The 57,671-nt window shown below is 66.8% G+C and carries 44 protein-coding genes, 2 tRNA genes and 2 pseudogenes (1 of these 48 running past the window's edge); 13 read left to right on the top strand and 35 right to left on the bottom strand.

Annotation, left to right across the window (positions count from 1 at the left end):
* Nucleotides 1-1,062 carry the 5' portion of a putrescine-ornithine antiporter gene (gene potE, locus G3N96_RS11375; RefSeq protein WP_206137267.1) on the bottom strand. Its footprint begins 324 nt before the window's first position, so only the first 1,062 of its 1,386 coding nucleotides appear in the window; the start codon lies at nucleotides 1,060-1,062; the stop codon falls past the left edge of the window.
* Nucleotides 1,063-1,108: 46 nt separating this feature from the next.
* Nucleotides 1,109-3,409 carry an Orn/Lys/Arg decarboxylase N-terminal domain-containing protein gene (locus tag G3N96_RS11370; protein ID WP_206137266.1) on the bottom strand — a complete coding sequence of 767 codons (2,301 nt, stop codon included), beginning with the start codon at nucleotides 3,407-3,409 and terminating at the stop codon, nucleotides 1,109-1,111.
* Nucleotides 3,410-3,920: 511 nt separating this feature from the next.
* Here G3N96_RS11370 and G3N96_RS11365 point away from each other — a divergent pair.
* Entirely contained in the window at nucleotides 3,921-6,101 is a 2,181-nt protein-coding gene (locus tag G3N96_RS11365; protein ID WP_206137265.1) for an ornithine decarboxylase, read from the top strand.
* A gap of 85 nt (nucleotides 6,102-6,186) precedes the next feature.
* On the opposite strand, the gene G3N96_RS11360 is transcribed toward G3N96_RS11365, so the two are convergent.
* From G3N96_RS11360 to G3N96_RS11350, 3 genes are all read right to left on the bottom strand, one after another.
* A complete protein-coding gene (locus tag G3N96_RS11360) occupies nucleotides 6,187-7,344 on the bottom strand; it encodes an iron-containing alcohol dehydrogenase (RefSeq protein WP_206137264.1) in 1,158 nt (385 codons plus the stop codon).
* Nucleotides 7,341-7,676, bottom strand: coding sequence for a putative quinol monooxygenase (locus G3N96_RS11355; RefSeq protein ID WP_206137263.1), 336 nt, complete (start codon nucleotides 7,674-7,676; stop codon nucleotides 7,341-7,343). The genes G3N96_RS11360 and G3N96_RS11355 overlap by 4 nt, the downstream gene beginning before the upstream one ends.
* A gap of 207 nt (nucleotides 7,677-7,883) precedes the next feature.
* Nucleotides 7,884-8,600, bottom strand: coding sequence for an SDR family oxidoreductase (locus tag G3N96_RS11350; protein WP_206137262.1), 717 nt, complete (start codon nucleotides 8,598-8,600; stop codon nucleotides 7,884-7,886).
* Between the two features lie 133 nt (nucleotides 8,601-8,733).
* Here G3N96_RS11350 and G3N96_RS11345 point away from each other — a divergent pair, with 133 nt between their 5' ends.
* Complete coding sequence (locus G3N96_RS11345; protein WP_206137261.1) at nucleotides 8,734-9,711, top strand: LysR family transcriptional regulator; 978 nt, start codon at nucleotides 8,734-8,736, stop codon at nucleotides 9,709-9,711.
* A gap of 8 nt (nucleotides 9,712-9,719) precedes the next feature.
* Here G3N96_RS11345 and G3N96_RS11340 read toward each other — a convergent pair whose 3' ends face one another.
* Nucleotides 9,720-10,457 carry an SDR family oxidoreductase gene (locus G3N96_RS11340; protein ID WP_206137260.1) on the bottom strand — a complete coding sequence of 246 codons (738 nt, stop codon included), beginning with the start codon at nucleotides 10,455-10,457 and terminating at the stop codon, nucleotides 9,720-9,722.
* 103 nt (nucleotides 10,458-10,560) lie between these two features.
* On the opposite strand from G3N96_RS11340, the gene G3N96_RS11335 reads away from it, so the two are divergent.
* The 3 genes from G3N96_RS11335 (at nucleotide 10,561) to G3N96_RS11325 (ending at nucleotide 13,786) form a co-directional block, all read left to right on the top strand.
* Entirely contained in the window at nucleotides 10,561-11,517 is a 957-nt protein-coding gene (locus G3N96_RS11335; protein ID WP_206137259.1) for a LysR family transcriptional regulator, read from the top strand.
* A gap of 142 nt (nucleotides 11,518-11,659) precedes the next feature.
* A complete protein-coding gene (locus tag G3N96_RS11330; protein WP_124576390.1) occupies nucleotides 11,660-13,048 on the top strand; it encodes a nucleobase:cation symporter-2 family protein in 1,389 nt (462 codons plus the stop codon).
* A gap of 312 nt (nucleotides 13,049-13,360) precedes the next feature.
* Nucleotides 13,361-13,786, top strand: a complete 426-nt coding sequence (locus G3N96_RS11325; protein WP_206137258.1) for an NUDIX hydrolase — start codon at nucleotides 13,361-13,363, stop codon at nucleotides 13,784-13,786.
* 77 nt (nucleotides 13,787-13,863) lie between these two features.
* Here G3N96_RS11325 and G3N96_RS11320 read toward each other — a convergent pair whose 3' ends face one another.
* From G3N96_RS11320 to fdnG, 10 genes are all read right to left on the bottom strand, one after another.
* Nucleotides 13,864-14,076: a hypothetical protein gene (locus G3N96_RS11320; RefSeq protein WP_206137257.1), complete on the bottom strand. Its 213-nt coding sequence runs from the start codon at nucleotides 14,074-14,076 to the stop codon at nucleotides 13,864-13,866.
* Between the two features lie 202 nt (nucleotides 14,077-14,278).
* A tRNA-Sec gene (locus tag G3N96_RS11315) sits at nucleotides 14,279-14,374 on the bottom strand.
* A gap of 110 nt (nucleotides 14,375-14,484) precedes the next feature.
* Nucleotides 14,485-15,240, bottom strand: a complete 756-nt coding sequence (locus G3N96_RS11310) for a Fic family protein (protein WP_206137256.1) — start codon at nucleotides 15,238-15,240, stop codon at nucleotides 14,485-14,487.
* A 56-nt stretch (nucleotides 15,241-15,296) separates the two neighbouring features.
* A tRNA-Sec gene (locus G3N96_RS11305) sits at nucleotides 15,297-15,392 on the bottom strand.
* 32 nt (nucleotides 15,393-15,424) lie between these two features.
* Nucleotides 15,425-17,350, bottom strand: coding sequence for a selenocysteine-specific translation elongation factor (gene selB, locus G3N96_RS11300; protein ID WP_206137255.1), 1,926 nt, complete (start codon nucleotides 17,348-17,350; stop codon nucleotides 15,425-15,427).
* Nucleotides 17,347-18,786 (bottom strand): L-seryl-tRNA(Sec) selenium transferase, encoded by a 1,440-nt coding sequence (gene selA, locus G3N96_RS11295; RefSeq protein WP_124576386.1) that lies wholly within the window; start codon nucleotides 18,784-18,786, stop codon nucleotides 17,347-17,349. The genes selB and selA overlap by 4 nt, the downstream gene beginning before the upstream one ends.
* A 76-nt stretch (nucleotides 18,787-18,862) precedes the next feature.
* Nucleotides 18,863-19,798 (bottom strand): formate dehydrogenase accessory protein FdhE, encoded by a 936-nt coding sequence (gene fdhE, locus G3N96_RS11290; protein ID WP_174971920.1) that lies wholly within the window; start codon nucleotides 19,796-19,798, stop codon nucleotides 18,863-18,865.
* 393 nt (nucleotides 19,799-20,191) lie between these two features.
* On the bottom strand, nucleotides 20,192-20,818 hold the full coding sequence (locus G3N96_RS11285) for a formate dehydrogenase subunit gamma (RefSeq protein ID WP_011355693.1): 627 nt from the start codon (nucleotides 20,816-20,818) through the stop codon (nucleotides 20,192-20,194).
* Nucleotides 20,815-21,729, bottom strand: coding sequence for a formate dehydrogenase subunit beta (gene fdxH, locus G3N96_RS11280; RefSeq protein WP_124576384.1), 915 nt, complete (start codon nucleotides 21,727-21,729; stop codon nucleotides 20,815-20,817). Before fdxH ends, G3N96_RS11285 begins: the two co-directional genes overlap by 4 nt.
* 10 nt (nucleotides 21,730-21,739) lie before the next feature.
* Complete coding sequence (gene fdnG / locus G3N96_RS11275; protein WP_206137254.1) at nucleotides 21,740-24,811, bottom strand: formate dehydrogenase-N subunit alpha; 3,072 nt, start codon at nucleotides 24,809-24,811, stop codon at nucleotides 21,740-21,742.
* Nucleotides 24,812-24,953: 142 nt separating this feature from the next.
* On the opposite strand from fdnG, the gene G3N96_RS11270 reads away from it, so the two are divergent.
* The 3 genes from G3N96_RS11270 (at nucleotide 24,954) to G3N96_RS11260 (ending at nucleotide 28,324) form a co-directional block, all read left to right on the top strand.
* Nucleotides 24,954-25,901, top strand: coding sequence for a YihY/virulence factor BrkB family protein (locus tag G3N96_RS11270; RefSeq protein WP_124576382.1), 948 nt, complete (start codon nucleotides 24,954-24,956; stop codon nucleotides 25,899-25,901).
* A gap of 404 nt (nucleotides 25,902-26,305) precedes the next feature.
* Nucleotides 26,306-27,463 carry a porin gene (locus G3N96_RS11265; protein ID WP_089442914.1) on the top strand — a complete coding sequence of 386 codons (1,158 nt, stop codon included), beginning with the start codon at nucleotides 26,306-26,308 and terminating at the stop codon, nucleotides 27,461-27,463.
* A gap of 387 nt (nucleotides 27,464-27,850) precedes the next feature.
* Nucleotides 27,851-28,324 carry a VOC family protein gene (locus G3N96_RS11260; protein WP_206137253.1) on the top strand — a complete coding sequence of 158 codons (474 nt, stop codon included), beginning with the start codon at nucleotides 27,851-27,853 and terminating at the stop codon, nucleotides 28,322-28,324.
* 152 nt (nucleotides 28,325-28,476) lie between these two features.
* Here the strand turns inward: G3N96_RS11260 and G3N96_RS11255 are convergent.
* Together G3N96_RS11255 and G3N96_RS11250 are read right to left on the bottom strand one after the other, a co-directional pair.
* Nucleotides 28,477-29,268 (bottom strand): annotated as a pseudogene (locus G3N96_RS11255) (AadA family aminoglycoside 3''-O-nucleotidyltransferase).
* A gap of 278 nt (nucleotides 29,269-29,546) precedes the next feature.
* A complete protein-coding gene (locus G3N96_RS11250) occupies nucleotides 29,547-29,996 on the bottom strand; it encodes an HU family DNA-binding protein (protein ID WP_011355701.1) in 450 nt (149 codons plus the stop codon).
* Nucleotides 29,997-30,253: 257 nt separating this feature from the next.
* On the opposite strand from G3N96_RS11250, the gene G3N96_RS11245 reads away from it, so the two are divergent.
* Entirely contained in the window at nucleotides 30,254-31,372 is a 1,119-nt protein-coding gene (locus tag G3N96_RS11245) for an acyltransferase (protein WP_206137252.1), read from the top strand.
* A 394-nt stretch (nucleotides 31,373-31,766) separates the two neighbouring features.
* On the opposite strand, the gene galU is transcribed toward G3N96_RS11245, so the two are convergent.
* Entirely contained in the window at nucleotides 31,767-32,654 is an 888-nt protein-coding gene (galU, locus tag G3N96_RS11240) for a UTP--glucose-1-phosphate uridylyltransferase GalU (protein ID WP_011355704.1), read from the bottom strand.
* Nucleotides 32,655-32,884: 230 nt separating this feature from the next.
* Entirely contained in the window at nucleotides 32,885-33,028 is a 144-nt protein-coding gene (locus G3N96_RS11235; RefSeq protein WP_006479318.1) for a hypothetical protein, read from the bottom strand.
* A gap of 217 nt (nucleotides 33,029-33,245) precedes the next feature.
* Here G3N96_RS11235 and G3N96_RS11230 point away from each other — a divergent pair, with 217 nt between their 5' ends.
* The gene (locus G3N96_RS11230) at nucleotides 33,246-34,421 is read left to right on the top strand and encodes an acyltransferase (RefSeq protein WP_206137251.1); all 1,176 of its coding nucleotides are present in this window, start codon (nucleotides 33,246-33,248) and stop codon (nucleotides 34,419-34,421) included.
* Between the two features lie 384 nt (nucleotides 34,422-34,805).
* On the opposite strand, the gene G3N96_RS11225 is transcribed toward G3N96_RS11230, so the two are convergent.
* The 3 genes from G3N96_RS11225 to G3N96_RS11215 are packed head-to-tail and all read right to left on the bottom strand — an operon-like array spanning nucleotide 34,806 to nucleotide 40,953.
* Nucleotides 34,806-37,271 carry a glycosyltransferase family 4 protein gene (locus tag G3N96_RS11225; RefSeq protein ID WP_206137250.1) on the bottom strand — a complete coding sequence of 822 codons (2,466 nt, stop codon included), beginning with the start codon at nucleotides 37,269-37,271 and terminating at the stop codon, nucleotides 34,806-34,808.
* Nucleotides 37,268-38,734 carry an oligosaccharide flippase family protein gene (locus tag G3N96_RS11220; protein WP_206137249.1) on the bottom strand — a complete coding sequence of 489 codons (1,467 nt, stop codon included), beginning with the start codon at nucleotides 38,732-38,734 and terminating at the stop codon, nucleotides 37,268-37,270. The genes G3N96_RS11225 and G3N96_RS11220 overlap by 4 nt, the downstream gene beginning before the upstream one ends.
* A gap of 26 nt (nucleotides 38,735-38,760) precedes the next feature.
* On the bottom strand, nucleotides 38,761-40,953 hold the full coding sequence (locus G3N96_RS11215; RefSeq protein ID WP_206137280.1) for a hypothetical protein: 2,193 nt from the start codon (nucleotides 40,951-40,953) through the stop codon (nucleotides 38,761-38,763).
* A gap of 499 nt (nucleotides 40,954-41,452) precedes the next feature.
* Between G3N96_RS11215 and G3N96_RS11210 the strand changes: the two genes are divergently transcribed.
* The 3 genes and pseudogenes from G3N96_RS11210 to G3N96_RS11200 all read left to right on the top strand — a co-directional run.
* On the top strand, nucleotides 41,453-42,517 hold the full coding sequence (locus tag G3N96_RS11210; RefSeq protein ID WP_124576376.1) for an acyltransferase: 1,065 nt from the start codon (nucleotides 41,453-41,455) through the stop codon (nucleotides 42,515-42,517).
* A gap of 37 nt (nucleotides 42,518-42,554) precedes the next feature.
* A complete protein-coding gene (gene gmd, locus G3N96_RS11205) occupies nucleotides 42,555-43,601 on the top strand; it encodes a GDP-mannose 4,6-dehydratase (RefSeq protein ID WP_206137248.1) in 1,047 nt (348 codons plus the stop codon).
* Nucleotides 43,588-44,523: pseudogene (locus G3N96_RS11200) on the top strand (NAD-dependent epimerase/dehydratase family protein); the annotation flags it as partial. The gene gmd and the pseudogene G3N96_RS11200, both read left to right, overlap by 14 nt.
* A gap of 135 nt (nucleotides 44,524-44,658) precedes the next feature.
* Here G3N96_RS11200 and G3N96_RS11195 read toward each other — a convergent pair.
* The 12 genes from G3N96_RS11195 to G3N96_RS11140 form a co-directional block, all read right to left on the bottom strand.
* Nucleotides 44,659-45,849: an O-succinylhomoserine sulfhydrylase gene (locus G3N96_RS11195; protein ID WP_206137246.1), complete on the bottom strand. Its 1,191-nt coding sequence runs from the start codon at nucleotides 45,847-45,849 to the stop codon at nucleotides 44,659-44,661.
* Nucleotides 45,850-46,094: 245 nt separating this feature from the next.
* Entirely contained in the window at nucleotides 46,095-47,627 is a 1,533-nt protein-coding gene (purF, locus tag G3N96_RS11190; RefSeq protein ID WP_089457853.1) for an amidophosphoribosyltransferase, read from the bottom strand.
* Between the two features lie 51 nt (nucleotides 47,628-47,678).
* Nucleotides 47,679-48,173 (bottom strand): CvpA family protein, encoded by a 495-nt coding sequence (locus tag G3N96_RS11185; RefSeq protein WP_069251156.1) that lies wholly within the window; start codon nucleotides 48,171-48,173, stop codon nucleotides 47,679-47,681.
* A gap of 6 nt (nucleotides 48,174-48,179) precedes the next feature.
* Nucleotides 48,180-49,025 (bottom strand): SPOR domain-containing protein, encoded by an 846-nt coding sequence (locus G3N96_RS11180; protein WP_089497353.1) that lies wholly within the window; start codon nucleotides 49,023-49,025, stop codon nucleotides 48,180-48,182.
* A 29-nt stretch (nucleotides 49,026-49,054) separates the two neighbouring features.
* Nucleotides 49,055-50,365 carry a bifunctional tetrahydrofolate synthase/dihydrofolate synthase gene (gene folC, locus G3N96_RS11175; RefSeq protein WP_206137245.1) on the bottom strand — a complete coding sequence of 437 codons (1,311 nt, stop codon included), beginning with the start codon at nucleotides 50,363-50,365 and terminating at the stop codon, nucleotides 49,055-49,057.
* Between the two features lie 100 nt (nucleotides 50,366-50,465).
* On the bottom strand, nucleotides 50,466-51,338 hold the full coding sequence (gene accD, locus G3N96_RS11170; protein WP_089497355.1) for an acetyl-CoA carboxylase, carboxyltransferase subunit beta: 873 nt from the start codon (nucleotides 51,336-51,338) through the stop codon (nucleotides 50,466-50,468).
* Between the two features lie 64 nt (nucleotides 51,339-51,402).
* Nucleotides 51,403-52,218: a tryptophan synthase subunit alpha gene (trpA, locus tag G3N96_RS11165; RefSeq protein ID WP_089442926.1), complete on the bottom strand. Its 816-nt coding sequence runs from the start codon at nucleotides 52,216-52,218 to the stop codon at nucleotides 51,403-51,405.
* A gap of 41 nt (nucleotides 52,219-52,259) precedes the next feature.
* Nucleotides 52,260-53,111 carry a site-specific DNA-methyltransferase gene (locus G3N96_RS11160; protein ID WP_124576370.1) on the bottom strand — a complete coding sequence of 284 codons (852 nt, stop codon included), beginning with the start codon at nucleotides 53,109-53,111 and terminating at the stop codon, nucleotides 52,260-52,262.
* Nucleotides 53,112-53,120: 9 nt separating this feature from the next.
* Nucleotides 53,121-54,314, bottom strand: a complete 1,194-nt coding sequence (gene trpB / locus G3N96_RS11155) for a tryptophan synthase subunit beta (protein ID WP_089442928.1) — start codon at nucleotides 54,312-54,314, stop codon at nucleotides 53,121-53,123.
* Nucleotides 54,315-54,369: 55 nt separating this feature from the next.
* On the bottom strand, nucleotides 54,370-55,071 hold the full coding sequence (locus G3N96_RS11150; protein ID WP_206137244.1) for a phosphoribosylanthranilate isomerase: 702 nt from the start codon (nucleotides 55,069-55,071) through the stop codon (nucleotides 54,370-54,372).
* A complete protein-coding gene (truA, locus tag G3N96_RS11145; RefSeq protein ID WP_206137243.1) occupies nucleotides 55,068-55,880 on the bottom strand; it encodes a tRNA pseudouridine(38-40) synthase TruA in 813 nt (270 codons plus the stop codon). The genes G3N96_RS11150 and truA overlap by 4 nt, the downstream gene beginning before the upstream one ends.
* Nucleotides 55,880-57,671: FimV/HubP family polar landmark protein (locus tag G3N96_RS11140; protein ID WP_206137242.1), on the bottom strand; the 1,792-nt coding region annotated here is incomplete at its 5' end. The genes truA and G3N96_RS11140, both read right to left, overlap by 1 nt.

Here is a 57,671-nt window from a genome sequence, read left to right as displayed (position 1 = left end):
CGGGCTGATCGTCATCAGCGCCAGCGCGACCTGCGCGACCAGCAGGATCACCATCCCGACGATCGGCGTGCCGGTGCGCGTCGCGCGCGCGAACACCGGCAGGAAGTAGCCGACGTCCGCCGAGCTCTTGAACACCTGCGCGACCGTGAACTGCCAGCCGAGCAGCGAGCCGATGCACGCGATCACCATCAGCGCGGTGACGATCGTGCCGACCGTCGGCGTGAACATCGTCGCGAACGCGATGCCGAACGGCGCATTCGACTTCGCGAGGAGCGCGTTGGGCACGATCCCCGCGATCACGTTGGTCGACACGATGTAGAAGATCGCCGACGCGATCGTGCCGCCGAGCACGGCGATCGGCACGTTGCGCTCCGGATTCTCGACGGCGTCCGAGTTCGCGCACGCCGATTCGAGCCCGAGGAACGCCCACAGCGTCACCGCGATCGAGCTGCCGACAGCCGGCCCGAACGGCAGGTTGTCAGGATTCCATGCGGCGCCCCAGGTCGCGCCGCTGAACCAGAACCAGCCGATCAGCGACACGACGACGACCGGAATGATCACGCCCCACACCGTCACCGCGCCGATCCGGCCGGTGATGCGCGAGCCGCCGAAGTTCGCGACCGTCGTCAGCACGAGCAGGAAGATCGTCCACAGGCCCGTCTGCAGCGGCGACAGCGTCGCGTCGAACAGCACGGTGCCGTAGCCGACCGCCGTGACGCCGATCGCGACGTTCGCGATCACCAGCGACAGCCCGTACGTGTAGTTCGCCATGTAGTTGCCGGCCTTGCCGAACGCGTATTCCGCGTAGCCGCCCATTCCGCCCGGCTTGCGGCTCAGCATCCCGCAGCGCGCGAACGCATAGGCCAGCGCGAGCGAGCCGCCGGCCGTGACGATCCACGACAGCAGCGAGATCGTGCCGACCTGCGCGAGCTTCGACGGCAGCAGGATGATGCCGGAGCCCATCATGTTGACCGCCGTGAGGATGGTCAGCTGCCAGACGTTCATCCGGTTCTTCGGCGCGGCCGCGGCGGCCGCGTCGGACATGCGCGCTGTGTTTTCCATGATGTCGATCCCTCGAAGTAAGGCCGTTGCACGGCCGGTCGCGCGTTCAGGCCGTCAGGCAATACACGCGGTACGTGCCGTCCTCGACTTCCACGCCGTGCGTATCGTGCGCGAAGCCCGGGAAGCGCCGGTCGTACGCTTCGAGCGCCTTCAGGTAACCGAGCACCGGGCCGTCCGCCGGCCCCGCGTTCTCGCCCGGCATCAACAGCGGAATGCCCGGCGGATACGGCACGACGCCGGTGGCGACCGTGCGCCCGGCCAGTTCCTCGAGCGTGACCTGCTCGACGCGGCCCTGCACCAGATGCTCGTAGGCGCGCACCGGGCTCATCTCCGGCTTCGGCAGGATCGAGAACGCTTCCGACATCAACCGCGTCGTGCCGAGCTGCTCCATCGCCGCGAACATCGTGTCGGCCAGGTCCTTCAGCCCCATGCCCGCATAGCGCGAGCCGTGCGTCTTCGCGAGCGACGGAATCGCCATGTCGAGCGGCAGGTTCGCATCGTAGTCGCGCTTGAAATCGCACAGCGCGCTGACGAGCGAGCCCCACTTGCCCTTCGTGATGCCGATCGAGAACAGGAACAGGATCGTGAAGTCGGTGGTCTTCTCGACGACGATCCCGCGCGCATCGAGATACGCGGTCACGACGCTCGCCGGAATGCCGACCGGCATCAGCCCGCCGGCCGGCGCGACGCCCGGCGTGACGATCGACACCTTGATCGGATCGAGCATGCAGTAGCCGTCCTCGATATTGCCGAAGCCGTGCCATTGCGCGCCGGGGCGCAGCACCCAGCACGACGGGTCGCTCGCGAGCAGCTCGGGCGGCGCATCGTGGAACGGCAACGTGCGGCCGGTGCGCGTCTCGAGCACGGTGTCGGGCTGCCAGCACTCGAAGAACCAGTCGCCCTTCGCGCCGAATTCGCCGTTCATCCGCGCGATCATCTGCCGGAACGCGACGGCCTCCTCGATCGACTCGTGCGTGAGCGCCGCGCCGCCGGGGCCGTCCATCATCGCGGCCGCGACGTCGTTCGACGCGATGATCGCGTAGTTCGGCGACGTCGACGCATGCATCATGAACGTTTCGTTGAACTGGCCATGCGGAATCGGGTTGCGGCCGTCGCGCACGTGGATGTACGACGCCTGCGACAGCGCGGTCAGCAGCTTGTGCGTCGACTGCGTCGCGAACACCGTCGGGCGGTCCGCACGATGGTCGCGCGGGTCGCCGTGCATCGCGTGGCGATCGCGGTAGATCGGGTTGAAACGCGCGTAGCCGTACCACGCTTCATCGAAATGCAGCCGGTCGACGCTCGCGCCGAGCAGCTCCTCGACGCGCGCGACGTTGTAGCACAGGCCGTCGTACGTCGAGTTCGTGACGATCGCATGCTTCGGCTGGCGATCGGCGAGCCCGGCCGTGAGCGGATTCGACGTGATCGCCTCGCGGATCGCCGCCTGCGTGAGGCGCTCCGACGCGATCGGCCCGATGATCCCGTAGCGGTTGCGCGTCGGCACGAGGTAGGTCGGGATCGCGCCGGACATCGTCATCGCGTGCTCGGCCGACTTGTGGCAGTTGCGGTCGCACAGCGCGATCTGGTCGCGGCTCACGCTCGCCATCAGGATGATGCGGTTCGACGTCGACGAGCCGTTCGTCACGTGATACGTGCGATGGGCGCCGAACACGCGGGCCGCGTAGCGCTCGCTTTCGCCGATCGGGCCCGAGTGGTCGAGCAGCGAGCCGAGTTCGCCGACCGAGATCGACAGGTCGGAACGGAACAGCGCTTCGCCGAAGTATTCGAAGAACGCGCGGCCGACCGGCGATTTGAGGAAGCCCGTGCCGCCCGTGTGGCCGGGCGTATGCCACGAGTATTCGTAGACGCGCGAGAATTTCGCGAGCGCGCCGAACATCGGCGGCAGCACGGTCGCGCGATAGCGCTCGATCGCCGCATGAATGCGCCCGCCGATGAAGTCGGCCGTATCCTCGAGCAGCCACACGAAATCGTCGACCTTGCCCATCACCGCGGACGGCACCGACGATGCGACGCTGCGGTCGGCCAGCAGGAAGATCGGCACGTTGGCATTGCGATGCCGGATCGCGTCGACCACGGCCTCGGACGGCCCATGGCCGTCCACGCCGAGATCCCAGTCGAGCAGCACGCACTGGATCGACGGATCGGAACGGATCAGCATGATCGCGTCGTCGGCCGAGGTGGCCGTGAGCACGTCGATGTCGCGCTGCACGAGCTCCGCGCTCAGCGTGCGGACCGCACGCCCGGTCGCGGTTTCCTGCGTGATCTCGTCGTCGACCAATAACGCGCGCAGGCCGAGACGACGAATGCCACCGACGGACGTGTTCATGTTTTTGCCCTCGTTGTTCCGATGCTTCGTTGGGTTTAATTCGTCTCACGAGCACGCGGACAGCAGGCCACGGGCGGCGGCATGAGACGCTCGCAAATCCGGTTTGATTCGCCATCCAATTCGGAGCCGACTATGCCATAGATGCCTTTTGATGAAAAGCAGACGAATCGGCGAAACGGTCGATCGTTTTCAAATCGCCTTTCACAATCGGTTCATTTTGATGTGCATTGCAGCACGCCGATTTCCGATTATTGGATCGGTTTCGCCCACCCATCGGATTGCCGATTCCGGTCGATTGAATTCGCCGGGTTTTGTTGCTACGATCGGCTGCGCCGTGCCTTGACCGGCGGCGGCTGCGCCGCGCCGCGCAAGGCTTGTTCGTGCGGCGTGCCATGCGGCATTCAGCATTCGCGGGAGCGTTTCAATCGGCGGCGGCGCGTGTCGGATGACGCGGATTGCGCGCCCGTGCGAATGCGGCTCTCGTTTTCCGCACATTTACGGGAGAGTTCGCGTGAGCCTGTTGAAAATCGCAGTCGAGCCGGCGCTGATTGGCGCCTTCCTCACCACGCGCGAACAGGTCGACGTATTCCAGACCGATTTCACGAATATCGCGGCAATCGTCGTCGGAATAGATTCGGCGCAACGGGTGCTTGAAACCGTCGAAAGAACCGGATTCGCGATTCCGTTTTTCGTCGCGGTCGAGCCCGACCAGGAAGTGCCGCCGTCGATCCTGCCGAGCGCGAGCGGCGTGATCCAGCTCCGCCACGGCGGACGCCATTACTATGGCCGGCAGATCTCCGCCGCCGCCGACATCTACAGCGAGAACCTGCTGCCGCCGTTCTTCAAGGTGATGCGCGAATACGTGCAGCGCGGCTATGTCGAATTCGACTGCCCCGGCCACCAGGGCGGGCAGTTCTTCTCGAACCACCCGCTCGGCCGGATGTTCTTCGACTTCTTCGGCGAGACGATCTTTCGCGCCGACCTCTGCAACGCCGACGTCCGGCTCGGCGACCTGTTGATCCACGAAGGCCCCGCGCTGGAAGCGCAGCGCAATGCCGCGCGGATCTACAACGCGGACAAGACGTACTTCGTGCTGAACGGCACGTCGACGTCGAACAAGGTCGTGACCAGCGCGCTGCTCGCCCCCGACGATCTCGTGCTGTTCGACCGCAACAACCACAAGTCGGTGCACCTCGGCGCGCTCGTGCTGTCGGGCGCGCGGCCGGTCTACCTCGAAACCGCACGCAACGCATGGGGCCTCATCGGCGGCGTCGACAGCGCGGCACTCGACGAAACGCGCATTCGCGACGCGATCCGCGACGTCGCGCCGGAGCGCGCCGGCCTGCCGCGCCCGTTCCGGCTCGCGGTGATCCAGCTCGGCACCTACGACGGCACGATCTACAACGCGCGCGAGATCGTCGACCGGATCGGGCATCTGTGCGACTACATCCTGTTCGATTCGGCGTGGGTCGGCTACGAGCAGTTCATCCCGATGATGCAGGACTGCTCGCCGCTGATGCTGACGCTCGGCCCCGACGATCCCGGCATCTTCGTCACGCAGTCGGTGCACAAGCAGCAGGCCGGCTTCTCGCAGACGTCGCAGATCCACAAGAAGGACAGCCACATCGAAGGCCAGAAGCGCTTCTGCGATCACCGGCGCTTCAACAACGCATACATGATCCATGCGTCGACGAGCCCGTTCTACCCGATGTTCGCCGCGCTCGACGTCAACGCGCAGATGCATGCGGGCCCGGCCGGCAAGCGCCTGTGGCGCGACTGCGTGGCGCACGGCGTCGATGCGCGCAAGCTGCTGCTGAAGACCTGCCGTCAGATCCGACCGTTCGTTCCCCAGACTATCGACGGCCGCCCGTGGGCCGACTACCCGACCGAGCAGATCGTCGACGACCTGCGCTTCTTCCGCTTTCATCCGGCCGACACGTGGCACGGCTTCGAAGGCTATGCGGACGACCAGTATTTCGTCGACCCGTGCAAGCTGCTGCTGACGACGCCCGGCATCGATCGCGACACGCACGAATACGCGGCGTTCGGCGCGCCCGCGCCGATCCTGGCGCGCTACCTGCGCGAGCACGGCGTCGTGCCCGAGAAGGCCGACCTGTACACGATCCTGTTCCTGCTCACGCCGTCGGAGAGCTTCGGCAAGCTGCAGCATCTGGTCGCGCACCTTGCGCAGTTCGAGCGTCATCTCGACCAGGACACGCCGCTGCGCGAAGCGATTCCGTCGCTGTGCGAAGCGTATCCGGAGCTGTACGGCAACATGCGCCTGCGGCAACTTTGCCAGCGGATGCACGACTTCTACCGCAGCCACGACATGAAGCACCTGCAGAAGCTGATGTTCCGGCGTGCGCAGTTCCCGAAGCAGGCGATGCTGCCGCAGGCCGCGAACGCCGAATTGATCCGCAACAACGTCGAACTCGTCACGCTCGATCGCATCGAAGGCCGGATCGCGACGGAAGGCGCGCTACCCTATCCGCCCGGCATTTTCTGCGTGGTGCCCGGTGAAGCATGGGGCGGCCCGGCACTCGACTACTTCCGTGCGCTCGAAGCCGGGATCAACGCGCTGCCGGGTTTCGAGCCGGAAATCCAGGGCGTCTATCTGCAAACGCGGCCGGACGGCACGAAGCAGGCGTCGGCGTACGTGGTGGCGGCCGGCGCCGACGCGTCACGCGCGTAACGGCGGCCTGGCGGGCAGCCACGCGCCGCTCGCGGTCCCGAGCGCATCGTGAACGCATGACGGGCGGCGCGACCCGCACGCCGCATCACCACGCCTGCCGGTAGATCTCCAGCGCGTCGGCCTCCGTCACCTCGCGCGGATTGTTCACGAGCAGGCGCGTCTGCAGCATCGCGTCCGATGCCATCCTCGGCAGGTCGCCCGCCCCGATGCCGACTTCACGCAGCGTGCGCGGAATGCCGGTTGCGACGATCAGCCGGTCGATCTCGGCGATCAGCGCGTGCGTGCGCGCTTCATCGCTGCCCGTCGCCGACGGTGCGACGATCGCCGCGAGTTCCGCATACAGCGGCGCGGCGGCCGGCGCGTTGAACCACAGCACATGCGGCAGCACGAGCGCATTCGACAGCCCGTGCGGCACATGGAAGATCCCGCCGACCGGGTAGGCCAGCGCATGCACGGCCGCGACCGGTGCATTCGCGAACGCCTGCCCCGCGAACATCGCGCCGACCAGCATCGCCTCGCGCGCGTGGCGGTTCTGGCCGTCGTCGCACGCCGCGAGCAGGTTGCGCGACAGCAGCGTCAGCGCGTGCACGGCCAGCATGTCGGATACGGGATTCTTCAGCCGCGCGGACGTGTAGGCCTCGATCGCGTGCACCATCGCGTCGATGCCCGTCGCGGCCGTGGCCGCACGCGGCAGGCCGAGCGTCAGTTCGGCATCGAGGATCGCGACGTCCGCGAACAGGTGCGGCGACACGACGCCCATCTTGCGCGCCTCGCCGACCGTGACGATCGACACGGCCGTCACTTCGGAGCCGGTGCCGGCCGTCGTCGGCATCTGCACGAGCGGCAGCCGCGCGCTCGTGACCTTGTCGACGCCGTACATGTCGGCCAGCGCCTGCTGCCCCGGCGCGAGCACCGCGATCAGCTTCGCGACGTCCATCGACGATCCGCCGCCCAGGCCGAGCACGATCTCCGCATCGGCCGCGACGGCCCGTTCGGTCGCTTCCAGCACCACGTGCTCCGGCGGATCGGCGATCACGTCGTCGATCACGGTGACCTGCCAGCCGTGCGCGGCGAGGCTCTCCAGCGCGGGCGCGAGCACGCCGCTGCGATGCAGGAACGCGTCGGTGACGACACAGAGCCGCACGAGCGCCGGAAAGCGTTCGCGCAACAACACGCCGAGCCGGCGCGCCGCGCCGAATTCGACGACCTGCGTCGGAACGGTACGGAATTGAAACGGGTTCATCGGGTGCCTCCCGGTGGCGTCGCCGCGCCGGTGCCCGGCTGCACCATGTAGCTGGACACTTCGCGGCGATCGAGCAACGGAATGATCGCGCCGAACCCGATCCGCTGGAAATGCGGCGTTTCCCGATGCACGTCGAGGCCGTCCGCGTCGCGGTAGCGTTCGAGGATCACGATGTGGTCGGGATCCTCCGCCGACCGGAAATACGCGTAGTCGAGATTCTTCGGCTCGGCGCGCGTCAGGGGCGCGAGTTCCGCGAGCAATTCGACCACGCGGTCGCCGTTGCCGGGCTTGGCGTGGAAATGCGCGATGACCTGCAGGTAAGGTTCGTTCATATTGCGCTCCGGGTTCGACTGGGGGCCGTCACGACGGGGACGCACGCAATGCGCGGCGAACCGGAAGGATTCGAACGCGACGGCGCAACGCCGTGTCACTGGCGGGTCGTCGCATTGTATTGAATCGGCGCGGCCTTCGCAGCGCCGCCGCCACGCCACAAAAGACAGCGCCGATCGCCGCTGGCCCCTACTCGCGTGACGCGCCGACTACCACGGCACCGTCCGCCCCAGATAGTCGAGATACTCGAGCCCCGGGCGCACATGCTTCGCGATCAGCACGTCGACGAGACTCGGCACGCTTTCCTCGATCGTCAGGCGCGCATCGGGCCCACCGAGTTCCGTGCGGACCCAGCCGGGCGCCATCAGCACCATTGCACGCCGCGTATCGGCCTGGCGCACCGCGAAGCTGCGCATGAACTGGTTCAGCGCGGCCTTGCTGCCGCGATAGACCTCGCGCATCCCGCTGACGTTGTTCGCGACGCTGCCCTGCCCCGACGACATCGCGCCGATCAGGCCGTCGTCGGTCACGAGATCCTGCAGCGTCTCGATCACACGCATCGGCGCCAGCGCATTCGTGACCATCACGCGCACGAATTCGTCGGTCGTCACTTCGCCGATCGTTTCGGTGGGCTCGTTCGTCGTTCCCGCGTTCACGAACAGCATGTCGAAGCGCCGACCCGACAGCCGCTCGCGCAGCGCGGCCAGTTGCACCGGTTCGCAGATGTCGAGCGTCTCGATGTCGAGCCGGCCGTCGAACCGGTCGGCGAGGTCGTGCAGCTTCGTGCGCCCCGATCCTGCGCGCACGGTGCCCGTCACGTGCCAGCCCTTGTTCAGGAACGTCTCCGCCATCGCGAGCCCGAGGCCCCGCGAGGCCGCGACGAGCAGGATCGTAGGGACATTCGCGTTCGATACTGTTGATTGCATGGTTTCCACCTTTGCCGGGTTTCGTCATGCAGCCACTATAGGTGCGCACCACGACAGGCGCCAGACGCACCGGACTCAACCTATAGTTGCACCCAACGCCATATGAGATCGCACGGAGGCGTATCCTGTCGCCATGGAAGACATCGACCTGAATCTCGTCACCGCGCTCGACGTGCTGCTGTCGGAAGGCAGCGTGACCGGCGCCGCGCGCCGGCTTGGCCTGAGCACATCGGCCATGAGCCGCACGCTCACACGGTTGCGGATGTCCACCGGCGATCAGCTGCTCGTGCGCGCCGGGCGCAAGCTCGTGCCGACGCCGCACGCCGCCGCGTTGCGCGACCGCGTGCATGCGATCGCCAGCGATGCGCGCGCGGTGCTGCGGCCGGCGAAGGCCGACGTGGACATGGCGACGCACGCCTCCACGTTCACCGTCCGCGCGGCCGCCTCGTTCATGGAAATGCTGTCCGGCCCTGTGGTCGCCGCACTCGGCGACATCGCGCCGCAGGTGCGCGTCCGCTTCGTCCCGAAGCCCGATCGCGATCCGCAAGCGTTGCGCGACGGCACCGTCGACCTGGAAATCGGCAAGCGCGGCGACGATGCACCCGAACTGCACACCCGCATGCTGTTTCACGACTGGCACGTCGCGGTGGCGCGCGCCGGGCACCCGCTGTTCGCGTCGGGCAGGATCACGCTCGCGCGCTATGCGGCCTGCCGCCACGTGATCGCGTCGCAGCTGGGCGATTTCGGCGGCCCGGCGGACGACTCGACCGACGAGGCCGGCCCGAGCCACGCCGTGCACGTCGTCGTACCGGGCTACCCCGATGCGATGCGGGTCGCGGCCAGCACCGACCTGATCGCGCTCGTGCCGCGCTCGAGCCTCGGCAACGCGTTCTCGCCGGGGCTCACGGAGGCGCTCGGGCTGCGCAGCTTCGAGATTCCGGTGCGCCTGCCCGCGATCCTCGTGTCCGCGCTGTGGCATCCGCGCATGCACGGCGACCCCGTGCATCGCCGCCTGCGCGATGCGGTCATCGCCGTCTGCCAGCGCGCGTATCCGGATGGTCGCGCGCCGCGCCCGCCGGCACGTCGCGCCGGCACGCGCGCGGCAGGCTGACGCGCGGCTCAGACCAGCCGGCCGCCGCCGTCGATGTGCAGGATCTCGCCGTTCATGAAGCCGTTGCCCAGCAGGAACGCGATCGCTTCCCCTACTTCATCGGCGCGCCCGACGCGGCCGCCGGGCAATGCCGCTGCCGCGCCCGCGAGGATCGCCGCGCGCGCTTCCGGACCAAACGCGTCGTAAAGCGGCGTCTCGACGAAACCGGGCGCCACCACGTTCACGCGAATGGGCTTCAGTTCCAGCGCGAGCGACTGCGCCAGCGCCTCGACCCCACGCACGGCGGCGGCAATGACCGACGTGCCCTGCGCGGCCGGACGATCCGACAGTTGCCCGCCGGTCAGCACGATCGAGCCGGTCGCGGGCATCAGCGGCAACGCAGCGCGGATCGCATAGACCGGCCCGGCGATACGCTCCTGCAGCGCGGCGAGCAACTGATCGGGATCAGCCTCGTTCAGCTTGCCGGCAATGAACCGCCCAGCCGTGACGACCAGGTGATCGACGCGCGCGATCGTGTCGAACACGGCCTCCACTGCCCGTCGGTCCGCGATGTCGGCCACCGCGACGCGCGCGCCGCCGATCGCCTGTGCGGCGGATTCGAGCTTCGCGCGGGTCCGGCCGACCAGCGTGACGCCGGCGCCTTTCGCCTTCGCGGCGGCGGCAGCCTCGAGGCCGATGCCGGAGCTCCCGCCGAATACCACGACGTGCGCACCGTCCAGTGCCGAAGATTGCGTTGCCTCGTTCATGTCGACTCCTCATCAGGGATTGAAGGTTCGCGAACGTTAGGTCATTCTCCAATGCGCAGGAACGTGGGAGACTTGAATAAGGTTCATGCCCTAAAGGAATAAGATGGATTCACTGCGATCCATGCGGGTGTTCGTCCGCGCCATCGAGCTCGGCAATTTCTCGGCGGTCGCGCGCGAGGAAGGCACCGGCCAGCCGACGATCAGCAAGATCGTCGCCGCATTCGAAAAGGAACTGGGCGTTCGCCTCCTGGAACGCTCGACCACGAGCCTCGCGCCCACCGACGAAGGCCGCCGGTTCTACGATCGCTGCAAGCGCGTGATCGACGAGTACGCGAGCGCGGTGGCCGAGGTGCGCGGGCAAACGGTGCGGCCGGTCGGCAAGCTGGTCGTCAATGCGCCGCTGGGGCTGGGCGAGCTGAGGCTGAACGCGCTCGTGCTCGAATTCCTCGCCGCGTGGCCGGAGATCGAGGTCGAGCTCCAATTGACCGACCGCGTGATCGACCTGGTCGAAGAAGGCGTCGATGTCGCCATTCGCCTCGGCCAGATGCTGCCGCCGGATGCCGTGGCGCGCCACATCGCGTCGTCGCCGCGCCTGCTGGTCGCCACGCCCGCGTATGTGGCGCGGGCGCCGAAGCTTCGCCGGCCGGACGACCTCGCGAAGCACGCGTATGTCGGCTACGCGCGCGCGGACATCGGCAACGAACTGGCCTTCGCGCGCGGCGACGAGCAGGTCGTCGTTCCGGTGCGCGGCCGGTATCGCGTGAACAGCTCGATGGCGCTGCGGGAATGCTTCCTGAACGGAAACGCGGTGGGTAGCGGGCCCGCGTGGCTCGTTCAGGACCTGATCGACAGCGGCCAGCTCGTCCGGTTGCTGCCGAAGTGGGACATGGTGCCGCCGCATGCGCTGCACCTCGTCTATGCGTCGCGCCGGTATCTGCCGCTGCGGACCCGCACGTTCCTGCAGTTCATGGAGCAGCGGATTCCCGGGCTGCCCGGGTTCCATGCGATCACCGCCCCGACTGCCATCCCGACCGCCCCCGCGTCACGGCAGGCCCGCTGACCGACGGGCGCCGCGGCCACGGCCGGCCCGGGCGTCGCTCCGTCACCGTTTTCCCGATCCGCCGAATCCCCGCCATTGCAGCGGCGCCGGCGGGCCGTTCGGCTAAAATGCCGCACTTTCCACCTTGTCCGGCCCGCTCGCCATGCAACCCGCCTCCCCCGCCCAACCCGCCGCCCACGGCGCCGACGCCGCAGATTCGGCCCGCGACCTCGTCTACGGCCCGAACGACCGGCCGGCGCCGATGGTCGCCTTCGTCGCCGCGCTGCAGCACCTGCTGGCGATCATCGTGCCGATCGTCACGCCCGGCCTGCTGATCTGCCAGGCGCTCGGCGTGTCCAGCCGCGATACGACCCTGATCGTGTCGATGTCGCTGGTGATTTCCGGCATCGCCACCTTCGTCCAGTGCAAGCGCTTCGGCCCGCTGGGCGCCGGCCTGTTGATCGTCCAGGGCACGAGCTTCAACTTCGTCGGCCCGCTGATCGCCGGCGGCAGCCTGATGGTCAAGCAAGGCACGCCGGTCGAGACCGTGATGGCCGCGATCTTCGGCGTCGTGATGGCCGGGTCGTTCGTCGAGATGGGCGTGTCGCGCATCCTGCCGTTCGTGAAGCGCCTGATCACGCCGCTCGTCACCGGCATCGTCGTGCTGCTGATCGGCCTGACGCTGATCAAGGTCGGCCTCATCAGCATGGGCGGCGGCTTCGGCGCGATGGCGAAGGGCACCTTCGCGAGCGCGGAGAACCTGACGCTGTCCGGCCTCGTGCTCGGCACGATCATCCTGCTGAACCGTGTACCGATCGTGTGGGTGCGCAGCACCGCGCTCGTCATCGCGCTCGTGGTCGGCTATCTCGCGGCCGCGTTCCTCGGCCGCCTCGACTTCACCGGCATGCACCAGGCCGCGCTGTTCCAGGTGCCGACGCCGCTGCACTTCGGCATCGGCTTCTCGTGGGCGCTGTTCGTGCCGATGCTGATCATCTACCTCGTCACGTCGCTCGAAGCGATCGGCGACGTCACGGCCACCAGCAAGATCTCGAACGAGCCGGTCGAAGGCCCGGTGTGGATGCAGCGGATCAAGGGCGGCGTGCTCGTGAACGGCGCGAACTCGCTGCTGGCCGGCGTGTTCAACACGTTCCCGAGCTCGGTGTTCGCGCAGAACAACGGCGTGATCCAGATCACCGGCGTCGCGAGCCGCCACGTCGGCATCTGGATCGCGGGGATGCTCGTGGTGCTCGGCCTGTTCCCGGTCGTCGCCGGCGTGCTGCAGGCCGTGCCGGAGCCCGTGCTCGGCGGCGCGGCGATGGTGATGTTCGGCGCGGTGGCCGCATCGGGCATCAACATCCTCGCGGGCGTCCATCTCGATCGTCGCGCACTGCTGATCATCGCGGTGTCGCTCGCGCTCGGCCTCGGCGTGTCGCAAGTGCCGGACATCCTCAACAGCCTGCCGCACGCGCTGAAGAACGTGCTGGAATCGGGCGTGGCGACGGGCGGCATCTGCGCGCTCGTGATGAACTGGTTCCTGCCGGAAAAGAAGTAACGGCGCGACGCCTGACCGGCTCGCACTCAAGCCGCGCTCCCGGTGCATCGGGAGCGCGGCTTTTTTCATGACGGACGAGGTGTCCCGCATCGAGGGATAGCCTCGCCCGATTCGAAGCGAAGGGCGAGCCCATCGCGCACTTCATGCCGACGCCCCGCCCCCCTGGGCGTGGACGACCGGGCGCCGGCCTGACACGGATTCGAACCTGCGAAACGCGGCGGCGGCCTGGCCGGACACGCGACGGTGACGATCGATCGTCAAACCACGTCAGACGCGCTTTGCCGATCGATCCGCGATGGTTAGAATTGCTTCATGCCTCAAACCCTAGCGCCCAATACCGTCCCCGAAGCGAGCACCGTCCCGGTCAAGGAACGCGCGACCATCGTCTGCTACCGCGGCGAACAAGTCTTGCTCGTTGCCCGTGCGGCGTCGCGCTGGGCCCTTCCCGGCGGCACGATCAAGCGTGGGGAAACGCCGCTCGACGCCGCACATCGCGAGTTATGCGAAGAAACCGGCATGACCGGCCAGTCTCTCGTCTACTCGATGCAGTTCACCGGCCTCGCCAAAATCCATCACGTGTTCTTCGCGGAAGTCGGCCCGGACCAGACGCCGCAAGCAAACAACGAGATCGAGAAATGCAAGTGGTTTCCGGTCGACAGCGTCGACGGGTTGCGCGCCAGCATTCCGACGAAGCGCATCGTCGAACTCGTTTATCAACACGAAATCAGCAAGGCGTAGCGCGCGACGGACTAGCGTATTCGCGCGCCGGCAAACCGGCCCAAATCATTCTGCTTGGATCGGCAGCGCGTAAGCGCTCAGTGCGGACGCCTTCTTCGCAACTCGTGTGTGGCATAGACGACCAGGAAGATGCCGAACATCGCAATGCCGGACGCCATGAAGTCGTGCGCGCTTCCCGAGCTATGCAGGGACGTCGGGAACATGCCGAGACTCAATCCTGCGACAGCAAGAAGCAATCCTGCAGCCACACCCCAGATCGGTCCGGCGGTCTTGTCGATTTTATTTTTCATACAGCACCCGTCTACAGTCATGACCTGAACGGTATCGGCAAGGGACGCCGCGTTTACCTTCAGTGATTCGACTATAGCCCGGAAAAAAATCGCAAACTTTTAGTGCTTTTCCCGATCAAGTTTTGGCGATTGCAATCGCCGGTGCTGTCGTGCAATTGCACGTTGATTGAAGCGCGTCGGGTTGACAAGAAAAACGGGGGGGCGGAAGGCAGCAGGAGTCGAACCTACCCGGGAGTGTCCGACACCCCCAACTGGATTTGAGGTCCAGCCGTACCCTCCCCGGATACGCCTGCCGTCCGTGCGAGGAGGAACACCCGACAGACGGCACATTGACCGGCGTTGAAGTAACCGGCCCAGCCAGGACGCCTCGGTGATCGAACCAGCCTGACAGGCGTTCGGAATGGCCCGCTACGCGCGCAATCCAAGCACGTCGAGGTAGGCGTCGAGCGAGCGCTGCACTGACTCGGCCACCAGGCGCGTGATGCCGCTGTAGTCGGCGGTCGTGCATGCCTCGTCCAGCGTATCGTAGTAAGCCAGCCTGTCTTCCTTGCGAATGACCGCGGGCGGATAGCCAGACTTCATCAGTTCGAAATTCAGGAGCAGCCGCCCCGTTCTTCCATTGCCGTCGACAAACGGGTGGATCTTCACGAAGCGCGTATGCAGTTCGGCGGCCCGTGCCACGGGATGCATCGCGCCCGCCCGTGTGTCCCAATCGATGAGCGCGGCCATTTCAGCCGGCAAATGCAGGAAATCCGGTGGTGTCGTGCTTGCGCCTGCGATCACGACGTTCTCCCGGCGATACCTGCCGGCCTCGCCGTCGTCGATTCCCTTCAATACCAGCCCGTGAATATTCCGGATCTGCCACTCCGACAGCGTCTCCTGCTTGCCGACGATTTCTTCGACATAGAGAATCGCGTCGCGATGATTGGTGGCCTCGAAATGCTCGCGCAGCGACTTTCCGCCGACCGTAATGCCTTCGAGTACGACCTTCGTTTCCCGCAACGTCAGCGTGTTGCCCTCGATCGCATTCGAATGATAAGTCCACTCCAGCATCAGCTTTTCGCGCAATGACGCCAGCGTGTGCGGCGGAAGCGGACGCGCCGCGTCCAGCTTTGCCTTGTCGGCATCGACGGCTTCCAGAAGAAGCGATACGGACGAATCCATGAAATCACCAAAATCGACCAATGCGCGCCATTTTACTCCGCGTCGGGAATGGCGAATGGCGGAAGGCAGCAGGAGTCGAACCTACCCGGGAGTGTCTGACACCCCCAACTGGATTTGAAGTCCAGCCGTACCACCGGATACGAATGCCTTCCGTGGGGAAAAGAACCCAAAGAACAACGAGCGCCTACGCCTGAATACCCGCCCAACCGCTGTCAGGCCGCAGGAGGTGAAGATCGCGGTGGAAGCGAGTATACCCAACCCGGTCGAAGAACTCGAGAATCTGGATCGCGCGCTTGCGGCCGAGCCCCGTCGCATCGCGGAACGTCGCGGCATCGAGCCCGCCCTCGCGCGACGGCGCGAGATGCGCGACCAGTTCCGCCAGCTCGCGCACCACACCCGCGTGATAGAACAGGTCGCGCACGACCTGGTGCACGTCACCGCGCCGCGCGAGCTTGCGCAGCAACGCGCGCACCGCGTCCTCGGCCGCGCCCGTGTCACGGGCCAGGTCGCGCACCCACGGCGGATCGAAGCGCCCCGCATGAATCAGCGGCAGCAGTTGCTGCGCCAGCGCCTCCTCGCGCGGCTCCAGGCTCACCGCATGCGACGGCAGGTGCAGCCACGGCCCGCTTCGCGCGACTTCGCCGCCGGCCACCAGCGCATCGACGAGCGCGCGCCACAGCGCATCGCCGGCGAGCGGCGCGGCCATCCGCCGCAACCGCGCGGCGTCGAGCCCCTGCTCGTCGGGCATGCGCTCGTGATACGCGCGCAGCGTCTCGATCGCTCGCGTCTGCAACGCGCGCCAGTGCGCCCGGGCAATCACCGCGCCGTCGTTCGACGCGGCGTCGCGTTGCCCGATTGCCAGCGCGTCTTCCGGCAACACCAGCGCATTCGGCGCGAAACCCGTCAGATGCGTGAGCATCGCGCGCGGAATGCCGAGCGGCGCCTGCGCGAGCAGCGCATCGAGGCGGCCTGCGTCGAGCCATTCGGCCAGCGCGTCGAGCCATGCGCGGCGCGCAGGCGTACGACGCTTGCGCGCCGGCCCGAACGGATCGAGCACGCGGCCGCCGCCGACCGTGCGCGTCGCCTGCGGATTGCGGACGATGAACCGGTCGCCCGGCAGCGCAAACACCGGTTCGTCGAATACCAGTTGCACGCGCATCCGCTGGCCGGCCGCGAGCGTATCGCCGTCGAGCAGCGCGACATGCGCGACGCGATGCAGCGTGCCGAGATGCACGTGCAGCGGCGCCCAGTGTGTGAGCGTGAGCCCCGCATCCGCGAGCAGCGTCAGCTCGACGTCGAGGCGCGGCGAGGTCGCGACGAGCCGCGCATCGGCGACCGTATCGCCACGCTCGACCTCGGCCTTGTCGACTCCGGCCAGATTCAGCGCGCAACGCTCGCCCGCGCGGCCAGCCTCGACCGGCCGGTTCTGCGCATGGATGCTGCGCACGCGAGCCGCGCCGCCCGTGCGCACGATCGCGAGCGTGTCGCCGGTCGTGACGCGGCCCGCGAACGCGGTGCCGGTTACGACGGTACCCTGCCCCGCGAGCGTAAACACGCGATCGACCGCGAGCCGGAACAGCCCGTCGTCGCGGCGGGCGCGCCACGCGATCGCCGCGTCGGCCAGGTAACGCTTCAACGCGGCGACGCCGGGATCGTCCGCGGCTGTCGCACGCGTTTCGAAGATCTGCACGCCGGCCAGCGTCGAGTCGTGCAGCCACGTCGCGATCTCGTCGCGTACCTCGGCCACGCGCATGGCGTCGACACGATCGCACTTCGTCAGCGCGACGGCGCCATGCGTGACGCCGAGCAATTGCAGGATCGCGAGATGCTCGCGCGTCTGCGGCATCACGCCGTCGTCGGCGGCAATCACGAGCAGCGCGAAGTCGATCCCGCATGCGCCGGCCGCCATCGTATGAATCAGCTTCTCGTGGCCCGGCACGTCGATCAGGCCGAGCACGTCGCCGTTGTCGAGCGGCGTATACGCGTAACCGAGCTCGATCGAGATGCCGCGCGCCTTCTCTTCCTTCAGGCGATCGGTATCGACGCCCGTCAGCGCGCGCACCAGCGTCGTCTTGCCGTGGTCGATGTGTCCGGCGGTACCGACGATCATGCAGCAGGCCCCGCGAGCGGCACGCATTGCGCGACGAACACCGCCTCGTCGGCGGCTTCGAGGCAGCGCAGGTCGAGCCGCAGTGCATTGTCGGCGACGCGGCCGATCACCGGGCGCGGCCATTCGCGCAGCCGTTTCTCGAGCTGCGCCAGTGCACGGCCGCCGCGCTTGCCGTCCGCCGTGCGCACGACGAGCCCGGCGCTTGGCAACTGGTCGACCGGCAGCGCGCCGCTGCCGATCTGGCTGAACATCGGCTCGATCGTCACGTCGAATCCGCTGCCGAGCGCACCCTGCAGCGCCGGACGCACGCGCTCGGCGGCCTCGGCGATCTCGCGCTGCGGGCGCGTCAGCAGCCGCAGCGTGGTGAGCCGGTCGCGCAAGAACTCGGGGGACTGGTAGAGGCGCAGCACCGGCTCGAGCGCCGCGAGCGTCAGCTTGCCGACGCGCAACGCGCGCTTGAGCGGATGTTTCTTGATCTTCGCGATCAGCGCGCGATCGCCGACGATCAGGCCGGCCTGCGGGCCACCGAGCAGCTTGTCGCCGCTGAACGTGACAACGTTTGCGCCGGCGGCAACGGTTTCCTGCACGGTCGTCTCGTGCGGCAGGCCCCATTGCGACAGGTCGGCGAGCGTGCCGCTGCCGAGATCGACGGCAACCGGCAGTCCGTGCTCGCGCGCGAGCGGTGCGAGTTCGGCGAGCGTCGCCTCCTTCGTGAAGCCGCTGATCGCGTAGTTGCTGCAATGCACCTTCATCAGCAGCGCGGTACGCGGGCCGATGGCTTCCGCGTAGTCGCGCAGATGGGTGCGGTTGGTCGTGCCGACCTCGCGCAGCCGGGCGCCCGCGCGGCTCATGATGTCGGGAATCCGGAATGCGCCGCCAATCTCGACCAGCTCGCCGCGCGACACGACGACTTCCCGCTTCGTCGCCAGCGCCGACAGCGCCAGCAGCACGGCCGCCGCGTTGTTGTTGACGACGGTCGCGGCTTCCGCGCCCGTCAGTTCGCACAGCAGATCGTCGATCAGGTCGTCGCGATCGCCGCGGCGGCCCGTGGCGAGGTCGAATTCGAGGTTGACGGGGCGCGTGAGCGCGTCGACCACCGCGCGCACCGCGTCGTCGGGCAACAGTGCGCGCCCGAGGTTCGTGTGCAGCACGGTGCCGGTCAGGTTGAACACGGCGCGCACCGCGCCCGCGCTCTGCGCGGCCAGCGTATGCGCGACGGCCGCGGCGATGCGCGGCTCGTCGAGCGGCTCGGCCGCCGCCGGATCGTGTTGCGCGGCGGTACGCCAGCGTTCGAGCTCGGCACGCACGGCGTTCAGCACGCGCGTGCGGCCGTAGTCCGCGATGAGCGGTTGCAGCGGCGCCGACGACAGCACGCGCTCGACGGACGGCACGCGCGCCAGTACCGCATTCAGTTCATTCACACCCGGTTCGGTCACGTCGTTGTGGCTCCAGTCTCATGCTTCGCAGCGGGCCGGCGCCGGTGCGCGCGCACCGCCCCCCCGGCCCGTGCCGTCAATTCGCGTCCCGCGAGACATCCGGCCACAGCAGCGGGTTCGGTGAACTGCGCTGGTAGCCGGCTTCGTTCATCAGCAGGTCGAGCGTGAGACTCGCGAGATCATCCGCCAGCGGCTCGAACTCGTAGTCCTTGTCCTGATAGCCGATCTTGCGATAGGTCTTGCACTCGTCGCACGATTCGGCCTTGACGGCTTCGCTGCCGCCCTCGATCCCGTGATACGCGATGCCTTTCGTCGAATCGCAGTGCGAGCACTTCGTGCGCACCATGTGCCACTCGGTCGTGCACAGCCCGCATTGCAGGAAACGGTAGCCCTGGTACTGGCCGCCGACCCGCACGACGCTCGCGACCGGATGCGTGCCGCACACGGGGCACAGCCCCGGCTGGTCGAGATACGGGACGTCGGCCGGCGGAACGCGGCTGGCGAGGTCCGTCCACACGACCTGCAGCGCGGCCATCAGGAACGGCGCGATAGCCGGGTCGACTTCGGCGAAACGCAGCGCGAGGATCGCGTCGGCTTGCGCGTCGAGTTCGGCGGGCGCCATCAGGCGCAGCCGGTCGAGCAGCTTCGCGAGCTGCGGGTTGACGAGCCCGGCGCCTTCGACGCGGTCGAGCAGTTCGTACAGCACCGCGCGCCAGCGCGGATCGCGCTCGCCGTCGAGCGCCGGCACGAGCGGCATCGAATGCTCCTGCGCACGCGCGATCGCTTCCTTCGACGGCAGCGGCAGTTCGAGCGTTTGCAGCGTCGCGTGCTGCGCATCGGCGACGGTGGCCATCAGCCGCAGGTAGCCGCTGATCGGGTTCAGGTCGGCCAGCTTGCGCAGCCGCGCGGCGCGCGCCGAGAACGCGGTGGCGCGCTCCGGCAGACGAAAGCGCGGGATGGCCGAATGATCGAGGGTCGAGATCTCGGTCGGTTCGAGGATGCGTTGTGTCACAAATATATCTTCCAAGGGGTCTGTTTGCGCATGGAACGCGCATGCGTTGCCACGAGACGGGCCGCTCGCAAGACGCGCGACGCCGCGAATACTGACGTATTCGCAAGGAGCGCAACGCAGCGAGCGGCCCGTCTCGTGGCAACCCCAAATTTAAAAAATACAGTCCACGGGAATGCCCGAAATCGCCCACATGGCGGCGTCGCTCGTCGCTTGTTTGGCTCGGCCAAACGGCGCTCCTCACTCCTTGCCCTGCGAGCGATTTCGGGCATTCGCATGCGCGTTCCATGCGCAAACAGACCCCAAACAAGCGCCGACGCATCGGCGCTTTCGGGCGGTTCCGGCGAAGGAGCGGAACGGCCCGCCGCGATCGGCGAGCCGCCCCGCTCCGGTGCGTTATTTCACGCTTTCACGGAACCACTTCGGGTGATGCTTGCGAGCCCAGCCCAGCGTGACGGTGCCGCGCACCATCGCGCCGATCGAGCCCTTCACCCACAACGCCGCGTAAATGTGCACGATGATGCTCGCGATCAGCACGAAGGCCGCCACGGCATGCACGACTGCGGCCGCGCGGATCACCCCGATCGGGAAGTAGAACGAGAAGTAGCGCCGCCAGATCACGACTCCCGACAGCAGGAGCAGCAGCAGGCACGCGACCAACGTAAAGAATAGCAGCTTCTGCCCGGCGTTATAGCGCCCGACCGGCGGCAGCTTGTCTTCCTGGTTGGTCAGCACGTCGCCGATCTGCTTGAGCCACTGGCGATCGTCCGCGTCGAGCGCGTTGTGGTGCCAGAAGCGCACCACCAGGATCGCGAACGACACGAACATCACGAGGCCGACGAACGGATGCAGGATCCGCGTCCACTGGCCGCCGCCGAACAGCGCGGTCAGCCAGAACATCGACGGATGAAACAGCGCGAGCCCGGACAGCGCGAGCAGCACGAACGTGATCGCGGTGATCCAGTGGTTCGTGCGCTCGTTCGCCGAGTAGCGGACGATCAGGTTGGGGTCGTCGTGGTTCATTTCGCGTCCTCCTTGATGCGTCGCGCCTCGTCGCGCGCGGCCTGTTCCTCGTCGTCGCTCACCTCGTTCGGACCGACCCGGACATAGTGGAAGAACCCGGCAAGCGCGGTCAGCGCGATGCCGGCCACCGCGAGCGGCTTCGCGATGCCCTTCCACAGCTTCACCATCGGGCTGATCGACGGATTGTCGGGCAGCCCGTGGTACAGCGACGGCTTGTCCGCGTGGTGCAGCACGTACATCACGTGCGTGCCGCCGACGCCCTGCGGGTCGTACAGCCCCGCATGCTCGAAGCCGCGCTCCTTCAGGTCCTCGATCCGCTCGGCCGCGTGCTGCTTCATGTCCTCCTTGGTACCGAACACGATCGCGCCCGTCGGGCAGGTCTTCACGCAGGCCGGTTCCTGGCCGACCGCGACACGGTCGGAACAGAGCGTGCACTTGTATGCGCGATGATCCTTCTTCGAGATCCGCGGAACGTTGAACGGGCAGCCGGTCACGCAATAGCCGCAACCGATGCAGTTCTCCTCGTGGAAATCGACGATCCCGTTGTTGTACTGCACGATCGCGCCCGGCGACGGACACGCCTTCAGGCAGCCCGGATCCTCGCAGTGCATGCAGCCGTCCTTGCGGATCAGCCACTCGAGGTCACCGGCCGGGTTCTCGTATTCGGAGAACCGCATGACCGTCCACGAATGCTCGGTCAGGTCGGCCGGGTTGTCGTACACGCCGACGTTGGTGCCGACCTCGTCACGCAGGTCGTTCCACTCCATGCATGCCGTCTGGCATGCCTTGCAGCCGATGCACTTCGATACGTCGATCAGCTTCGCGACACTCCCGGTCACCGGTTCGCGCACCGTGGGCGGTGGCGTCGTGGTGGCCGAGACGCGCTTGATATCCAGCGATTGCAATGCCATCTCTTTCCCCTTACGCCTTTTCGACCTTCACCAGGAACGACTTGAATTCCGGTGTATAGGAGTTGCCGTCACCCACGGACGGAGTCAGGGTATTGGCGAGATATCCGGGCTTCGTCAGACCCTTGAAGCCCCAGTGCAACGGGACGCCGACCGTCTGGACCTTCTTGCCGTCGACCGTCAGCGGCTTGATCCGCTTCGTGACGAGGGCGACCGCGATGATGTAGCCGCGCTTGGACGACACCTTCACGCGCTCGCCATGCGCGACGCCGACTTCCTTCGCGAGGTCTTCGCCGATCTCGACGAATTGCTCGGGCTGGATGATCGAGTTCAGCCGCGCATGCTTGGTCCAGTAGTGGAAATGCTCGGTGAGCCGGTACGTCGTCGCCACGTGCGGGAACTCCGCCACCTTGCCGAACGACGCGCGGTCGTCCGGGAACACGCGGGCGGCCGGATTGTTCAGCGCCTGCGGGTTGTTCGGGTGCAGCGGGTTCGCGTCGAGCGGCGTCTCGAACGGCTCGTAGTGCTCGGGGAACGGACCTTCGTTCATCCCGGCCCGGGCGAAGAAGCGTGCGACACCTTCCGGGTTCATGATGAACGGCCCCATCCCGTTTTCGGGCGGTTCGTCCGCCTTGAAGTCGGGAATGTCGGCCCCCTTCCACGCGCTGCCGTTCCAGCCGATCAGCTTGCGGGTCGGGTCGAACGGCTTGCCGGCAACGTCGCACGACGCGCGGTTGTACAGGATCCGCCGGTTCGCCGGCCAGGCCCACGCCCAGTTCAGCGTCTGGCCGATGCCGGTCGGGTCGGCGTTGTCGCGCCGCCCCATCTGGTTGCCGGCCTGCGTCCAGGCACCGCAGAAGATCCAGCAGCCGCTCGCGGTCGTGCCGTCGTCCTTCAACTGCGCGAACGCGGCCAGCTGCTCGCCCTTCTTCACGAGCGTCTTGGCCGGATCCTTCGGATCGGGCAGATCGGCGAGCGCCTTGCCGTTGAACTCCATTGCCAGCTCTTCGGGCGTCGGGCTTTCCGGGTTCGCGTACGGCCACGTCAGGTTGACGATCGGATCCGGATACTTGCCGCCGTCCGTCTGGTACATCTTGCGCATGCGCAGGAACAACCCCGACATGATCTCGAGGTCGCTCTTCGCCTCGCCCGGCGGCTCCGCGCCCTTCCAGTGCCATTGCAGCACGCGGCTCGAACTCACGAGCGAACCGTTTTCCTCCGCGAAGCACGTGGTCGGCAGACGGAACACCTCGGTCTGGATCTTCGACGAATCGACGTCGTTGTAGTCGCCGTGATGCTTCCAGAACTCGGAGGTTTCGGTCGCGAGCGGGTCCATGATCACGAGCCACTTCAGCTTCGCGAGCCCGGCCGCCGTCTTCACCTTCGACGGCGACGCCGCCAGCGGGTTGAAGCCCTGGCAGATGTAGCCGTTCATCTTGCCGGCATTCATCAGCTCGATCACCTGCAGCAGGTCGTACTGCTTGTCCAGCTTCGGCAGGTAGTCGTAGCCCCAGTTGTTCTCGGCGGTCGCCGCATCGCCCCACCAGGACTTCATGAAGCTCACGTGGAAGGCCTTGTAGTTCTTCCAGTAGCTCAACTGGTTCGGCCGCAGCGGCAGCTGCACGCGCTTCTTGATGTAGCCGTCGAAATCCTGCTCGGCCTGCGTCGGCAGCGTCATGTAGCCCGGCAGCAGGTTCGACATCAGCCCGAGGTCGGTCAACCCCTGGATGTTCGAGTGGCCGCGCAGCGCGTTCATCCCGCCGCCGGCGATGCCGATGTTGCCGAGCAGCAACTGCACCATCGCGCCGGTGCGGATGATCTGCGCGCCGATCGAGTGGTGGGTCCAGCCGAGCGCGTACAGCACCGTGCCGGCGCGGCCGGGAACGGCCGTGGTCGCGAGCATCTCGCACACCTTCAGGAATTTCTCCTTCGGCGTGCCGCACGTCTGCTGGACCATGTCCGGCGTATAGCGCGCGTAGTGCTGCTTCAGCAGGTTGTACACGCAACGCGGATGCTGCAGCGTCGGGTCGACCTTCACGAAGCCGTCGTCGCCGCGCTCGTAGTCCCAGCTCGATTTGTCCGGGTACGCGTGCTTCTCCGCGTCATAGCCGGAATAGATGCCGTCGTTGAACGCGAAATCCTCGCGCACGATGAACGAGAAGTCCGTGTAGTTCTTCACGTACTCATGCTGGATCTTGTCGTTCGTCAGCAGATAGTTGATGACGCCGCCCAGGAAGACGATGTCGGTGCCGGTGCGGATCGGCGCGTAGTAGTCGGCCACCGAGGCCGTACGCGTAAAGCGCGGGTCGACGACGATCAGCCGCGCCTTGCGGTGCGCCTTCGCCTCCGTTACCCACTTGAAACCGCACGGATGGGCCTCGGCTGCATTGCCGCCCATCACGAGAATCACGTCCGCGTTCTTGATGTCGACCCAATGGTTCGTCATCGCTCCACGGCCAAACGTCGGGGCAAGACCTGCCACCGTCGGGCCATGTCAGACACGCGCCTGATTGTCGAATGCGAGCATCCCGAGACTGCGGATGGTCTTGTGCGTCAGGTAACCGACCTCGTTGCTGCCTGCCGACGCGGCGAGCATGCCCGTGGTCAGCCAGCGGTTGACCTTGGAGCCGTCTTCCGCCGTCTCGACGAAGTTCGCGTCGCGGTCGGCCTTCATCAGCTTCGCGATGCGGTCGAGCGCGTCATTCCACGAAATCGGTTCCCACTTGTCCGAGCCGGGCGCCCGATACTCGGGGTGCGTCAGGCGGTTCGGGCTGTGGATGAAGTCGATCAGGCTCGCGCCCTTCGGGCACAGCGTGCCGCGATTGACGGGATGGTCGGGATCGCCTTCGATGTGGATGATGCTCGGCTGGGCGTTTTTCGCGCCGTCTCCGAGGCTGTACATCAGGATGCCGCAACCCACTGAACAGTAAGGACAGGTGTTGCGCGTTTCGACGGTGCGCGCCAGCTTGTACTGTCGGACTTCGGCAAGCGCTTCGGACGGAGAGAAGCCCATCAGGGCTAGACTCGATCCGGCAAGCGACGTAGCCGTCACCTTCAGGAACTGGCGCCGGGACATTTGTAGCATGGCTGGTCTCGGCGTTATTGTGGGGGTGAGGAAACTGAAAGGAATTATAGACAGTTCGCGCAACTATGTTCGAATCCTCGGATCAATACTGAATTGTCTGATTACCAACGATGATCCGCGTTCCCCGCGCCACCGAACCGTCATGAAACGACAGATCACCTCCGAAGCCACCCGTCTCGCGCAAGAACAGGCCAACTGGGCCCTCACCGCGTTCAAGCGCTTCTCGTCCGACCGCTGCTCCGCGATGGCCGCGGGCATCGCCTTTTTCTCCGCGTTCTCGCTCGCGCCGATGCTCGTGATGGTGATTGCCGTGGCCGGCTGGTTCTACGGCGACGATGCCGCGCGCGGCCAGGTGTTCGAACAGGCGCACCAGCTGATCGGCGACGACGCGGCGGCCAGCATCCAGACGATCGTGCAGAATGCGCACCGCGCGGGCGAGCGCGGCGGCCTGGCCACCCTGATCTCGTTCGCCGCGCTTGCGATCGGCGCGTCGGCCACCTTCGCGTCGCTCAGCGCCGCGCTCAGCGTGATCTGGCCGGCCACCGAGAACCGCTGGTCGAGCATGCTCGGGCTCGTGCGCGTGCGGCTGATCTCGTTCGGGCTCGTGCTCGGCGTCGCGTTCCTGCTGATCGTGTCGCTCGTGCTCGACACCGCGATCACGTTCGTCGGCACCTGGCTGCTGGGCAATTCGCCGTACGTGATCGTCACGAACCTCGTGCAGTTCTTCGTCGGGATCGCGGTGCTCGCGGGCGCGTTCGCGGCGCTGATGAAGTTCCTGCCCGATGCGCGCGTCGCATGGCGCGACGCCGCGATCGGCGGCATCGTGTCCGCGATCCTGTTCTCGGGCGGCAAGAAGCTGTTCGCGCTGTACCTCGCGCATGCCGGCACCGCAAGCGCATTCGGCGCAGCGGGATCGTTCGCGGTCCTGCTGATGTGGCTGTACTTCTCCGCGATCGTGCTGCTGCTCGGCGCGGAATTCGCGGCCGCCCGCGGCAACGCGCATCGGCCCGCCGCGACCACCACACCGGCCGTTACTGCTCAAGCCGATCGCCCCATCGATCGATCCACCGACGGCACGCGCGACGACTGACCCACCGCTTTCACCACGCCGCCGCACGCCCCCGCACACCCGGCCGCCGCTTTGCAACCACGCTGCCCGCCGCGCATTCGCGCGGCGTTGACACGTTCTTTGCATGCCCGCGCATTCGTTGCCGCAACCGCAAACGTTTGCATGCTTCGGTTTCCGTGCGCGAACGGGCCGAAACGGGCTTCCTGCCGCGATGCGCATCAACTGGCGAAACAATCGCATCGCAGCAACTGTCAACTTTTTCAAAAACAGAAATAGTCGTTGATGTACTTGATATATATGGACTTTTTCTCGCTGTTACCTTTTCGAGACACTTTATTTTTTAAGCTTTCTTGCGTCGATGGCACTGAGCTATTCTCCAATCCGCAACAAATAACGATGAATCACTTGCGTGGAGATATTCAACGATGAAGAAACTTGCTCTCTCGACCCTCTCGCTCGCCCTGCTGGGCGCCGCTGGCGCTGCTCATGCTCAATCGAGCGTGACGCTGTACGGCGTGATCGATACGTCGATCACCTATGTTCACGGTAACGACGGTCAAGGTAACAATTCGTGGTCGATGGGTAGCGGCAACCTGCAAGGCAGCCGCTTCGGCCTGAAGGGTTCGGAAGACCTCGGTGGCGGCCTGAAGGCGATCTTCCAGTTGGAAAACGGCTTCAACTCGGCATCGGGTGCACTGGGCCAGGGTGGCCGCATGTTCGGTCGCCAGGCTTTCGTCGGCCTGCAAAGCGACCAGTACGGTACGCTGACGCTCGGCCGCCAGTACGACCCGCTGGTCGACCTGGTCCAGGCAGTCACGGCTGACAACTACTTCGGCAGCGTGTTCGCTACGCCGGGCGACGTCGACAACAACGACAACAGCCTGCGCGTCAGCAACGCGATCAAGTACACGTCGCCGGTCTGGGGCGGCCTCCAGTTCGAAGGCATGTACGCACTCGGCGGTGTCGCCGGCGCAACGGGCAAGGGCCAGACGTGGGCCGCAGCTGCAGCCTACAACAACGGCCCGCTCGGCCTGGCTGCCGGTTACTTCCACGCCAACAACTCGGCTCCGCTGAGCGCTGCAGGCGTGCGCACCGGCTGGGCCGGCACGTCGGACGCGATCTTCGACGGTTCGGGCGCGTTCATCAACAACGCATACACGTCGTCGTCGTCGATCGGTATCGCACAAGTGGCCGGCCAGTACGCATTCGGCCCGGTGACGTTCGGCCTCGGCTACAGCAACGCGCAGTACAAGGCGGATGCGAATTCGGCGTTCGGCACGAACCAGAAGTACAACACGGGTCGCGCATTCGTCACGTACCAGGCATCGGCTCCGCTGCTGCTCGGCCTCGGCTACATCTACACGAAGGGCAGCGGCCAGACCGACGCCAAGTACCATCAGGTTTCGCTCGGCGCCGACTACTCGCTGTCGAAGCGTACCGACGTCTACCTGGTTGGCGCATATCAGCACGCAAGCGGCAAGAACGCCGACGGCAGCGATGCGCAAGCGTCGGTCGGCTCGTACGGCATCGCCGGCAAGAGCTCGCAGGAAATCGTCGCGCTCGGCCTGCGTCACAAGTTCTAAGAAGTACGTTTCCGGCGTGCATGGCGTCTCCGACGCCTTGCCGCCGACCTGGAAAGCCAGCCCCGGTTTCGGCCGCGGCTGGCTTTTTTTCGTCCGCCTCCCGCGTGCCCGCGGCGCCCGCACGGGCCGGCGACCAGAACCCGGGCCTCGACCCACGCCCGCCGGCCAGCAGCGGCGCCTGGCGGCTGCCAAGCGCCGGGAACACCGTTTGCGAAGCGCCGCGCCGGTCGTCATCCGTCCGCCGAGCGACTACCATCCCCACTGCCGGCGCCGCTCGTCCGGTGCGATCGCAATGTGCCGACGCGTGTCGATTTCGGCAATCGTCATCCGTCGTCTCGATGGCGGCACGCGGTTCGCGCATCGCCCCATTCACACAGGAGATACGCCATGACGATTCAGAAGATCACGCCTTTCCTCTGGTACGCGGCGGAAGCGGAAGAAGCCGCCGCCTTCTATGCAGGCATCTTTCCGGATTCGCGCGTCGTGCGCGTCACGACGGTGCCCGGCACCGACGGCACGCGGATGGTCGAGTTCGAACTGTTCGGGCAACCGTTCTTCGCGATGAGCCACCCGCGCACCGATACGTTCAACCATTCAATTTCGCTGCTGGTCAGCTGCGCCGACCAGGCGGAACTCGACCGCTACTGGCATGCCCTGCTCGACAACGGCGGCACGGCCGACGCCTGCGGCTGGCTGAGAGACCGCTACGGCGTGTCGTGGCAGATCGTACCGGAAACGCTGATCCCGATGGTGTCCGACCGGGACACGGTCAAGGCCACGCGCGTGGCCGCCGCGATGATGCAGATGGTCAAGCTCGACGACGCCGCGCTGAAAGCTGCCTTCGCCGGCACGGCGGGCTGACGACGCAGCACGTCGCACAGCGCGTGCGCGATGACGCGCCGGGTCGCCGACAGGTGTCCGGCTCGCTCGCATGCGCGTGCGACTGCCGCGCCAGTACCGATGATCTTCCTCGGCGTCGCCCCCCAAGCCGGTCACGCGCGCGGCATCCGCCGCTACGTCGACAGCATCGATTCGACCGTTCGCCGCGCGTAGCCGATGAATGCGGCAAGGGGTTCGCCCGACAGGATCGCCGCGCCCTCCTCGCCGCCGAGATAGGCGGCACGCGCCGCCGCGACAACCGGCCGCCAGGCTTGCGGCAAGCGTTCCAGTACCCATGTCGCCGCGACGTCCTTCGGCGCGATCCTGCCGGTCGCGGCGCTGTATCAGATGCGCGCGAGCGCGAGCACCACATTGCACTCGTCGCCGCGCCAGTCCGGTTCGGCATTCCACTGCGCAACCGTCGCCCGCAGCGCGGCGACAAAATCCCGTGCGGGCACTGGCTCGAAAAGCGCCGCCGCCGGCGCGCCAACCAGCACGACACTATGCTGCCGCACCTTCGTCAACAAGATCGCCAGATCGTGATCGACGCGCGCCGGTTCGACGATGCCGGCCGCGAGGTCGTGGCGCAGCCACTCGCCGAACTGCAGTTCGCGACGCGCCGGATGACGCCACGGCACGACCGCATCGTGCGCGACGACGGTCGCTTCCAGCGCGCGCATGCCGCCGGCGCGACCGGGCGGCGCCGACACGGCCAGCAGGTCGAGCATCAGCGCGTGCCGCGTCGATTCGTCCGGCCGGGCCGACACCGTCACCAGCAGGTCGATGTCACTGCGCGGCTTCAGTCCGCCGTCGAGCGCCGATCCGAACAGGTGGAGTGCCGTGAGCGTCGCGCCGAGATGCCGCTCGATCGTGTCGCACGCGGCGGTGACCTGGGCTGCGATTTCGTCGGGAATGCATTCAGTCACGATGCACGTGCCTCGCGATGCGCACGCAACCGGCACCGCGCGCGCGACAGGCAGCGACGGATCTGCTGCAAGCGCGCGGAGGAGTGCCGTTCGTCATCGCGCGTGCGCGGCGCGTCTTCCGTCGCGCATCGCGCGTCGAACCGGATCTTCCGCTATTTCGCCATTTCGCTGCCGCGCGATTTGCGCAGCGCAATAAAAATCCCCGCACGCTTTCGCGTGCGGGGATCGTCGGACATCGCAGCGGCCGCCGACATGCATTCGGCAGCCACTGCGCAGCATTACGCTGCCGCGTCCTTCAGCTTCTTCAGCGCACGTGCCTTCACGCGCACGCTGGCCGGCTTCGCCGGGAACCAACGCTCTTCGCCCGTGAACGGATCCTTGCCGAAGCGCTTCTTCTTCGCCGGCACGACTTGCGCCGTGATCTTCAGCAGACCCGGCAGCGTGAACTCGCCCGCGCCCTTCTTGTGGACCGAGCCCAGCACGACGTTCTCGAGTGCGACGAGCACTGCCTTGACAGCCTTCACTTCGACAGCTGCGCGCTCAGCGATGTGCGTTGCGAGCGATGCCTTCGTGAACTTGTCCTTCAGCGGCGTCGGAGCAGCCGGTGCCGCCTTCGCGACAACCTTCTTGGCCACTACTTTCTTCGCGGGCGCAGCCTTTTTGGCAGCCACTTTCTTGGTGGCCGGTGCGGCAGCCTTCTTGGCCACCTTTTTTGCGGAAGTCGCCATGTTTCTCCTACCAGGTGTGGTCGTTGGATACACGAAGCGTGCAACGCGCGCGCTTCAACGCCGGATTCTACAAGCGCCTTGACGCTTCGTGCAGTACTTTTATGCGTTTTCACGGGGTTTCCCGCAGGTTTTTTTGCATGCGACCGATTTCATCGACGCTCCAGCATCAAAAAACGCCTTCACGTAGGCACCCGAATGCGAATTACGTTCGATATTTGCGCACCTATACTGGGCTCGCTCAATGCCCGGATGCCTCCATGCGCGAAGCCAGATACGTCAAAGGACTCGACGGCCTGCGAGCCCTCGCCGTCATCCTCGTTTTCCTGTCCCACAAGGGCCACGTCCTTGCCGTCGACGTCGGCAAGCTTGGCGTGTGGACGTTTTTCCTCATCAGCGGATTCCTGATCGTCGGCGAGCTGCATCGCAACCGCCAGGCGGTCGAGCGCGGCACCATGACACGCCGCCACGCGTTCGCGCTGTTCCTCGCGAAACGCGCGCTGCGGATCTTTCCCGTCTATTACCTGCTGCTCGCCGCGCTCGCGATCGCGCACGCGCTGTTCTACCAGCGCGGCGTCAATCTCGGGCTCGCGTGGCACGCGGTGTTCCTCTCGAATTACTGGATCGGCGCCGTCAAGGACGGCTGGCCGGGCTCCACGTCGCACTTCTGGAGCCTCGCGGTTGAACAGCAGTTCTATCTGATCGCGCCGCTCGCGCTGCTCGCGGTGCCCGCCGCGCGACACGTCGCGCTCGGCATCGGGGCCATCGTACTGGGCGCGCTCGCGCATCTCGCGCTCTACCTGTGCGACGCGTCGCCGGTGCTGATCTATGCGTTTTCCCCGTGGAATTTCGCGCTGATCGCGCTCGGCGGCGTCGGCGCGATGGCGCTCGCCGATCGCGGCACGGCCGCCGTGCGCCGCGTTCCGCCCGGCTGGCTCGGCGCGGCCGGCGTCGTGTTCTTCCTCGTGCTGCCTGCCTGCACGCCCCTGCCCGATGCGATCGCGGGGCTCACGGATCTCGGCCTGTCCGCGTCGCTCGGCGCGCTGCTGCTGTGGATCGTCAGCGAACCCGAGCATCCGGTCGTCGCATTGCTGGACTGGGCGCCGCTCGCCTATCTCGGCACGATCAGCTACGGCTTCTACCTGTTCCACAACCTGATTCCGGCGCGCTTCGGCGTGCTGCCGGCGCACGTCGGGCACGTGGCCATCCCTGAAATCGTCCGCGACACGCTACCCGAACTGCTGCAGTTCGCACTCGCCGTGCTGCTCGCGCACCTGTCGTGGCGCTATCTGGAAAAGCGGCTGCTCGATTTCAAGAAGCCGGTCGCCGCGATGCTGGCCCGGTACTTCGTCGCACGGCCGAGTACGTCGGCGCGTTGAACACGGCACGAACGCGGCAACGGTTGAGCGGGACAGCGGTGCTTCACGCCACACCCCGGCGCTGACGCGCAGCGCTCGAGCCGTCGCGTCGTCGACCGGCGCCGGCAAAACCGATGCGGTCACGAACGTCGATACGTGTCGCGCCATCGAGCCGCCGATCCTGTGATCCGGGCGCCCGTCGCGGCACCGGTTTCAGCCATGACGTCGGTTCTCGTCGGCGCGCCCCGCTCCGCACGCAGCCCCGATCCTGACGCCGAGCCGCCACGACACGCACCCCGACGGCCCGCATGGCGATCGCGCACTGGCGCACTCGCGCACGCAAAAAAGCCCCGGCGCGCGAGCGGCCGGGGCCAACGGAACAACCACCACCTGAAACAACGGAGCGCGCGACTGCTTAGGCGACAGCAGCCAGCGCGGGCAAACAGGTACGCAGGTAGGCCTCGAATTCGCGGCTCACTTCCGGATGCTGGAGCGCGAGCTCGACGGTGGCCTTGAGATAGCCGATCTTGCTGCCGCAGTCGAAGCGCGTGCCGAAGTAGCGATACGCGAGTACCTGCTCGTTCGCGAGCAGCGACTGGACCGCGTCGGTCAGCTGCAGTTCGCCGCCGGCGCCCGGCTTGAGCTTGCGCAGATGATCGAAGATCGTCGGCATGAACACGTAGCGTCCGACCACGCCGAGATTCGACGGCGCATCTTCCGGCGCCGGCTTCTCGATGATGCCCGACAGCTTGATGATGTCCTCTTCCCATTCGCGGCCTTCGACGACGCCGTACGAACGGCTGTCCTCGCGCGGGATCGTCTCGACCCCGATCACCGAGCTGTGATAGTGGTCGAACACGTCGACGAGCTGCTTCAGCACCGGCTGTTCGCCATGCAGCAGGTCGTCGGCGAGGATCACCGCGAACGGCTCGCCGTGCACCAGCTTCTCCGCGCACAGCACCGCGTGGCCGAGGCCGAGCGCCTCCGGCTGGCGCACGTAGAAGCAGTTCACGTGGCTCGGCTTGATGCCGCGCACCAGTTCGAGCAGCTTTTCCTTGCCGCGCGCCTCGAGTTCGGCCTCGATCTCGTAGGACTTGTCGAAGTGATCCTCGATCGCGCGCTTGCTGCGCCCGGTAACGAAGATCATCTCGGTGATACCTGCGTTGATCGCTTCCTCGACCGCGTACTGGATCAGCGGCTTGTCGACGACGGGCAACATTTCCTTCGGGCTCGCCTTCGTTGCCGGGAGGAACCGCGTGCCGAGACCGGCGACGGGGAACACGGCCTTGGTGACTTTCAACATGTTCGCATCCTGATTGCGTTGACTGCGCCGCGTCGACCCGCGACCCGGCGCGATTGTGTTCCGAACGGCATATCGAGAATCGACGGTACGGCCAATTCGACTCCGCTCATTATCGATATGGACTGATTGCCCAATGATTCCGGAAAAAATATAATCCTTTCAACCCGGTCGATATTGCCGGACCGAGTGCCGAGGCAGAAACAAATTACCGATTTTCCAGATACAAATTCTTACGATTCGAATTCCTCGATATAGGGCACGCCGCCCCGTTCGAGACCCGGGCGAATCGGTTCGTTCTTCAGCGCCTCGCGGTACGCCGACAGCACGGCCATGACCAGCAGTACTGCAGCGCTCGCGATCCAATGCATGTCCATCTTGCCGCTCCTTGCATCAATCAACTGGAGCTTCAAACTATCAGAAAAAAATCGGCAAATAATTGACCCGCCTCGCGGAACCGCTTTCCGAACGCGATAAACCCATGATGTGGAATTCCGATATTTCCCGGCGAGATTTTTTTATTCATTGATCGAATTCTTGCGCATTACGATTGGATGAAACTTCCCGTCCATCCGTCGCAAGGAATCGAATCGCATGCAAGCTTTCAGCGGATCGTCTCTGGCCGCGCCGCCCGTCGCCGATCACAAGGAACACGTGATCGACGCGATGCGCGGCTTCGCGGCGCTGCTCGTCGCCTATTTCCACTGCCGCCAGGTCGTCTGGGTCGGCATGCAAAGCTTCCATCACGCTTACGGCCATGCGCTCACCCCGGGCGCGATCGCCGGCTACCTGACCTTCCCGTTCGCGTGGGGCTCCGCCGGCGTGCCGATCTTCTTCGTGATCAGCGGCTACTGCATCCACCGCAACGCGGCGCTCAAGCTCGCGGCCGATCCCGCCTACCGGCTCGACGCGCCGAACTTCTGGGTGCGCCGGTTCGCGCGCATCTACCCGGTACTGCTCGCCGCGCTGCTGTTTACGCTCGCACTCGACTCGGTCAGCCTGCAGATCGAGCCCGTCAGCCACAAGATCCGCGACGTCGGCCTCGTCGCGTTCCTCGTGAACCTGTTCTCGCTGCAGGGTGTCGCGGGCTACACGTACGGGTCGAACGGCGCGCTGTGGACGCTGTCGCTCGAAGTGCAGTTCTATGCGATCTACCCGCTGCTGTTCGCGGTCCGCCGGCGCATCGGCATGCCGGCGGTCGTGGCCGCGGTCGCGCTCGTCAACGTCGCGTCGGCGTGGCTGCTCGAACGGCACGACCTGCAGTTCTTCACGTCGTACTGGCTGTCCTGGACGATCGGCGCGTGGATCGCCGACGTGCGCGCGCAGCCGGCCCGCGGCGCGGCCGCCGTGCCGTCGCGCGCGTGGTACGGCGCGGCCGCCGTGCTGCTGGCCGCCGGCTGCGGCGCGTTCCATTTCGGCCAGTACGGCGCGTTCCAGCTGTGGTCGGCCGGCTTCGCATGCTTCCTGTACCGCGCGCTCGCCCGTCCGCCGCGCCCGACGCCGCCGCTGCGCGTGCTGAGCTGGTTCGGCGACTTCAGCTACTCGCTGTACCTGATCCACCTGCCGCTGTTCGTCTGTCTCGGCTCGGTGCTGTTCCATTCCGAGCTGCAGCTGTCGATCTGGCCGTCGTTCGCGTTCATGGCCGCCGCGATCCCGGTCGCGTATGTGTTCTACCGGATGTTCGAACGGCCCGCGATGACGTGGTCGGCCAGCTTCAAGCCGGCTCGCCCCGCGCGGGTCGTGACGCCGGCGCCTGAACGGGCCGTTTGACCCGGCAGGAACGCTTTCCCGAGCCCTCGCGCGGCGATGCGCTGCGCGGGGGCTTTTTCACGGCATGAGCGCGCCGGCATGCCGGGTTGGCGGGGGGTGGGTAGCCTTCGAGCGTCGGGCCGCGCTACGGCCCGCATGAGCCGCCCTCGATCGCCCTTCTTCATCGGGACTGCCTGGGCGCGGCCTTCTGGCGTCACCTTCTGGCGCCGCCTTCTCGCGTCGCCAACCACGCCGTCCCAATCAACGACCGGCCAAGCACGCTCCCCAAGCAGCGCACAACAACCTGCCCACCACCCGCCCGACAAAGGCCTCCGGCGCTGAAAAACGAAGCCCCCACGCAGCACACCGCCGCATGAGGGCCCGTTTCCCGCCGGCTCGCGCCGCTTACCGCTTCTTCGCCTTCGCGGCCTTCGCCGTATCCGCGAGGATCTTCTCGACCCGCTCCACGTAGGTTTCGGTGCCGAACCGGCGCACCGCCGTCGCCCGCCCGCTCGCGACGAGCCGCTCGCGCAGCGCGCCGTCGCGCTTCAGCGTAGCCAGCGCATCGGCCAGCGCGGCCGCATCGCCCGGCGCGCAGAGCAGCCCGTTGTCGCCGTCCTCGATGATCTCGACGACGCCGCCCGCGCGGGCCGCGACGACCGGCCGGCGCGCGAGCATCCCCTCGACGATCACGCGCCCGAACGGCTCGGGCGTGATCGACGTGTGCGCGACGACGTCGACCGCCGTCATGCAGGCGGCCACGTCGCGCTGGAACCCGAGGAAATGCACGCGTTCGTCCATCCCGTGGCGCGCGACGTATTCGTGCAGCTGCGCCGCGTATTCGTCCTCGCCGAACAGCGGCGCGCCGACCAGCACCACGTGCATGTCGGGATGCCGCGCAGCGGCTTCCAGCAGCACGTGCTGCCCCTTCCAGCGCGCGAGCCGGCTGAACGAACCGACGAGCCACGCGTTTTCGGGCAACCCGAGGCGCGTGCGCAGCGCGGCCTGGCTGACGCCTTCCAGCGCGTCGAACGGCTCGGCCGAAATGCCGTTGAACACGACGTCGACGTGCTGCGGCGTGAAGCCCGTCAGCGTCCGGAACGCCTGCGCGGACGCATCGGAGTTCGCGATCACGCGCGTGACGCCGAGCCGCGAGCAATACTTGATCGCCAGCAACTGCTTGCTGCCGAAATGGTCGGTGCTGACGATGTCGCGCAGGTGCCACACCACCGGCTTGCGCGCGAGCCGTCCGGCCAGCGCGGCGACCACCATCGCGCGCTGCGTGTTCGCGTAGATCACCTCGGCGCGGCGTGCGCGGCGCGCGACGTCGCGCACCAGCCGCACGAGCTGCTTCAACGCGCCGGCCGATACGCCGCCCTGCTTGCGCACGCCCGCGAGCGCACCCTGGTCGACCACGTCGACACGCGCGCCGATCTCGTCGAGCGCCGCGCGGAACGGGCCGTCGTCGAACAGCAGCACATCGGCGTTCGCGCGCATGTGCTTCATGATCTCGAGCAGCGACAGCTCGGCACCGCCGAGCACGCCGCTCTGGTCGAGCACGAGCGTCGCCGGGCCGCGCGCGGCCGGCATCGGCGCGATGGCCGTACCGCGCTGCGCGGTCGAGCCGGGCAGCGCGGCTTCCACGTAGTCGAGGAAGCGCCGCCGGAAGGTATCGGCGGAAAACCGCTCCGCGTTCGTGCGGCAGGCGATCGGCGTGAAGCGCTGCGGCGCACGCTCGAAATCGTCGACGGCCGCGACGATCGCGAGCGGCGTCTGTTCGTCGAAGAACAGCCCGGTCGGGTTCAGGTCCGATTGCGGGTCGAGCACGGTTTCGAGCGCGCCGCCCTTGCCGTACGCGATCACCGGCGTGCCGCACGCCTGCGCCTCGACCACCGAGATCCCGAAATCCTCCTCAGCCGCGAACACGAACGCCTTCGCGCGCCGCATCCGGTCGTGCAGCACCGCGAACGGCTGGTAGCCCATGATCTCGACGTTCGGGCCGGCCTTCGCGCGGATCTTCTGCATCTCGGGGCCGTCGCCGATCACGACGAGCTTGCGCTCCGGCGTGCGCGAAAAGGCTTCGACGATCAGGTCGATCTTCTTGTACGGCACCATCCGCGACGCGGTCAGGTAGAAATCCTCCTTCTCCGCATTCAGCGAAAACGCGTCGACGTCGACCGGCGGGAAGATCACCGCCGCGTCGCGGTGGTAGACCTTCTTGATGCGCCGCGCGATGAACGCGGAGTTCGCAACGAAACCGTCCACCGCGTTCGCGGTGCGCGTGTCCCAGTTGCGGATGTAATGCAGGATCATCCGCGCGAGCAGCGACTTCGGCCCGTGCGTGAGGTTCGACTGTTCCAGATACTGGTGCTGCAGATCCCACGCATAGCGGATCGGCGAATGCACGTAGCTGATGTGCACCTGGTCCGGCCCCGTCAGCACGCCCTTCGCGACTGCATGGCTGCTCGAGATCACCAGGTCGTACTCGGACACGTCGAGCTGCTCGATCGCGAGCGGCATCAGCGGCAGATAGCTGCGGTATTTCGTGCGCGCGAACGGCAGCTTCTGGATGAACGACGTCGTCACCGGCTTGCCGCGCACGAACGCGCGATCGTCGAGGAAGTCGACGAGGCTGAACAGGTCCGCGTCGGGAAAGCACGCAACGATCTGCTCGAGCACGCGTTCGGCGCCCGCATAGGTGACGAGCCAGTCGTGGACGATCGCCACGCGCAGCGCGCGCGCCGGATGGCGTGTGCTGGCCCGTTCGGCCGGCAGCGCCCGGCGCAGCGCGGCGGCGTCGCCCGCTTCGGCCACGGCCGCATCGGCGGTGGCGAGATTCAATACGGCGTGTTCCGCCAGATCGCGATTCATACCATTTTCCTCGCATTGAGACGGACAAACAGGTCGCGCACGAGCGCACGCAACCCCGGTGTCATCGTGAGCGACCACGCAACATTCAGCAGCAAAACGACCGCGCAGATACCGATCGACTCGACGAGCCCCGGCCACGCCTGCGCCAGAAACAGGCTCGCGAGCAGGAAGGCCAGGTGCGCGAGCATGTCGAGCACGATCGCGCGCATCCGGATCGCCGACAGGGCCAGCAGCACGCCGTAGTCGACGAGCGCGCGCGCCGCGACGACCACCGCCGCGCCGATCAGCCCGAAGTGATGAATACCGAACCACAGGCCGCCGACGAAGAACGGCATCTCGACGAGCCCGGCGAACGCCGCGCGGGCCGGGTTGACCTGCGACTGGATCAGGATCCGCGTGACGCTCGCCTGGCCGACGAGCCACACGCTGATCACCAGCACGCGGCCGACCGGCGCCGAATGCGCGGCGAGATCCGCGCCCACCCACAGCGTGAGGAACGGCGCGAGCGCGAAGATCGCGACGATGCCGACCGGCGTGAACACGCCGTTCAGGAATTCGAGCGACTGGCGCGCGAGCGTGTCCGCATGATCGCGGCCCACCGCCGACAGGCGCGGGAACAGCGTGCGCACGAGCGCGTTCGGCAGCATGTTCAGGCGCGTGACGAGGTTCTGCGGCACCGTGTAGTACGTGACGAACTTCGCGCCCATGCCGGCGCCGAGCATCACGCGGTCGAGCGTGTCGGCGATCATGCTCGTCGTGCTTGCGATCAGCATCCAGCCGCCGAAGTTGAACAGCCCTTTCGCGGTGCCCCACTGCGGCGGATCGATGCGCCGGATCCCGAGTACCTTGATGCTGGCGTGGCCGAGCATCACCGCTGCGACCAGGCGCGCGACGACCGCCGCGGCGAGCACCGTCTGCAGGTTCGGCGCGATCCACCACGCGGCGCCGAGCGGCAGCAGCTGGAACAGGAACGTGCCGATCGTCTGGTTCGTGTTGAACACGCCGAAGCGTTCGGCGCCGTTGATCGCGCCGGCAAACACCCACGACACGTTCGCCAGCGGAATCGCGAGCGCAAGCCACGGCAGCGCGAGATACACCTCGTGCTGCATCGCCGCCGACACCTTCGTGAAGTACGCGGTGTAGACGAACGCGCCGAAATAGATCAGCAGCCCGCCCACGATGCCGGTGCCGAGGTTCAGCCAGAACGCGCTCCAGAACACGCGCGCGCTTTCGTCGGCGTTGCCGCTCGCGAGCGCCTTCGAGATGTGGTTCTGCGCGGCCATGCTCATCCCGAGATCGAGGATCCCGAAATAGCCGATCAGCGTCCACACGAGGCTGACGACGCCGTAGCGTTCGACGCCGAGCGCGTGGATATAGGCGGGCACCGTCACCAACGACACGAAGGTCGGCAGGATCAGCCCGATGAAGTTGATCGAAACGTTCTTGAGTATGCCTTTGTCCATGCTTCTGCCTTGTGTGACGTCGTCCGTCACGGTTTCCAGCGATACATCAGCACCTTGCCGCGTGCGTCTTCCTCGACGAACACGAGGTACTCGCCGTTCTCGCGCCGGAACGCGCTGATGCCGAACGGCACGTCGACCCAGCCGGAGGCCTTGCCGACCTCGGCGCCCGGGCTCATCACGCCCACTTCCTTGCCGGTTTCCTTGTCGTACACGTGGATCTTGCCGACCGGCTCCACCCCGAACAGGTAGCGGCCCTCGGCCGTGAGCCCGATCAGGTCGAAGATCGGCTTCGCGTCGAGCTGCCACGGCAGCGCGACCTGGTAACGCACGACCGGCGAACCCGTCGACCACTTGTCGAAGCGGATCAGCACGCGGCCCACTTCCTTGTTGATGCCCGGCTGCGGCGGCGCGTCGGCCGTGTAGCCGGTCACGTACAGCGTGTCGGTCTGCGGCTCGTAGATCGCGCGGCGCAACTGCGTGAACGGCTGCGGCATCGGATAGGTCGTGACCTTGTCGTACGAGTAGATCGGGTTGCCGGCCTTGTCGACGCCGCCGTACTGGAAGCGGTGGATGCCGCGCACGTCGCTGGTGCGCCAGATGTCGCCCTTCGTGTCGACCCACCAGCCCCAGCCGCCCGCCTTCGCCTTGCCGGTCGTGTTGATCTCGAACTCGTCGGCATCCAGCCGGCCGTTGCCGTTCGCATCGCGCCACAGCCAGTCGCCGCCCGGCGGCTTGTTCGGCACCTTGTCGACCGGTCGCGCACGCCCCGCGATCAGGCCGGACGGAATCGCAACCTCGCCGTCGCGCTTCGCGTCGAAGCGGTAGATCTTCAGGTGATCGGCGTACATGTCGGTCAGGTACAGGAACGTGCGGCCGTCGACGCGCCGTGCGAACGGCATGCCGGGATACTGGTCCGTGTGGAACACGGGATCGTCCGGATACTTGAAGCGGTTCGACAGGAAGCCGACGTATTTCCAGTCCTGGCCCGGCGGTTTCGACAGGTCGAGTTCGAAGCGCTTGTTGCCCGTGTACACGCTGTTCGGCCGCGCCGGGTCGAGCCACGCGCCGTCGACGAACAACAGCCCCTGCACCTGCCAGCGTTGCTTGCCGTCCGGCGTGTAGCTTTCGAGCACCGCGCCGAGTCCTGCGCCGATCGTGTCGTGGCGCGGCCCGATGCCGTTCATCGACACATAGATGTTGCCCGCGCGGTCGACACCGACACCCGTCAGCCCGTTGAACCGCTGCGGCCCCGGCCGGCCCGGCACCGGGCCCGCGAAGATGCCGCCGCGCTCGCCGAGCGTGCCCGACGGCGCATAACCCTTGCCGCCTTTCGAGAAGATCAGGATCTGCTGGCGCGGCCCGTTGTCCGCGACGAGCACGCGCCCTTTCGCGTCGACGGCCACGTCCACCGCGTCGGTGCCTTCCGGCAGCGCGGGCGCGTCGTCGAGCTTGCGGCCGTCCGCGCGCACGTGCACGAGGTGCGCGGGCCCGTTGAGCGTGTCCGTGAGCAGCCACAGCGTGCCGTCGCCCGCGAGCGCGAGGCGGCCCGGCTCGCGCGCGCTCCACGTGCCCTTCTGCTGCATCGTCTCCGCGTCGTACACGTTCACCACGTCACGCGCCGGATTCGTCGCGAACAGCGTCTTGTCGTCGGCCGCGAGACCGCCGACTTCCGCCTTCTGCTCGCCCACTTCCGAGCGCGCGGGCGCCGCCACCTCGTTCATCATCATGAAGCTCGCGGCCATCCGCGCGCGGCCGGTGTCGGCGCGGCCGCCCGGCGCGACCTGCGGCGCCGCGCGGAACGGCGCGGGCTGCTTCAGGTCGCCGATCGTGCGACGCGAGATGCCGAACCACTGCTTGCCCTTGTCCGGCCAGATGCCGGGCGACTGCAGGTGGCCGCGCTCGTTGCCGACACCGATCGCGACATACGCGTACTTGCTGTTCACCGCGATCGCGCTGCCGCCGAGGTTGCCCCAGCCGTGCGTGCCGCCGGCGAAGCCGAGCATCTTCCCGTCCTGGTAGACGCTCGCCTCGGCCCCGCTCTCGTCCCACGGCGCATTCGTATACACCTTGCCTTCAGGCGTCACCGCGATCGCGCGGATGTCGATCTGCGTCCAGCTGCCATCGCCATAGCCGAACGTATTGCCGATCCACGACGTCGTCGCGGGCAACACCGTTTCGGCCGGTGCGGCGCTCGTCAGCAGCGTCGCGCACACCGTCATGCCTACCAGAATCAGACGTCGCAATGCGCTTCTCCAGACTTGATGCAACAGCGACCGGGCCGCCGGGAGAACCGCCGCCGGCGCACCCTGTCGCTAAATGGGTTTCAAACGTCGCGATGCAGGTTACAAGCAAAAATAATCACAAGAAATTTGGAAATATTTGGGGATGTTTCCGCCTGAAATATCGAACCGGAACAGAGCCGAAAAGGCGGCCAAAAGCGGCAATAACGACCGCCCTTCGCTTTCCGCTCTGTAGAAAATGCCGCTTTCCACCGCCTGACGGGGCCGTCCGGGCGCCGAGCTTTCACCCCGCGACAGGAATGATCGACATTTGAATATTTGCCGTCAGATAAATGACGCGCGTTTTTTTGCCGATTTCTTTTCCCTAGAATCGATTTCGATTCGATATTTCATTTAATGGCATGCATTACGTTCACGTTTACGCATCGGATGTGCGACACGCCTCGGCTCACGCCGCGCGTCGCGAAGGAGCGGCGCGATGACGGGCATCTCGCGACCCGCGGACCTCACCCCGCCGCAACACGGCCGCATCGTGCAGCTCGACGGGCTGCGCGCGATCGCGGTCGGCGCCGTGTTCCTGCAGCACGCGCTGAAAGCGCCGCTCTGGATGGGCGTCGACCTGTTCTTCGTGCTGAGCGGTCTGCTGATCACCGGCATCCTGCTCGATCGCAAGGCGCGCGGGCAGTCGTACTTCAGCCACTTCTACGCCCGCCGCGTGCGTCGCATCCTGCCGCCGTACGTGCTGCTGCTGGTGGTGTCGACGATCCTGTTCGGCGCGGGCTGGCTGCCGCACTGGCCATGGTTCGCGTTTTTCTCGACCAACATCGGGTTGTCGCTCGGCAGCATCGGCCATGACAGCCTGAACGTGCTGTGGTCGCTCGCGGTCGAGGAGCAGTTCTATATCTTCTGGCCGTTCGTGGTGCTGTGGTGCTCGGAACGCGCGCTGCTGTGGGTCGCCGCCGCGCTGATCGTCGCGGCCCCCGTGCTGCGCGCGATCGCGACGCCGTGGTTCGACTCGTTCTGGCCGATCTACTATCTGACGCCGTTCCGGATGGACCTGCTCGCCGCAGGCGCGCTGCTCGCGATCGTGCTGCGCCGCGACCGGCGCGCGCTCGAGCCGTTCTATCCGCTCGCGATCGTCGGCGCGCTCATATCGCTCGCGATCCTCGGCTGGCTGCACCTGTCGTTCCCGCGCTTCCGCGCCGCGAACACGCCGCTGTCGAATGCGGCGCTGTACAGCATCTCGCTGCTGCTGTGCACGTCGATCGTCGTGATCGCCCTGCGCGGCCGCGGCCTCGTGCAGCGCGTGCTGACGAACCCGATGCTCGTCTACGTCGGCACCGTCAGCTACACCGTGTACCTGATCCACCTCAGCGTGCTGTACGCGCTGTGGCCGCTGCACCTGAACCGCTTCGTCACGGCCGCGCTGGCGCTCGCGATCACGCTCGCGTACGCGACCGTGAGCTGGTACGGCTTCGAACGGCGCCTGACGCGCGGCCCCGCACGCCGCGCGCTGCCGGCCGCCGCCGGCACGACCGCCTGAACTCTCTCCACTCATCGATTTCGACAAGGACAACGCCATGACCCAAACGCGCAAGAAGGCCATCATCACGGGGATCACGGGACAGGACGGCGCCTACCTGACCAAGCTACTGCTCGACAAGGGCTACGAGGTCACGGGGACCTATCGCCGCACCAGCTCGGTCAACCTCTGGCGCATCGCCGAGCTCGGCGTCAACACGCACCCGAACCTCACGCTCGTCGAGCACGACCTGACGGACGCCGGCTCGAGCATGCGCCTGCTGGAACGCACACAGGCCGATGAACTGTACAACCTGGCCGCCCAAAGCTTCGTCGGCGTGTCGTTCGAGCAGCCGTCGACGACCGCCGACGTCACCGGCCTCGGTCCGCTTCACTTGCTCGAGGCGATTCGTCTCGTGAGCCCGAAGACGCGCTTCTACCAGGCGTCGACCTCCGAGATGTTCGGCAAGGTGCAGTCGATTCCGCAGACGGAAGCGACCTCGTTCTATCCGCGCAGCCCATACGGCGTCGCAAAACTGTTCGCACACTGGATGACCGTGAACTACCGCGAGTCGTACGGCCTGTTCGGTTGCAGCGGGATCCTGTTCAACCACGAATCGCCGCTGCGCGGCCGCGAATTCGTCACGCGCAAGATTACTGACACCGTCGCAAAGATCAGGCTCGGCAAGGCAACGCGCCTCGAGCTCGGCAACCTCGACGCGAAACGCGACTGGGGTTTTGCACTCGAGTATGTCGAAGGAATGTGGCGAATGCTGCAGGTCGACGAGCCCGATACCTATGTGCTGGCCACCAACCGGACCGAAACCGTGCGCGACTTCGTGCGGATGGCGTTCGCGGCGGCCGGCTATCAGATCGAATGGACCGGCAAGGGTGAGCAGGAACGCGGTCTCGATGCGGCAACGGGCAATGTGCTCGTCGAAGTGAATCCGAAGTTCTATCGTCCCGCGGAAGTCGATCTGCTGATCGGCTGCGCGGACAAGGCCAAAAGCAAGCTCGGCTGGGCACCGGAAACAACGCTCGAACAGCTTTGCCAGATGATGGTCGAGGCGGACCTCACGAGGAACCAACACCATGACACGTTCTGATATCGAACACGCACCGCGCCGTGCATTCGTCACGGGCTTGACGGGTTTCACCGGCCGCTACATGGCGCAGCATCTCGAAGCCGCCGGCTACGAAGTCTGGGGCACGGTCGCGCCCGGTTCGCCGCCGTCCGACGATCCGGTATTCGCGAACTGCACGCTGCTGCCCGTCGACCTGCTCGACGCGGATGCGGTACGCGCCGCTGCGGCCGACGCGCGCCCCGATGCGGTCGTGCATCTCGCCGCGCGTGCGCATGTCACGCAAGACGACCCATCGCAGACCTACGCGGTCAACGTCGTCGGCACGCGCCACCTGCTGGCGGCGCTCGCGGGTCTCGACCGCCGCCCGTCGGCGGTGCTGCTCGCGAGCAGCGCGAACATCTACGGCAACTCGACGGCTGGCGTGCTCGACGAAAGCGTCCCGCCCGATCCCGCGAACGACTACGCGATCAGCAAGCTTGCGATGGAATATGCAGCGAAGCTGTGGGCCGACCGGCTGCCGATCGTAATCGCGCGGCCATTCAACTACACGGGTGTCGGCCAGAGCGATGCGTATCTGTTGCCGAAGCTCGTCGCACACTATGCACGCAACGAACCGCGGATTTCGCTGGGCAATCTCGACGTGCGCCGCGACTTCTCTGACGTGCGCGACGTAACGGCCGCTTATCTGAAGCTGATCCAGACCGCGCCGGCCGGCGAGATCCTCAACGTCTGCTCGGAGCGCGCGTATTCGCTGAAGGAAGTGCTGGCGATACTGTCCCGCATCGCCGGCTACGTGATCGACGTGACGATCGATCCGCGCTTCGTGCGGCAAAACGAGGTGAAGAGCCTGAGCGGGTCGCGGGACAAGCTGCGGCGCGCGGTGGGTGAACTGCCCGTCACGCCGCTCGACGAAACGCTACGATGGATGGTGAGTGCGGTACGCGACGACGTGCCGGCACGTCCGCTGAACGGATCGCGCACGCGCGAAGGCGTGCGCCGCAGCTATGTCGCCGATGGCGACAGGGCGTCCTCGCAGGCGCGCCCCGTCGCATCGTTATAAGGGCGCCTGCCCGTTCGCTCAGCCTTCGAGGCCGCGCGCGAGATCCTTGCGCAGGTCGCCCGCGTCTTCTAGGCCGACCGACAACCGGATCAGCCCTTCGCTGATCCCTGCCGCCGCACGCGCTTCCGGCGTGATGCGGCCGTGCGTGGTCGTCGCCGGATGCGTAATGGTCGACCGCGTGTCGCCGAGGTTGCCGGTGATCGAGATCAGCTTCGTGTTGTCGATCACGCGCCACGCATTCGCGCGCTGCTGCTCGGGCGTATCGCCCTTCAGCTCGAACGACAGGATCGACCCGCCCGCCTTCTGCTGACGCTTCGCGAGTTCGTGCTGCGGGTGCGATTCGAGGCCCGGGTGAAACACGCGCGCAACGGCCGGATGCGAATCGAGCCAGCGTGCGATCTCCAGCGCGTTCGCCGACTGCTTTTCGACGCGCAGCGACAGCGTCTCCATCCCCTTCAGCAGCACCCACGCGTTGAACGCCGACAGCGTCGGGCCCGCGCTGCGCACGAACGGGAACACCTTGCCCATGATGAATTCCTTCGAGCCGACCAGCGCGCCGCCGAGCACGCGGCCCTGGCCATCGAGGAATTTCGTCGCCGAGTGCATCACGACATCCGCGCCGAGCTTCAGCGGCTGCTGCAGCACCGGGCTGCAGAAACAGTTGTCGACGACGAACAGCGCATTCGATGCCTTCGCGATCTTGCCGATCGCGTCGATGTCCGCGAGTTCGGTCAGCGGGTTCGACGGCGTCTCGAGGAAGAACATCTTCGTTTCCGGACGCACGGCTTCCTTCCATGCGTTCAGGTCGGTCGGGTCGACGAAGGTCGTCGTGATCCCGAACTTGCTGAAGATCTGCGAGAACATCCCGAGCGTCGAGCCGAACAGGCTGCGCGAGCTGACGAGGTGGTCGCCGGCCTGCAGCGCGGCCATCACGACCGACATGATCGCGGCCATCCCCGACGCCGTCGCGATGCACGCCTCGCCGCCCTCGAGCGCCGCGAGACGCTCCTGGAACATCGTGACGGTCGGGTTCGTGAAGCGCGAATAGGTGAAGTAGTCTTCCGAATTCGCGAAGCGCTCGGCCGCGTCGGCCGCGCTCTGGAAGCAGAAGCTCGACGTGAGGAACAGCGCTTCCGAGTGCTCGTTGAAGTCGCTGCGCAGCGTGCCCGCGCGCACGGCAAGCGTGTCGAAGTTGAGGGAGTCGTCCATGTTCCGTTTTCCGTATTCGAGGGTCGCGCGGGTGGCGCGAACCCAGTCAAAACCAGGCCAAAACAAAAAGCCCGCTATGCGTCGGCATCAGCGGGCTTCGGTGCGGTACGACAGCGATCGACTCGGGCCGGTTGCCACCGGCCTTCGCTTTAGCTGTTTTGGGAAGTCGCCCCGCGTCCGCAAGCTGATATCAAATCGACGCAAGGCCACATCCTATCACGCCTCGTCAAAAGCGTGCGCCGGTGTCACTCGACCGACAGCTGCAGGTTCATCTGCGAGCGTTCGGTGTCGCCGGCCGTGTCGCGATCGGCCTGCGATGCCGGCGTGAGGCGCGCGCGCTCGATCGCATCGAGATACTCGGGCGTCACGTCGCCGGTGATGTAGTTGCCGTCGAAGCACGACGCCTCGAAGCGCTCGAGCTTCGGGTTGATGTCGCGCACCGCGCGGCGCAGATCGTCGACGTCCTGATAGATCAGGTGGTCGGCGCCGATGATCTTCGCGACTTCTTCGTCGGTGCGGCCGTGTGCGACCAGTTCGCCGCGCGTCGGCATGTCGATGCCGTACACGTTCGGGAACTTCACGGGCGGCGCGGCCGACGCGAAGATCACCGACTTCGCGCCCGCATCGCGCGCCATCTGCACGATTTCATGCGAGGTCGTGCCGCGCACGATCGAGTCGTCGACGATCAGCACGTTCTTGTCCTTGAACTCGATGCTCATCGCATTGAGCTTCTGGCGCACCGACTTCTTGCGCACGGCCTGGCCCGGCATGATGAAGGTACGGCCGACGTAGCGGTTCTTGAAGAAGCCTTCGCGATACTCGACGCCGAGCTTCGCGGCGACCTGCATCGCAGCCGGGCGCGACGAATCGGGAATCGGCATCACGACGTCGATCGGCACGTTCGGCAGCTCGCGCTTGATCTTCTCGGCGAGATAGTCGCCCATGCGCAGGCGCACGTTGTAGACCGGCACGCCATCGAGGCACGAATCCGGACGCGCGAGGTACACGTATTCGAACATGCACGGATTCAGCGTCGGCTGCTCCGCGCACTGCTGGCTGTGGAAGTTGCCGGCCGGATCGATGAAGATCGCTTCGCCCGGCTGCACGTCGCGGACGAATTCGAAACCGATGCCTTCGACGGCCACCGACTCCGATGCGACCATCCACTCGGTGCCGTGCTCGGTCTCGAGCTTGCCGATGCACAGCGGGCGGATGCCGAACGGATCGCGGAACGCGAGCAGGCCGTAGCCGGCGATCAGCGAGACGATCGCATACGAACCCTGCAGGCGGCGATGCACGCCCGAGACGGCCTTGAACACCGAGGCCGGATCGAGCTCGAGGCCCGTGGTCGACAGTTGCAGCTCGTGTGCGAACACGTTGAGCAGCACTTCGCTGTCGGAATTGGTGTTGATGTGCCGGCGGTCGATCCGGAACATCTCGTCCTTCAGTTGCTGCCAGTTCGTCAGGTTGCCGTTGTGCGCGAGGATGATCCCGAACGGCGCGTTCACGTAGAACGGTTGCGCCTCGGCTTCGCTCGACGCCGAGCCGGCGGTCGGGTAGCGCACCTGGCCGATGCCGTAGGTGCCGGGCAGGCTGCGCATGTTGCGCGTGCGGAACACGTCGCGCACCATGCCGTTCGCCTTGTACATGTGGAAATTGCTGCCGTCCGCCGTCGCGATGCCCGCCGCGTCCTGACCGCGATGCTGCAGGAGCAGCAGGCTGTCATAGATCAGCTGGTTGACCGGGGATTGGGAGATAACGCCTACGATGCCGCACATGGCATGTCCTTCAGAATGACAAAATCGGTTCCGTCCTGCCCGGCCGCGTCGTCACACGCGTACGTACTGGGCCATGCCGTCGGGCAGGAGCTGCTTCAGCTCGTGCACGCCCTGTTCGGCGAAAGGACGCAATAGCGCATTGCGCCAGAATTCCTGTTTGGGCAGCTCGGTCAGCCCGGCCGCCGCGACCAGCAGCACCACCAGCACGCAGCCGCGGACGAGCCCGAACATCATGCCCAGCGAGCGGTCGACGCCGCCCAGGCCGCTCGCCTGCGCGATCCGCGACAGCAACGCGTTCGCCACGCCGGCGACCAGCACCACGCCGATCACGACCAACGCGAAGGCGATCACCCACTGCGTCAGCGCACCGCCCGGCCAGTTCGCCGGGATATACGGCACGACCAGTCCGACGTAGCGGCCCGCGATCACGATCGCCGCGATCCAGCCGATCAGCCCGAAAATCTCGGACACGAAACCGCGCCACGCGCCACGCAGCGCAGACAACGCGATCACCGCCAATACAGCGTAGTCGAAAGCGGTCAGCATCGTGCGTTACTGCGTCAGACCGGCTTCGCGCACCTTCGCGATCGCGGCGGATGCCGCCGCACGATCCGCGAACGGGCCCGCACGCAACAGTGTAGCCGTGCTGCCGTCTGCCTGCTTGCGATGCTCGACATATGCGGGCACACCCGCCGATTTCAATTTGGTGGCCCACGAACGGGCCGTCGCGTCGTCCTTGAACGAACCGAGCTGCACCGCGAAACGCGCGCCGGCCGGCGACGACGGCGACGAAGCATCGCTGCTGTCCGGGCTGGCGGCGTCGGTATGCGCGACGGCCGCGGGCGCGGGTGCTGGCTTCGGCGCGGCCGGCTTCGCCACGGGGGCAGCCGGTTTCGGCGCGGGCTTCGGCGGCGTCACGCTCGCCGTGGTCGTGGTATCGGGTTTCGCGGCCGGCTTGTCGGCATCCTTCGGCGCGGGCGCCGGTGCAGCCGCAACGGCCACGTCGGATGCCGGCGGTTCGTCGTGCGCGACGCCGGCCTGTACGTCGGAGGCGTCATCGTCGCGCGGTGCGACCGCCTGGTGCGCGGGCCGGTTCGGAATGTCGATGGCGATGTCGTCCGTGACCGGCTTCGGGTGCGAGTCGAGCACCATCGGCAACACGATCACGGCGGCGACGACGAGCGCGATCGCGCCGACGAGACGACGGCGCGCGCGTTGCTTTTCTGGAAGGGTCGGATCGAGGAGCAGTGCGTCCGATTCCGGACGCTCGGTGCGGCGCGAGCGTCGCTCGACGCGTTCAGTGGTGCGCTCCGTGCGCACGTTCCGGGAGGTCCCGGTGCGACCGCCGCGCCGCGGGGGCGCGTCGTCGTCTTTCTTGCCGAACGAGAAAATTCCCATGAATGGCTGAGTCCGAAACTGCCCGTCAGTCAGTGTTGCTGCGATTTACGGTAGGCCAGCACGCCGGCAACCGTATGGAAACTGCCGAAAACCACGATTCTATCATTCTCGGATGCTCTTTTTAGTGCATCGCGAAACGCTTCGGCAGGCGACGTGTAACGCGTGACGCTCGAATCGGGCCCCTCTTCCACGCCGGCCTTGCGCAGCGCGGCTTCGAGCTGCTCCGCGGAAGCCGCGCGCGGCAGCGGCAGGTCGGTCACGCACCAGTAGTCGATCTCGCCCTTCAGGTGCTGCAGCACGCCGTCGATGTCCTTGTCGTGCATCGCGCCGAACACCGCGTACGTGTACGGGAAGAAGCCCATGTTGCCGAGGTTCTGCTCGAGCACGGCCGACGCATGCGGGTTGTGCGCGACGTCGAGCACGATCGCCGGCTTGCCGGGCAGCACCTGGAAGCGCCCCGGCAGCTCGACGTTCGCGAGGCCGAGCCGGATGTCCTGCGCGGACACCGGCAGCACCGGACGCAGCGCTTCGAGCGCGGCGAGCGCGGCCGACGCATTGATCAGCTGATTCGCCCCGCGCAGCGCCGGGTACGCAAGCGCCGGATAGCGCTTCTCGCGGCCGAGGTAGCTCCACTGCTGGCGCTCCGCGCCTGCCTGCGCCTCGTAGCGGAAATCGCGGCCGACCAGCCACAGATCGGCGCCGATCGCTTCGGCGTGGTCGATCAGCGTTTGCGGCGCGGCCGGATCGCCGCAGATCGCCGGCTTGCCGGCGCGGAAGATCCCGGCCTTCTCGAACGCGATCTTCTCGCGCGTATCGCCGAGGTATTCGGTGTGGTCGATGTCGATGCTCGTGACGATCGCGCAATCGGTGTCGATGATGTTCACCGCATCGAGCCGGCCGCCGAGGCCGACTTCGAGGATCACCGCGTCGAGCCCGCGCGATGCGAACAGATGCAGGATCGCGAGCGTCGTGAATTCGAAGTACGTGAGCGAGACGGGCTCGGGGAGCGACGTGCGCGCGGCTTCGACGGCCTCGAAGTGCGGCAGCAGTTCGTCATCCGTGACGTTCTGCCCGTTCACGCGCGCGCGCTCGTTGAATTCGAGCAGGTGCGGCGACGTGTGGCAGCCGACCTTGTAGCCGGCGCGCACGAGGATCGTCTCGAGGAACGCGCAGGTCGAGCCCTTGCCGTTCGTGCCGCCAACGGTGATGACGGGGCAAGCGAATTCGAGCTGCAGCGCCGCCTTGACCTGTCCGATGCGGGTCAGGCCCATGTCGATGCCGACCGGGTGCGCGCGTTCGAGATGCGAAAGCCACGCGTCGAGAGTGGGAAAAGTGCTCATCGGTTCAAATCTGGATCGGTGCCGCCACTACGCCAAAAAACGAAGCGCGCCGCCTGACGCTGAAGCCAGGCGACGCGCAGTGTTCACAACCTCGCGCCGGTCAGGCCAGCGCGTCGGCCGGTTGCCGCTGCAGCAGCGCGAGCAGCTGCGCGATCTCGTCGCGCAGCTTGCGGCGGTCGACGATCATGTCGATCGCGCCCGTCTTCAGCAGGAATTCGGCGCGCTGGAAGCCTTCCGGCAGCTTCTCGCGGACCGTCTGCTCGATCACGCGCGGGCCGGCGAAGCCGATCAGCGCCTTCGGTTCGGCGATCACGACGTCGCCGAGGAACGCAAAGCTCGCCGACACGCCGCCCATCGTCGGGTCAGTCAGCACCGAAATGAACGGCAGCTTCGCTTCCGACAGCTTGGTCAGCATCGCGGTGGTTTTCGCCATCTGCATCAGCGACAGCAGGCTTTCCTGCATCCGCGCACCGCCCGAAGCGGTGAAGCAGATGAACGGCACTTGCTGTTCCAGCGCGTTCTGCGCGCCGCGTACGAAGCGCTCGCCCACCACCGACCCCATCGAGCCGCCCATGAACGAGAACTCGAAGCAGGCCGCGACCACCGGCAACGTGTGGATCGCACCGCCCATCACGACCATCGCGTCGGTCTCGCCCGTGTCGTCCATCGCTTCCTTCAGACGATCGGGGTACTTGCGGCTGTCCTTGAACTTCAGCGTGTCGACCGGCACGATTTCCTGGCCGATCTCGTAGCGGCCTTCCGGATCGAGCAGCCCGTCGAGGCGCTCACGCGCGCCGATGCGCATGTGGTGATCGCACTTCGGGCATACGTGCAGGTTCGCGTCCACGTCGTTGCGGTACAGCACGGCCTCGCAGGACGGGCATTTGACCCACAGGCCTTCCGGAATGCCCTTGCGGCTTTTCGGGTCGGTCTGCTTGATCTTCGGCGGCAACAGTTTGTCGAGCCAGCTCATCGTATGGTTTCCTGTTCCGTGGCGGGGCGGGCCAACCGGCCCGTTCCCGCTTCCTGTGTTGTGTTTATCGCGCCGCCTTGCCCGCGCCGTCCAGGGCGGCACGCAGCTCGGCGATGAACGTCTTCAGCGCGGCGGCGGCACCCTCCGGCGCAGCGCTTTCGAGCAGCTGCACGAGGCGGCTGCCGATCACGACGGCGTCCGACACCTCGGCCACCGCGCGCGCCGTTTCGGCGTCGCGGATACCGAAGCCGACGCCGACCGGAACCGGCACGCGCGACTTGATGGCCGGGATTTTACCCGCAATGCTCGAAACATCCAGATTTCCTGCGCCGGTCACGCCCTTGAGCGACACGTAATACACGTAGCCGCTCGCGATCTTGCCGACGTCGGCGATGCGTTCGTCGGTCGACGTGGGCGCGAGCAGGAAGATCGGATCGATCTGCGCGGCGCGCATTTTCTCGGCGAACACGCCCGCCTCTTCCGGCGGATAGTCGACGACGAGCACGCCGTCGACCCCGGCCGCCTGTGCTTCGGCCGCGAACGCGTCGACGCCCATCCGCTCGATCGGGTTCGCATAGCCCATCAGCACGACGGGGGTTTTGGGGTCGGTTTCGCGAAAGCGCTTCACGTCGGCGAGCACGCTCTTGAGCGTGACGCCGCGCGCGAGTGCGCGTTCCGACGAGCGCTGGATCACGGGGCCGTCGGCCATCGGGTCCGAGAACGGCACGCCGAGTTCGATCACGTCCGCGCCGCCTTCGGCGAGCGCGTGCATGAATTCGACGGTTTTGGCGGGATCGGGGTCGCCGGCCGTGATGAACGGGATCAGGCCCTTACGGCCTTGTTCGGCGAGCGCGGCGAAGGTCTGCTGAATACGGGACATGGCAATTTTCCTAAATGCGTTCGGCGATGCGGCGGCGCGATTCACGCGCACGCCGGCGCAGCGAGCGCGTTCACGCGCTCGTGCGCGATCGCGCAATAGCTTTCGTTGATCTCGTAGCCGACGAAGTCGCGCCCCTGCCGTGCGCAGGCCACCGCGGTCGTGCCGCTGCCCATGAACGGATCGAGCACGCGGCCGCCCGGCGGGCAGCTTGCGAGCACCATCCGCTCGATGATTTCCAGCGGCTTCTGGGTCGGATGATCGACGCGCTCCGCGTGCTGCCGGTGCAGGCGCGAGACCGACCAGACGTCCTTCGGGTTGTAGCCCATCTCCAGCCACTTGCTGCCTTCGAACAGCTTGCGCGAGCGGGCCTTCTTCGTGTCGGCGTCGTACGGGATGCGGACCGGATCGAGATCGAAGTAATACGCCTTGGAAACCGCGAAAAAGCCGATGTTGTCGTGCACTGACGTGAAACGGCGCGTCGTGCCGCCCATGCTCGGCACGCGCCGGTCCCAGATGATCTCGTTGACCATCGTGAGCTGCGTCTTCAGGAAGCTGAAGATTTCCGGCGCGTACTGCCACGTGCAGAAGATGTACATCGACCCGCTCGGCTTCAGCTTCGGAATCGCGAGCTCGAGCCACTCGCGCGTCCACGCGAGAAAGTCGTCGCCCGAACGCTTGTCCGAGTCGTTGCCGTAGTCCTTGCCGAGCCCGTACGGCGGATCGGCGACGATCAGGTCGATCGACGCGTCCGGCAGGTGCGCGGCATGGGTCAGGAAATCGCGGTTATGCAGCTCGATCCCGGACGGCAGCGCGCGCGGCTCGGCAGCGGCGGGCTGAACCGCCCCCGCCTCGCTCGCGGCACCGCCGCCCGGTTCTTCGATCAGGTCACGCATCGGTCGGGGTCAGAGCTCGATGCCCGATCGCTCGGCGACCGTGTGCATGTCCTTGTCGCCGCGGCCCGACAGGTTGACGAGCAGGATCTTGTCCTTCGGCAACGTCGGCGCGAGCTTCACGCCATACGCGATCGCGTGGCTCGACTCGAGCGCGGGAATGATCCCCTCGATCCGGCAGCAGTCGTGGAACGCCTTCAGCGCTTCCTCGTCGGTGATGCCGACGTACTGCGCACGGCCGCTGTCCTTCAGCCACGCGTGCTCGGGGCCGACGCCCGGATAGTCGAGGCCCGCCGACACCGAATGCGTCTCGATGATCTGGCCGTTGTCGTCCTGCAGCAGGTAAGTCCGGTTGCCGTGCAGCACGCCCGGGCTGCCGGCGATCAGCGACGCCGCGTGATGGCCCGTGTCGAGGCCGTCGCCGGCCGCTTCGACGCCGATCAGCTGCACCGAGGTGTCGTCGATGTACGGATAGAAGATGCCCATTGCGTTCGAACCGCCGCCCACGCAGGCGATCACCGCGTCAGGCTGGCGGCCGGCGAGCTCGGGCATCTGCACCTTGCACTCGTCGCCGATCACGCGCTGGAAGTCGCGCACCATCATCGGGTACGGGTGCGGGCCCGCGACCGTGCCGATGATGTAGAACGTGCTCTCGATGTTCGTGACCCAGTCGCGCATCGCTTCGTTCAGCGCGTCCTTCAGCGTGCGCGAACCCGATTCGACCGGCACGACCGTCGCGCCGAGCAGCTTCATCCGGTAGACGTTCGCGGCCTGGCGGCGCACGTCTTCCGAACCCATGTAGACAACGCACTCCATCCCGAAGCGCGCGCAGATCGTCGCGGTCGCGACGCCGTGCTGGCCGGCGCCGGTCTCGGCGATCACGCGCTTCTTGCCCATGCGCTTCGCGAGCAGCGCCTGGCCGATCACGTTGTTGATCTTGTGCGCGCCCGTGTGGTTCAGGTCTTCGCGCTTCAGGTAGATCTGCGCGCCGCCGAGCGTCTCGCTCCAGCGCTGCGCGTGATAGATCGGCGACGGGCGGCCAACGAAATGCTTCAGCTCGCGCTCGAATTCGGCGACGAAATCGGGATCGTTCTGGAATTTTTCATACGCCGCGCGCAGTTCGTCCAGCGCGTGAATCAGCGTCTCGGCGACGAACGTGCCGCCATACGGGCCGAAGTGGCCGCGATCATCAGGAAGGTTGTACATGGTGTCTCTCTCGATCGGTCGGCGCGCCCCGCTTGTCGGGCCGCACCGGCTTGCATCACCCGGCGTCCGCTTCGCGCACCGCGCGTACGAACGCCGCCATCCGGGCGCGATCCTTCACGCCCTTCGCGCCCTCCACTTCGATGCCACTCGAGACATCGACAGCAAACGGACGCAACTGGCGAATCGCATCACCGACGTTTTGCGCGCTCAAGCCACCACTCAAAACGGCCCGATGCGCGAGCTCTGCGGGAATAAGAGACCAATCGAAGACCTTGCCGCTACCACCGTAATCCGGCACCAGGGTGTCGAACAGGAGGCCGCGCGCTTTCGAATAATGAAGCCCCGATTCTACCAAATCGGCCGATTGCGTCGAGGGGCCCACGCGCACCGCGCGCAGCCACGGCAGGCGTGCCGCGCGGCCAAGTGCGTCGCACTGCTCGGGCGTCTCGTCGCCATGGAACTGCAGCAGCGTGAGCGGCACGTCGCGCACGACGGCCTCGATCTCGGCCTCGGTCGCGTTCACGAACAACCCGACCACCGACACGAACGGCGGCGCGAGGCGCGCGAGCTCGGCCGCCTGCGCGATCGACACCGCGCGGGGGCTCTTCGGATAGAACACGAGGCCGATCGCATCGGCGCCGAGCGCGGCCGCATGCAGCACGTCCTCGGGCTTCGACAGCCCGCACAGCTTGATGCGCGTGCGCGGCGGCAGGCCGGCCACGGCGGGAATCGAGGGGGACACGGCGTGATCCGTCATGATTGCGGGTCCAGATCGGCCCAGACGCTGCTCCACGGCACACTGCCGAGCTGCGCGGGCGGGACGGCGAATTCCGCCGGGTAGCCGACGTGGGCGAGGTACAGCCCGTCGGCCATGAACGTGGGCGCCGCAAGCTTGCGATCGCGCCCGGCCAGCACGTCGGCGAGCCAGTCGGCCGGATAGCGGCCGCGACCGACCGCGACGAGGCAGCCCATCAGGTTGCGCACCATGTGGTGCAGGAACGCGTTGGCGCGGAACCGGAAATGGATGAAATGGCCCACGCGCCGCACGTCGATCTGATACAGGTGTTTGACCGGCGTCTTCGACTGGCATTCCGACGACCGGAACGACGAGAAGTCATGCTCGCCGATCAGATGCGCGGCGGCGGCGCGCATCGCGTTGTCGTCGAGCGGCGTATGGATCCAGCCCGCGCGCCCCGCCAGCATCGGCGAGCGCACGGGATGCACGTACAGCGTGTAGTAATAGGTGCGCTCGAACGCCGAGAAACGCGCGTGGAACGTGTCCGGCATCGGCTTCGCCCATTGCACCGCCACGGTCGGCGGCAGGAACGCGTTGGTGCCGCGCACCCATGAAAAAACCTCACGATCGAGGTCGGTATCGAAGTGCACGACCTGCCCGAGCCCGTGCACGCCCGTATCGGTTCGCCCCGCCACCGTCGTATGCAGCGGCACGCGCGCGAACTCGGCCAGTGCGTGCTCGAGCCGATCCTGCACGGTCTTGCCGTGCGGCTGCGCCTGCCAGCCGCAGAACGCCGCGCCGTCGTACTGGATGCCGAGCGCGATCCGCATCACGCCTCGTCCGCCAGTTTCGCGAGCAGCGCGCGCGCATCGTCGCGCGTCGCGGTGTCGTTCGCGTCGACCACTTCCTGCAGCAGCGTCCGCGCGCCGGACAGGTCGCCCAGCTCGACATACTCGGACGCGAGGTCGAGCTTGTTGCGCGCGATGCGGGCGAGTTCGTCCGGCGTCAGCGCCGGCAACGCAGCGCCCGGCGCGGCCGGCAGGTCGAGATCGAAATCGAGCTTCAGCGCGCCGAACTGCGCGCCGCCGAGCGGCGGCAGCGACGACGTCGCGAACGGGCTGCCCGCCTGGCTCGCCGGCGTCGCTGCGTCCGGATCCCAATCGAATGCATCGTCCTGGTCGGCCGGATGTTCCGGGGCCGGATCGATGGAGCCAATCGGGAGACGCTGGACGGCTTGACCGTTAGTTGCGATTTTATCGGTGTCGAACTGCCCTGCTTGCGCAGCCGGCTCATCCGCCGCCAGCGACGGCTCGTCCGGCGTGCGCGGCGGCAGCGGCATGTCGAGGCTGCTGAGCGCGCTGATCGCGTTCTGCATCAGCGCCGCATGCTGCGCTTCGGTGGCCGCGGGTGCGGCCGGCGTCTCCACCGGCGTCGCTACCCGTGGCTCCGCCGACGTCTCGATCGGCGTCGCCAACGACGTTTCGATTGGCTTTTCGATCGGCGTTTCAGCCGCGACCTTTTCGATCGGCTCGGCATCGTGCGAAACCGGAGCCGGCTCGCTCGCGGGCGGCACTGCCGCGTGTGCGGTCGGCAATTCAGGCTGCTCGACACGCGGCTTCGCCACATCCGACGACGGCAACAGATCCGTCTCCGGCGTCTCGACCGGCTCCGCCGCTGCGGCAGTCGCCGCGGCAAGGTTCAAGTCGGAAGCGGCATCACGCGCGACCGGCATCTCGGGCCGGATCGGCAGTTCCGGTTCGACGGATGGCACGGCTTCGGCTTGCGCAGTGGCAGCCGCAGCCGCGACACCGCCCGCTGCCGTAGCGGCGGCCACCGTGTCCGTCCCCGCATCGTCCGTGCGGCGGCTCTTCCTGCGCTTGCGCCACGCGAAACCCGCAAGGACGATCACGGCCGCACCGGCCACCGCGGCCGGACGCCAGTCCATCTGCTCGTGACTGCGCGCAGGTGTCACCACCGGCGCGACCGGCTGCGCGGACGCCGATACCGATGCAGGCTGCACTGCGCTGGCAGCAACGCCGGATGCCGCTTCGCCGGTCGTCGACGCAGCCGCGGACGCGCCCGCATCGCTCGCGGCCGGACGCGGCGCGACAGGTGCCGGCGCCGGAGCCGGCGTAACCGCGTTCGTCGTGGCCGGCTTGCCGATACCGTGCTTCTGCAATTCCATCAGCACGCGGTTCTTCAGCGCCAGCAGTTGCTGCAGGCTCGACGGCCGCGGCTGCGACGCGCCCGTGACAGGTGCCGCGCCAGCCGGTTCGTTCATGCCCGGAACCTGGCTGCCCGACGCAGGCGGAATCACGGCCCCGCTCGCGGACGATGGCACCGACTGGATCGTGCCGCTCCACACATGCGGACCGCTTGCACCGGCCACGGGTGCCGCCGGCTGCATGCTTTCGACAGCCGATGCGCCGTGCGCAGCCGAAGCACCGACCGATGCCGACGCACCGGCGGCCGTCGCGACGCTTGCACCGCTGACAGGCGCCGCATGCACGGCCGGCGCCACCGGCGCGGATTGCACGGTCGACCCCGGATGCGGTGCGGACGCACCACGCTGCGCGACTGCCGTGCCGCCCGATGCGGCGGCGGGTGCGGACGCTGCCGCC

It is taken from the genome of Burkholderia sp. Se-20373, from assembly GCF_017104705.1.
In the GTDB taxonomy this organism is placed as follows: Bacteria; Pseudomonadota; Gammaproteobacteria; order Burkholderiales; family Burkholderiaceae; genus Burkholderia.
This window is presented reverse-complemented; position numbering and strand designations above follow the sequence as displayed.

What these genes read in the sequence shown, in the direction of transcription:
- G3N96_RS11370 (WP_206137266.1), bottom strand. Translation starts at nt 3,409, where the DNA reads ATGAACACGTCCGTCGGTGGCATTCGTCGTCTCGGCCTGCGCGCGTTA.
- G3N96_RS11360 (WP_206137264.1), bottom strand. Translation starts at nt 7,344, where the DNA reads ATGAACCCGTTTCAATTCCGTACCGTTCCGACGCAGGTCGTCGAATTC.
- G3N96_RS11355 (WP_206137263.1), bottom strand. Translation starts at nt 7,676, where the DNA reads ATGAACGAACCTTACCTGCAGGTCATCGCGCATTTCCACGCCAAGCCC.
- G3N96_RS11350 (WP_206137262.1), bottom strand. Translation starts at nt 8,600, where the DNA reads ATGCAATCAACAGTATCGAACGCGAATGTCCCTACGATCCTGCTCGTC.
- G3N96_RS11345 (WP_206137261.1), top strand. Translation starts at nt 8,734, where the DNA reads ATGGAAGACATCGACCTGAATCTCGTCACCGCGCTCGACGTGCTGCTG.
- G3N96_RS11340 (WP_206137260.1), bottom strand. Translation starts at nt 10,457, where the DNA reads ATGAACGAGGCAACGCAATCTTCGGCACTGGACGGTGCGCACGTCGTG.
- G3N96_RS11335 (WP_206137259.1), top strand. Translation starts at nt 10,561, where the DNA reads ATGGATTCACTGCGATCCATGCGGGTGTTCGTCCGCGCCATCGAGCTC.
- G3N96_RS11330 (WP_124576390.1), top strand. Translation starts at nt 11,660, where the DNA reads ATGCAACCCGCCTCCCCCGCCCAACCCGCCGCCCACGGCGCCGACGCC.
- G3N96_RS11325 (WP_206137258.1), top strand. Translation starts at nt 13,361, where the DNA reads ATGCCTCAAACCCTAGCGCCCAATACCGTCCCCGAAGCGAGCACCGTC.
- G3N96_RS11320 (WP_206137257.1), bottom strand. Translation starts at nt 14,076, where the DNA reads ATGAAAAATAAAATCGACAAGACCGCCGGACCGATCTGGGGTGTGGCT.
- G3N96_RS11310 (WP_206137256.1), bottom strand. Translation starts at nt 15,240, where the DNA reads ATGGATTCGTCCGTATCGCTTCTTCTGGAAGCCGTCGATGCCGACAAG.
- selB (WP_206137255.1), bottom strand. Translation starts at nt 17,350, where the DNA reads ATGATCGTCGGTACCGCCGGACACATCGACCACGGCAAGACGACGCTG.
- G3N96_RS11285 (WP_011355693.1), bottom strand. Translation starts at nt 20,818, where the DNA reads ATGAACCACGACGACCCCAACCTGATCGTCCGCTACTCGGCGAACGAG.
- fdxH (WP_124576384.1), bottom strand. Translation starts at nt 21,729, where the DNA reads ATGGCATTGCAATCGCTGGATATCAAGCGCGTCTCGGCCACCACGACG.
- G3N96_RS11270 (WP_124576382.1), top strand. Translation starts at nt 24,954, where the DNA reads ATGAAACGACAGATCACCTCCGAAGCCACCCGTCTCGCGCAAGAACAG.
- G3N96_RS11265 (WP_089442914.1), top strand. Translation starts at nt 26,306, where the DNA reads ATGAAGAAACTTGCTCTCTCGACCCTCTCGCTCGCCCTGCTGGGCGCC.
- G3N96_RS11260 (WP_206137253.1), top strand. Translation starts at nt 27,851, where the DNA reads ATGACGATTCAGAAGATCACGCCTTTCCTCTGGTACGCGGCGGAAGCG.
- G3N96_RS11250 (WP_011355701.1), bottom strand. Translation starts at nt 29,996, where the DNA reads ATGGCGACTTCCGCAAAAAAGGTGGCCAAGAAGGCTGCCGCACCGGCC.
- G3N96_RS11245 (WP_206137252.1), top strand. Translation starts at nt 30,254, where the DNA reads ATGCGCGAAGCCAGATACGTCAAAGGACTCGACGGCCTGCGAGCCCTC.
- galU (WP_011355704.1), bottom strand. Translation starts at nt 32,654, where the DNA reads ATGTTGAAAGTCACCAAGGCCGTGTTCCCCGTCGCCGGTCTCGGCACG.
- G3N96_RS11235 (WP_006479318.1), bottom strand. Translation starts at nt 33,028, where the DNA reads ATGGACATGCATTGGATCGCGAGCGCTGCAGTACTGCTGGTCATGGCC.
- G3N96_RS11230 (WP_206137251.1), top strand. Translation starts at nt 33,246, where the DNA reads ATGCAAGCTTTCAGCGGATCGTCTCTGGCCGCGCCGCCCGTCGCCGAT.
- G3N96_RS11225 (WP_206137250.1), bottom strand. Translation starts at nt 37,271, where the DNA reads ATGAATCGCGATCTGGCGGAACACGCCGTATTGAATCTCGCCACCGCC.
- G3N96_RS11220 (WP_206137249.1), bottom strand. Translation starts at nt 38,734, where the DNA reads ATGGACAAAGGCATACTCAAGAACGTTTCGATCAACTTCATCGGGCTG.
- G3N96_RS11215 (WP_206137280.1), bottom strand. Translation starts at nt 40,953, where the DNA reads ATGACGGTGTGCGCGACGCTGCTGACGAGCGCCGCACCGGCCGAAACG.
- G3N96_RS11210 (WP_124576376.1), top strand. Translation starts at nt 41,453, where the DNA reads ATGACGGGCATCTCGCGACCCGCGGACCTCACCCCGCCGCAACACGGC.
- gmd (WP_206137248.1), top strand. Translation starts at nt 42,555, where the DNA reads ATGACCCAAACGCGCAAGAAGGCCATCATCACGGGGATCACGGGACAG.
- G3N96_RS11195 (WP_206137246.1), bottom strand. Translation starts at nt 45,849, where the DNA reads ATGGACGACTCCCTCAACTTCGACACGCTTGCCGTGCGCGCGGGCACG.
- purF (WP_089457853.1), bottom strand. Translation starts at nt 47,627, where the DNA reads ATGTGCGGCATCGTAGGCGTTATCTCCCAATCCCCGGTCAACCAGCTG.
- G3N96_RS11185 (WP_069251156.1), bottom strand. Translation starts at nt 48,173, where the DNA reads ATGCTGACCGCTTTCGACTACGCTGTATTGGCGGTGATCGCGTTGTCT.
- G3N96_RS11180 (WP_089497353.1), bottom strand. Translation starts at nt 49,025, where the DNA reads ATGGGAATTTTCTCGTTCGGCAAGAAAGACGACGACGCGCCCCCGCGG.
- folC (WP_206137245.1), bottom strand. Translation starts at nt 50,365, where the DNA reads ATGAGCACTTTTCCCACTCTCGACGCGTGGCTTTCGCATCTCGAACGC.
- accD (WP_089497355.1), bottom strand. Translation starts at nt 51,338, where the DNA reads ATGAGCTGGCTCGACAAACTGTTGCCGCCGAAGATCAAGCAGACCGAC.
- trpA (WP_089442926.1), bottom strand. Translation starts at nt 52,218, where the DNA reads ATGTCCCGTATTCAGCAGACCTTCGCCGCGCTCGCCGAACAAGGCCGT.
- G3N96_RS11160 (WP_124576370.1), bottom strand. Translation starts at nt 53,111, where the DNA reads ATGCGTGACCTGATCGAAGAACCGGGCGGCGGTGCCGCGAGCGAGGCG.
- trpB (WP_089442928.1), bottom strand. Translation starts at nt 54,314, where the DNA reads ATGTACAACCTTCCTGATGATCGCGGCCACTTCGGCCCGTATGGCGGC.
- G3N96_RS11150 (WP_206137244.1), bottom strand. Translation starts at nt 55,071, where the DNA reads ATGACGGATCACGCCGTGTCCCCCTCGATTCCCGCCGTGGCCGGCCTG.
- truA (WP_206137243.1), bottom strand. Translation starts at nt 55,880, where the DNA reads ATGCGGATCGCGCTCGGCATCCAGTACGACGGCGCGGCGTTCTGCGGC.